The 57,671-nt window shown below is 61.7% G+C and carries 51 protein-coding genes (1 of these 51 only partly in view); 32 read left to right on the forward strand and 19 right to left on the reverse strand.

Going from position 1 to position 57,671, the window contains the following annotated elements:
* The 6 genes from PQQ96_RS09630 to PQQ96_RS09655 form a co-directional block, all read left to right on the forward strand.
* On the forward strand, positions 1-60 hold the 3' end of the coding sequence (locus tag PQQ96_RS09630; RefSeq protein WP_408291133.1) for a mandelate racemase/muconate lactonizing enzyme family protein. Its footprint begins 1,065 nt before the window's first position; the window shows 60 of its 1,125 coding nt (coding positions 1,066-1,125); the start codon falls outside the window, past its left edge; it ends in the stop codon at positions 58-60.
* Positions 61-473: 413 nt separating this feature from the next.
* Complete coding sequence (locus PQQ96_RS09635; RefSeq protein WP_408291135.1) at positions 474-3,698, forward strand: efflux RND transporter permease subunit; 3,225 nt, start codon at positions 474-476, stop codon at positions 3,696-3,698.
* A gap of 35 nt (positions 3,699-3,733) precedes the next feature.
* The gene (locus tag PQQ96_RS09640; RefSeq protein ID WP_408291136.1) at positions 3,734-4,957 is read left to right on the forward strand and encodes an efflux RND transporter periplasmic adaptor subunit; all 1,224 of its coding nucleotides are present in this window, start codon (positions 3,734-3,736) and stop codon (positions 4,955-4,957) included.
* Positions 4,957-6,483, forward strand: coding sequence for an efflux transporter outer membrane subunit (locus PQQ96_RS09645; protein ID WP_408291239.1), 1,527 nt, complete (start codon positions 4,957-4,959; stop codon positions 6,481-6,483). The genes PQQ96_RS09640 and PQQ96_RS09645 overlap by 1 nt, the downstream gene beginning before the upstream one ends.
* 78 nt (positions 6,484-6,561) lie before the next feature.
* Positions 6,562-7,248 (forward strand): heavy metal response regulator transcription factor, encoded by a 687-nt coding sequence (locus PQQ96_RS09650; RefSeq protein ID WP_091802526.1) that lies wholly within the window; start codon positions 6,562-6,564, stop codon positions 7,246-7,248.
* On the forward strand, positions 7,245-8,669 hold the full coding sequence (locus tag PQQ96_RS09655) for a heavy metal sensor histidine kinase (protein ID WP_408291138.1): 1,425 nt from the start codon (positions 7,245-7,247) through the stop codon (positions 8,667-8,669). Before PQQ96_RS09650 ends, PQQ96_RS09655 begins: the two co-directional genes overlap by 4 nt.
* Here PQQ96_RS09655 and dinB read toward each other — a convergent pair.
* From dinB to PQQ96_RS09675, 4 genes are all read right to left on the reverse strand, one after another.
* Positions 8,666-9,832: a DNA polymerase IV gene (gene dinB / locus PQQ96_RS09660; protein WP_408291140.1), complete on the reverse strand. Its 1,167-nt coding sequence runs from the start codon at positions 9,830-9,832 to the stop codon at positions 8,666-8,668. The two genes, PQQ96_RS09655 and dinB, sit on opposite strands and share 4 nt — an antisense overlap.
* A gap of 182 nt (positions 9,833-10,014) precedes the next feature.
* On the reverse strand, positions 10,015-11,160 hold the full coding sequence (locus PQQ96_RS09665) for a substrate-binding domain-containing protein (RefSeq protein ID WP_408291142.1): 1,146 nt from the start codon (positions 11,158-11,160) through the stop codon (positions 10,015-10,017).
* 130 nt (positions 11,161-11,290) lie between these two features.
* On the reverse strand, positions 11,291-12,292 hold the full coding sequence (locus tag PQQ96_RS09670; RefSeq protein WP_408291144.1) for an ABC transporter permease: 1,002 nt from the start codon (positions 12,290-12,292) through the stop codon (positions 11,291-11,293).
* Positions 12,289-13,950 carry a sugar ABC transporter ATP-binding protein gene (locus tag PQQ96_RS09675; protein WP_408291146.1) on the reverse strand — a complete coding sequence of 554 codons (1,662 nt, stop codon included), beginning with the start codon at positions 13,948-13,950 and terminating at the stop codon, positions 12,289-12,291. The genes PQQ96_RS09670 and PQQ96_RS09675 overlap by 4 nt, the downstream gene beginning before the upstream one ends.
* 250 nt (positions 13,951-14,200) lie before the next feature.
* Between PQQ96_RS09675 and deoC the strand changes: the two genes are divergently transcribed.
* The 7 genes from deoC (at position 14,201) to PQQ96_RS09710 (ending at position 23,686) form a co-directional block, all read left to right on the forward strand.
* Positions 14,201-15,211 carry a deoxyribose-phosphate aldolase gene (gene deoC / locus PQQ96_RS09680; protein ID WP_408291148.1) on the forward strand — a complete coding sequence of 337 codons (1,011 nt, stop codon included), beginning with the start codon at positions 14,201-14,203 and terminating at the stop codon, positions 15,209-15,211.
* A 16-nt stretch (positions 15,212-15,227) separates the two neighbouring features.
* A complete protein-coding gene (locus PQQ96_RS09685) occupies positions 15,228-17,621 on the forward strand; it encodes an aldehyde dehydrogenase family protein (protein WP_408291150.1) in 2,394 nt (797 codons plus the stop codon).
* 170 nt (positions 17,622-17,791) lie between these two features.
* Positions 17,792-18,754, forward strand: a complete 963-nt coding sequence (gene rbsK, locus PQQ96_RS09690; RefSeq protein WP_408291152.1) for a ribokinase — start codon at positions 17,792-17,794, stop codon at positions 18,752-18,754.
* 46 nt (positions 18,755-18,800) lie between these two features.
* Positions 18,801-19,847 (forward strand): ABC transporter permease, encoded by a 1,047-nt coding sequence (locus PQQ96_RS09695; protein ID WP_408291154.1) that lies wholly within the window; start codon positions 18,801-18,803, stop codon positions 19,845-19,847.
* Between the two features lie 106 nt (positions 19,848-19,953).
* Positions 19,954-20,958: an autoinducer 2 ABC transporter substrate-binding protein gene (locus PQQ96_RS09700; RefSeq protein ID WP_408291156.1), complete on the forward strand. Its 1,005-nt coding sequence runs from the start codon at positions 19,954-19,956 to the stop codon at positions 20,956-20,958.
* 85 nt (positions 20,959-21,043) lie between these two features.
* A complete protein-coding gene (locus tag PQQ96_RS09705; protein ID WP_408291158.1) occupies positions 21,044-22,612 on the forward strand; it encodes a sugar ABC transporter ATP-binding protein in 1,569 nt (522 codons plus the stop codon).
* A gap of 15 nt (positions 22,613-22,627) precedes the next feature.
* Complete coding sequence (locus tag PQQ96_RS09710; protein WP_408291160.1) at positions 22,628-23,686, forward strand: ABC transporter permease; 1,059 nt, start codon at positions 22,628-22,630, stop codon at positions 23,684-23,686.
* Positions 23,687-23,744: 58 nt separating this feature from the next.
* On the opposite strand, the gene PQQ96_RS09715 is transcribed toward PQQ96_RS09710, so the two are convergent.
* Both PQQ96_RS09715 and PQQ96_RS09720 read right to left on the reverse strand, forming a co-directional pair.
* On the reverse strand, positions 23,745-24,470 hold the full coding sequence (locus tag PQQ96_RS09715; RefSeq protein WP_408291162.1) for a DeoR/GlpR family DNA-binding transcription regulator: 726 nt from the start codon (positions 24,468-24,470) through the stop codon (positions 23,745-23,747).
* A gap of 194 nt (positions 24,471-24,664) precedes the next feature.
* A complete protein-coding gene (locus PQQ96_RS09720) occupies positions 24,665-25,276 on the reverse strand; it encodes a hypothetical protein (protein WP_408291241.1) in 612 nt (203 codons plus the stop codon).
* Positions 25,277-26,003: 727 nt separating this feature from the next.
* Between PQQ96_RS09720 and PQQ96_RS09725 the strand changes: the two genes are divergently transcribed.
* Both PQQ96_RS09725 and PQQ96_RS09730 read left to right on the forward strand, forming a co-directional pair.
* Entirely contained in the window at positions 26,004-27,461 is a 1,458-nt protein-coding gene (locus tag PQQ96_RS09725; protein WP_408291164.1) for an MmgE/PrpD family protein, read from the forward strand.
* 129 nt (positions 27,462-27,590) lie between these two features.
* A complete protein-coding gene (locus tag PQQ96_RS09730; RefSeq protein ID WP_408291243.1) occupies positions 27,591-28,952 on the forward strand; it encodes an MFS transporter in 1,362 nt (453 codons plus the stop codon).
* 169 nt (positions 28,953-29,121) lie between these two features.
* Here the strand turns inward: PQQ96_RS09730 and PQQ96_RS09735 are convergent, their stop codons facing one another.
* On the reverse strand, positions 29,122-29,889 hold the full coding sequence (locus tag PQQ96_RS09735) for an alpha/beta hydrolase (protein ID WP_408291166.1): 768 nt from the start codon (positions 29,887-29,889) through the stop codon (positions 29,122-29,124).
* A 167-nt stretch (positions 29,890-30,056) separates the two neighbouring features.
* Here PQQ96_RS09735 and PQQ96_RS09740 point away from each other — a divergent pair, with 167 nt between their 5' ends.
* Positions 30,057-30,662 carry a TetR/AcrR family transcriptional regulator gene (locus PQQ96_RS09740; protein ID WP_408291168.1) on the forward strand — a complete coding sequence of 202 codons (606 nt, stop codon included), beginning with the start codon at positions 30,057-30,059 and terminating at the stop codon, positions 30,660-30,662.
* A gap of 301 nt (positions 30,663-30,963) precedes the next feature.
* Here PQQ96_RS09740 and PQQ96_RS09745 read toward each other — a convergent pair whose 3' ends face one another.
* Positions 30,964-31,752: a GntR family transcriptional regulator gene (locus PQQ96_RS09745; protein WP_408291170.1), complete on the reverse strand. Its 789-nt coding sequence runs from the start codon at positions 31,750-31,752 to the stop codon at positions 30,964-30,966.
* A 308-nt stretch (positions 31,753-32,060) separates the two neighbouring features.
* On the opposite strand from PQQ96_RS09745, the gene PQQ96_RS09750 reads away from it, so the two are divergent.
* The 12 genes from PQQ96_RS09750 (at position 32,061) to PQQ96_RS09805 (ending at position 44,571) form a co-directional block, all read left to right on the forward strand.
* Positions 32,061-32,954, forward strand: coding sequence for an isocitrate lyase/PEP mutase family protein (locus tag PQQ96_RS09750; RefSeq protein WP_408291171.1), 894 nt, complete (start codon positions 32,061-32,063; stop codon positions 32,952-32,954).
* Between the two features lie 10 nt (positions 32,955-32,964).
* Positions 32,965-34,365 (forward strand): 3-isopropylmalate dehydratase large subunit, encoded by a 1,401-nt coding sequence (leuC, locus tag PQQ96_RS09755; protein ID WP_408291172.1) that lies wholly within the window; start codon positions 32,965-32,967, stop codon positions 34,363-34,365.
* Between the two features lie 2 nt (positions 34,366-34,367).
* Positions 34,368-35,009: a 3-isopropylmalate dehydratase small subunit gene (gene leuD / locus PQQ96_RS09760; protein WP_408291174.1), complete on the forward strand. Its 642-nt coding sequence runs from the start codon at positions 34,368-34,370 to the stop codon at positions 35,007-35,009.
* Positions 35,010-35,175: 166 nt separating this feature from the next.
* Positions 35,176-36,597 (forward strand): MmgE/PrpD family protein, encoded by a 1,422-nt coding sequence (locus PQQ96_RS09765; protein ID WP_408291175.1) that lies wholly within the window; start codon positions 35,176-35,178, stop codon positions 36,595-36,597.
* A gap of 124 nt (positions 36,598-36,721) precedes the next feature.
* On the forward strand, positions 36,722-37,291 hold the full coding sequence (locus PQQ96_RS09770) for a YbhB/YbcL family Raf kinase inhibitor-like protein (RefSeq protein WP_408291177.1): 570 nt from the start codon (positions 36,722-36,724) through the stop codon (positions 37,289-37,291).
* Positions 37,292-37,693: 402 nt separating this feature from the next.
* The gene (locus PQQ96_RS09775; RefSeq protein ID WP_408291178.1) at positions 37,694-38,794 is read left to right on the forward strand and encodes a porin; all 1,101 of its coding nucleotides are present in this window, start codon (positions 37,694-37,696) and stop codon (positions 38,792-38,794) included.
* Positions 38,795-38,947: 153 nt separating this feature from the next.
* On the forward strand, positions 38,948-40,369 hold the full coding sequence (locus tag PQQ96_RS09780; RefSeq protein WP_408291180.1) for an MFS transporter: 1,422 nt from the start codon (positions 38,948-38,950) through the stop codon (positions 40,367-40,369).
* A gap of 27 nt (positions 40,370-40,396) precedes the next feature.
* On the forward strand, positions 40,397-41,128 hold the full coding sequence (locus tag PQQ96_RS09785) for a GntR family transcriptional regulator (protein WP_408291181.1): 732 nt from the start codon (positions 40,397-40,399) through the stop codon (positions 41,126-41,128).
* A 139-nt stretch (positions 41,129-41,267) separates the two neighbouring features.
* A complete protein-coding gene (locus PQQ96_RS09790; protein ID WP_408291182.1) occupies positions 41,268-42,632 on the forward strand; it encodes an acyclic terpene utilization AtuA family protein in 1,365 nt (454 codons plus the stop codon).
* Position 42,633: 1 nt separating this feature from the next.
* A complete protein-coding gene (locus tag PQQ96_RS09795) occupies positions 42,634-42,945 on the forward strand; it encodes a DUF4387 domain-containing protein (protein WP_408291184.1) in 312 nt (103 codons plus the stop codon).
* 49 nt (positions 42,946-42,994) lie between these two features.
* Entirely contained in the window at positions 42,995-44,116 is a 1,122-nt protein-coding gene (locus tag PQQ96_RS09800; protein WP_408291185.1) for an alpha/beta hydrolase, read from the forward strand.
* Between the two features lie 86 nt (positions 44,117-44,202).
* Complete coding sequence (locus tag PQQ96_RS09805; protein ID WP_408291186.1) at positions 44,203-44,571, forward strand: BON domain-containing protein; 369 nt, start codon at positions 44,203-44,205, stop codon at positions 44,569-44,571.
* A gap of 32 nt (positions 44,572-44,603) precedes the next feature.
* On the opposite strand, the gene PQQ96_RS09810 is transcribed toward PQQ96_RS09805, so the two are convergent.
* The 3 genes from PQQ96_RS09810 to PQQ96_RS09820 all read right to left on the reverse strand — a co-directional run bounded on the left by PQQ96_RS09810 (position 44,604) and on the right by PQQ96_RS09820 (position 46,445).
* A complete protein-coding gene (locus PQQ96_RS09810) occupies positions 44,604-45,182 on the reverse strand; it encodes a YceI family protein (protein ID WP_408291188.1) in 579 nt (192 codons plus the stop codon).
* A 48-nt stretch (positions 45,183-45,230) separates the two neighbouring features.
* Positions 45,231-45,794 (reverse strand): YceI family protein, encoded by a 564-nt coding sequence (locus PQQ96_RS09815; RefSeq protein ID WP_408291190.1) that lies wholly within the window; start codon positions 45,792-45,794, stop codon positions 45,231-45,233.
* Positions 45,795-45,890: 96 nt separating this feature from the next.
* Positions 45,891-46,445, reverse strand: a complete 555-nt coding sequence (locus PQQ96_RS09820) for a cytochrome b (protein WP_408291192.1) — start codon at positions 46,443-46,445, stop codon at positions 45,891-45,893.
* Between the two features lie 268 nt (positions 46,446-46,713).
* On the opposite strand from PQQ96_RS09820, the gene PQQ96_RS09825 reads away from it, so the two are divergent.
* Positions 46,714-47,964: an arsenic transporter gene (locus PQQ96_RS09825; protein WP_408291244.1), complete on the forward strand. Its 1,251-nt coding sequence runs from the start codon at positions 46,714-46,716 to the stop codon at positions 47,962-47,964.
* A 424-nt stretch (positions 47,965-48,388) separates the two neighbouring features.
* Here the strand turns inward: PQQ96_RS09825 and PQQ96_RS09830 are convergent, their stop codons facing one another.
* Entirely contained in the window at positions 48,389-48,721 is a 333-nt protein-coding gene (locus PQQ96_RS09830) for a hypothetical protein (protein WP_408291194.1), read from the reverse strand.
* A 423-nt stretch (positions 48,722-49,144) separates the two neighbouring features.
* Between PQQ96_RS09830 and PQQ96_RS09835 the strand changes: the two genes are divergently transcribed.
* The 3 genes from PQQ96_RS09835 to PQQ96_RS09845 all read left to right on the forward strand — a co-directional run bounded on the left by PQQ96_RS09835 (position 49,145) and on the right by PQQ96_RS09845 (position 51,575).
* The gene (locus tag PQQ96_RS09835) at positions 49,145-49,438 is read left to right on the forward strand and encodes an EF-hand domain-containing protein (RefSeq protein ID WP_408291196.1); all 294 of its coding nucleotides are present in this window, start codon (positions 49,145-49,147) and stop codon (positions 49,436-49,438) included.
* A gap of 80 nt (positions 49,439-49,518) precedes the next feature.
* Positions 49,519-50,232, forward strand: a complete 714-nt coding sequence (locus tag PQQ96_RS09840) for a response regulator (RefSeq protein WP_408291197.1) — start codon at positions 49,519-49,521, stop codon at positions 50,230-50,232.
* Positions 50,229-51,575, forward strand: a complete 1,347-nt coding sequence (locus tag PQQ96_RS09845; RefSeq protein WP_408291199.1) for an ATP-binding protein — start codon at positions 50,229-50,231, stop codon at positions 51,573-51,575. The genes PQQ96_RS09840 and PQQ96_RS09845 overlap by 4 nt, the downstream gene beginning before the upstream one ends.
* A 110-nt stretch (positions 51,576-51,685) precedes the next feature.
* Here the strand turns inward: PQQ96_RS09845 and PQQ96_RS09850 are convergent, their stop codons facing one another.
* The 7 genes from PQQ96_RS09850 to PQQ96_RS09880 all read right to left on the reverse strand — a co-directional run bounded on the left by PQQ96_RS09850 (position 51,686) and on the right by PQQ96_RS09880 (position 57,668).
* Complete coding sequence (locus PQQ96_RS09850) at positions 51,686-51,952, reverse strand: hypothetical protein (protein WP_408291200.1); 267 nt, start codon at positions 51,950-51,952, stop codon at positions 51,686-51,688.
* A gap of 153 nt (positions 51,953-52,105) precedes the next feature.
* A complete protein-coding gene (locus PQQ96_RS09855) occupies positions 52,106-52,465 on the reverse strand; it encodes a DUF1634 domain-containing protein (RefSeq protein ID WP_408291201.1) in 360 nt (119 codons plus the stop codon).
* Positions 52,462-53,352, reverse strand: coding sequence for a sulfite exporter TauE/SafE family protein (locus tag PQQ96_RS09860; protein ID WP_408291202.1), 891 nt, complete (start codon positions 53,350-53,352; stop codon positions 52,462-52,464). The genes PQQ96_RS09855 and PQQ96_RS09860 overlap by 4 nt, the downstream gene beginning before the upstream one ends.
* Positions 53,349-54,095 (reverse strand): GntR family transcriptional regulator, encoded by a 747-nt coding sequence (locus PQQ96_RS09865; protein ID WP_408291204.1) that lies wholly within the window; start codon positions 54,093-54,095, stop codon positions 53,349-53,351. Before PQQ96_RS09865 ends, PQQ96_RS09860 begins: the two co-directional genes overlap by 4 nt.
* Before the next feature lie 137 nt (positions 54,096-54,232).
* The gene (locus tag PQQ96_RS09870) at positions 54,233-54,856 is read right to left on the reverse strand and encodes a hypothetical protein (RefSeq protein WP_408291206.1); all 624 of its coding nucleotides are present in this window, start codon (positions 54,854-54,856) and stop codon (positions 54,233-54,235) included.
* Between the two features lie 366 nt (positions 54,857-55,222).
* On the reverse strand, positions 55,223-56,314 hold the full coding sequence (locus PQQ96_RS09875; protein ID WP_408291208.1) for a porin: 1,092 nt from the start codon (positions 56,312-56,314) through the stop codon (positions 55,223-55,225).
* A gap of 136 nt (positions 56,315-56,450) precedes the next feature.
* Positions 56,451-57,668 (reverse strand): MFS transporter, encoded by a 1,218-nt coding sequence (locus tag PQQ96_RS09880; RefSeq protein ID WP_408291210.1) that lies wholly within the window; start codon positions 57,666-57,668, stop codon positions 56,451-56,453.
* Between the last annotated feature and the right edge of the window lie 3 nt (positions 57,669-57,671).

Genomic DNA, 57,671 nt, shown 5'->3' on the forward strand with positions numbered 1-57,671 from the left:
GGCTTCGATTTCGACGAGCGTGAGGTCGCGAAGGTCGGCAAGTGGACGGTGATTAGCTAGGCTCGCCTTGAACGCAATGTATTTGAAATAATAAAAACAAAGCGTAAGGTATTTGCATTGCGCAATTTAATCTAACGGCATATCTCGCGGCAGTTCGGCGAGATATGTCTTTAGTTATACCCTTAAAAGCGCTTATCTCCCTCTCATCAAACGTTTGCGCAGCCCAAGCCTGAGTACGTTTGAGCGGAGGCTAATCCTTACATTAGCCTTCCTGACAAATTCGCCATTTTCGCGCCATGCAGGCGTTGGTACTATCGATCTAGCATAGCTACTGTTTCACCGGGAGAAGCGCGGGCATTGGCCCCGGCAACATGTCTTCATGTTTGCCGGCTTCAGCATGTCGAATGCTGAAACAGCGCGATCTTCGGTCACGGCGATTCAATTCCTTACCTGCATTCTCTCGGGCGCGTTTCATGTGGATCGTCAACGTTGCGCTTAAGCGGCCATACACGTTCATCGTGATGGCCATTCTGATCTTGCTGGCGACACCATTCGTGTTGTTGACCACGCCGGTCGACGTATTGCCGGAAATCAATATTCCGGTAGTCAGCATCATCTGGAACTACGCGGGCTTGTCGGCTGAGGACATGGCCAACCGCATCACGTCCGTCAATGAGCGCAGTCTGACCACCACGGTCAACGACATCGAGCACATTGAATCGCAGTCGCTGCAGGGCATCACGATTCTCAAGATCTTCCTGCAGCCGAACGCCAATATCCAGACCGCGATCGCGCAGACGGTGGCCGTCGAACAGGCGCAGCTCAAACAGATGCCGCCAGGCGCCACGCCGCCTTTGGTGATCAGTTATTCGGCCTCCAGCATTCCGGTGATCCAGCTCGGCTTGTCGAGTCCGAAGCTCTCCGAGCAGGCGCTCAACGACACCGCGCTGAACTTCCTGCGCCCGCAACTGGTAACGATTCCGGGCGCCGCCGTGCCGTATCCGTACGGCGGCAAATCGCGCCTGATCTCGGTCGACCTCGACACGCGTGCGTTGCTCGCCAAAGGCTTGACGCCTTCGGATGTGGTCAGCGCGTTCAATGCGCAAAACCTGATTCTGCCGACCGGCACGGCGAAGATCGGGCCGAAGGAATACACGATCAACATGAACGGCTCCCCCGCCACGGTGGAGGGGCTCAACGATATTCCGGTGCGCACGCTCAATGGCGCGACGACGTATCTGCGTGAAGTCGCTCACGTGCGCGACGGCTTCTCGCCGCAGACCAATATCGTGCGGCAGGACGGACACCGTGGTGTGTTGATCTCGGTGCTGAAGAACGGCAGTGCATCGACACTCTCGATCGTCAATACGTTGCATGCCCTGCTGCCGAACGTACGCGCCGCGTTGCCGCCGGACCTGAACATCACGGCCTTGTTCGACCAGTCGGTGTTTGTGAAAGCGGCCGTGCAGGGCGTGGTGCGGGAGGCGGTGGTCGCCGCCGCATTGACTGCTGCGATGATTCTGCTGTTCCTCGGCAATTGGCGCAGCACCTGCATCATCGCGATTTCGATTCCGCTGTCGATTCTGTCCTCGCTGATCGCGCTGCACGCGCTTGGGCAAACCATCAACATCATGACGCTGGGCGGCCTGGCGCTGGCGGTCGGGATTCTGGTCGACGATGCGACGGTGACGATCGAGAATATCGAACGGCATCTGCATATGGGCACGAATCTGCACGATGCGATTCTCGACGGCGCCGGCGAAATCGCGGTTCCGGCGCTGGTCTCGACGCTGTGTATCTGTATCGTGTTCGTGCCGATGTTCTTCCTGACCGGTGTCGCGCGTTATCTGTTCGTGCCGCTTGCCGAAGCGGTGGTGTTCGCGATGCTCGCCTCGTACATCCTGTCGCGTACGCTGGTGCCGACGCTGGCGATGCTGCTGATGGGCCACGCGCATAAGCCCAAGGCCGGTGCCAGGCCGAGTATGTTCAGGCGCATCTACTTGCGTTTCGACAGCGGTTTCGAGCGCATGCGGGCTGCTTACATCGTGATTCTCAGCAGCGTGCTGGTGCGCCGCGGTATGTTCGGCAGCGTGTTTCTCGGTTTCTGTGTCGTCTCGATGAGTCTTGTGTTTGTGCTCGGCGAGGACTTCTTCCCGAGCGTCGACGCAGGCGACATTCGTCTGCACATGCGTGCGCCGACCGGCACCCGCATCGAGGAAACCGCGCGTCTCGCGGACGAAGTCGAGAAGGTGATCCGCGAGGTCGTGCCGCCTCAGGAACTCGCCACGATTCTCGATAACCTCGGCTTGCCCTATAGCGGTATCAACCTCTCATATAGCAACGCGGGCACGATCGGCACGCTCGACGGCGAAATTCAGGTGGCCTTGAACGAGGATCACAAGCCGACGCAACGCTACATGGACAAACTGCGCACGATCCTGCCGCAGCGCTTTCCGGGCGTCGAGTTCTTCTTTCAGCCGGCCGACATCGTCACGCAGATTCTCAACTTCGGCCTGCCCGCCGCCGTCGACGTGCAGATTGCCGGTGCGGATCAGCAGGGCAACTTCGACATCGCGCGCAAGTTGCTGAAACAGGTGCGGATGATTCCCGGCACCGTCGACACCCACATCCAGCAGAAACTGGACGAGCCTGCGATCAATCTTCAGATGGATCGCACGCGCCTGCAGCAGCTCAATCTGAGCGCGAGCAACGTGGCGCAGAATGTGCTCATTTCGTTGTCGGGCAGTTCGCAGACGTCGCCGGGGTTCTGGTTCAACAACAAAAACGGTGTGGAATACAGCGTCGCGGTGCAAACTCCGCAGTATCAGATTTCGTCGATCGATGAATTGTTGCGTACACCGGTTTCAGGCTCCGCCAACGGGCCGACGCAATTGCTCGGCAACCTGGTGCGGGTCTCGCCGCAGACTCAGTTCGCGGAAATCACGCACTACAACATCAGGCCGGTGATCGATCTGTACGTGAGCGTCGAGAAGCGCGACCTGGGCAGCGTGGCGAATCAGGTCGACAAGCTCGTCGATAACGTGCGGGCCTCGCTGCCGCGCGGCAGTCAGATCACGGTGCGCGGCCAGGTGCAGACCATGCGCAGTTCGTTCTTCGGTCTGGGCCTTGGCGTGGCGATGGCGATCGTGCTGGTCTATCTGCTGATTGTGGTGAATTTCCAGTCGTGGGTCGATCCGCTGATCATCATTAGCGCCTTGCCCGCGGCACTGGCGGGCATCGTCTGGATGCTGTTCCTGACCGGCACGCATTTGAGCGTGCCCGCATTGACCGGCGCGATCATGACAATGGGTGTCGCCACCGCCAACAGTATTTTGATGGTGTCGTTCGCGCGCCAGCGGCTCTCCGCCGGGGCACCGCCGCTCACCGCCGCGCTCGAGGCTGGCGCAAGCCGGATCAGGCCGGTGCTGATGACCGCGTTCGCGATGATCATCGGCATGATTCCGATGGCGCTGGGTCTTGGCGAGGGCGCCGAGCAGAACGCGCCGCTTGGCCGCGCGGTGATCGGCGGGCTGCTGTTCGCCACCGTCTCCACGCTGTTTTTCGTGCCGCTGGTGTTCGCGGCTATTCATACCCGACTCGCGCGGCGCCACCGCGACGATGACGACACAGACACGATGGGCGGCCACGGCCATGACGGCCCCGCGCCGGACCACGGCGGCGCTGGCAAACCCGCGTAACGTTAATTGACGGCTGACTGAGATGGCTGACTGAGATGACCGAAAAAACCCATGCATCGCTGGCGATTCCCGCGCGAGAGACCGAAGGTGGCCACGCCTTGCCGCCGCGCCATCGCGAATGGAAGCGCGCCAAAATGGCTGTCTGGATCGTGTTGGCGCTGCTCGCGCTCGGCGCGTTGCGCACCGTGGTCGCGAATATTCTGCAGAACCGCTCGGTCGCTGAAACGACGAAGCAGAACGCCACGCAGTATGTGAGCGTGATAAGCCCGACGCAAACGGAGGGAAGCGGCAACACCTTGCTGCCGGGCACGTTGCGCGGCAATGTCGAATCGCCGATCTACGCGCGCTCCACCGGTTACCTGCTGCACTGGTACGTCGATATCGGCGCGCGGGTGACGCAGGGGCAACTGCTTGCCGATCTGGATACGCCGGAAATCGATCAGGAACTCGCGCAGGCGTTGGCGCAGCGTCAGCAAGCCAGTTCGAGTCTCGGCCTTGCCAAAAGCTCGGCGGACCGCTGGCAACAATTGCGTCAACGCGATGCGGTCTCGCAGCAGGAACTCGACGAGCGGCAGAGCACGTACACCCAGGACGTCGCCAACCTCGCTGCCGCCGATGCCAACGTGAAACGCCTGCAGCAACTCGAATCCTTCAAGCGCATCGTCGCGCCGTTTGCGGGCGTGGTCACGCAGCGCAATGTCGACGTCGGCGACCTGATCGACGCGGGCAGCGGCACGAGCCGCGCGCTGTTCGCGCTGGCGCAGTCGGATCCGCTGCGGGTCTATGTACAACTGCCCCAGGCGTACGCCGAGAACGTGTCGGTCGGACAGAAGGTGGTGGTCACGCAGGCCGAATTGCCGGGGCAGCAGTTCCACGGCACGATCACGCACATCTCCGGCGCGATCGACGTGCCAACCCGCTCGCTGCAGATCGAAGTGACCTTGCCGAATCCTGACGGCACGCTGCGGCCCGGCGCGTATGTGCAGGTGGCGGTGCCGGCGGCCGCTCATGCGCAATTGACGGTGCCGGGCAATGCCTTGCTGTTTCGCGCCGAAGGTCCACGGCTCGCGGTGGTCGATGGAAATGGCAATGTGGTGTTGCGCAAGGTCGTCATCGCGCAGGACCTGGGGCAGTCGCTCGAAATCGAAAGCGGCATCGACGCGAACGACAAGATCATCATCAACCCGAGCGATTCGATCGCGGACGGCGATCACGTGCAGATCGCGCAGCCGCAGAAGAGCGTCAAGGGGGCGTCGTGATCGCGAAGCAGGCAGGCGCTTATCGGGCACGAACGACGCGAGCGACACGCACGGCGCTTGCGGCGGCCGCGAGCGCCGCGTTGCTGGCCGCGTGCACGGTCGGCCCGGATTATCAGCGGCCGCAAGCCGAGGTGCCGCCGGCCTGGCAAACCGATTCGTACTGGCGCGTCGCGGCGCCTTCGCATGCGCCGATTTCGCCCGACTGGTGGAGCGCCTTCGGTGACCCGACACTCGCCGCGCTGGAAACCCAGGCGCTCGCGCAGAATCAGACACTGGCCGCGGCAAGCGCGCACTATGAGCAGGCCAAAGCGACGCTCGCCAACACCCGTGCGCAGCAGATTCCCGAAGTGGATCTGAGCGCGACCGGGTCGCGCTTCAGGATCTCGCAGGACCGGCCGCAAACGAGTTACTCCACGCCCACCACGTCGACGGTGCAGAACAATCTGCAACTCGGCCCGACGATCAACTACGACACCGATCTATTCGGCCGGATACGTCGCGAAGTGGAAGGCGCCACGGCCTCCGCGCAGCAATCGGCCGACGACCTCGCCAACGCACGGCTAGTCCTGACCACCGATCTCGCCACCGACTATTTCTCGCTGCGTGAACTCGACGCCGAGATCGACGTGCTGAATCAATCGGTGAAACTGCAGCAAAAGGCGCTCGATTACGTCACGGCCGAGCACGATCTCGGCTCGGTGTCGGGGCTCGACGTGTTGCAGCAGAAGTCACTACTCGATTCGACACGTGTGCAGGCGCAACTGCTGTTGAATCAGCGCGCGCAGGAAGAACACGCGATTGCCGCGCTGGTGGGCGTGCCCGCGCCGCAGTTCGCAATCGAATCCAAAGTGCTCGACACGCAGGTGCCGCCGATTCCGCTTGGGCTTCCGAGCGACGTCTTGCAACGCCGCCCGGATATCGCATCGGCGGAGCGCGCCATGGCCGCGGCGAACGCGCAGATCGGCGTCGCCAAGGCAGCGTTCTTCCCGAGCCTGACGCTGATGCCGGGCATCGGCTGGGAAAGCACGCAGTTCGCGAGCTTGCTGAGCGCGCCTACGTTGATGTGGACGCTCGGCGCGACGGTCGGCCAGGTGCTGTTCGACGGCGGCCGCCGCGCGGCCAACGTGAAATATGCGAGCGAAGGCTACCAGGTCACCGAGGCGAATTACCGGCAAACCGTGCTCACCGCATTCCAGCAGGTGCAGGACGGCATCACCGGCCTCTCGGTGCTGGATGGCGCGGCGAAGCAGTCGCACGAGGCGGTGACCGATGCGCAGCATCTGCTGTCGCTGGCCAACGACCGTTATTCGGGCGGCCTGGTCGCCTACCTCGACGTCATCACCGCGCAGCAGTCGCTGCTCACCAGCGAGCGTCAGGACGTGCAGATCCACGGCCAGCAGATGACGCTGTCGGTTTCACTGGTGAAGGCGCTGGGCGGTGGCTGGAATGCCGGCACGGACGTGGCGGGCTCGCCGGCGCCAGGCAGCACGACGGACACGAAGGAGGCGATGGCTCCCGCGAAGTGAGCCGCTCGACAATGACACGGCCAGACAGGAAAGAGGAAAACAAGGCGTTTCGTATAATGCAGATTCAAGGGGACGCGCATGAAATTGCTGATCGTTGAAGACGAGCATAAGGTGGTGGACTACCTGCGCTCCGGTTTGACAGAGCAGGGCTGGGTCGTCGACGTCGCGCTCGACGGCGAGGAAGGCATGCATCTGGCGACTGAATTCGACTACGACGTGATCGTCCTCGATGTCATGCTGCCCAAACGCGACGGCTTTAGCGTGCTGAAGGCGCTGCGCATGCGCAAATCGACGCCGGTCATCATGCTGACCGCCCGCGATCACGTGAACGACCGTGTGCGCGGCTTGCGCGAAGGCGCTGACGATTACCTCACCAAACCCTTTTCCTTTCTTGAGCTGGTCGAGCGGCTGCATGCCCTCGCGCGCCGCACGCGTTCGCAGGAGTCGACCCTGATTTCGGTGGGCGATCTGTTCGTCGATCTGATCGGCCGGCGCGCCACCCGCGATGGCGTGCGGCTTGATCTGACTGCCAAGGAATTTCAGTTACTGAGCGTGCTGGCCCGCCGCCAGGGCGATATTCTCTCGAAGACAGCGATCACCGAGCTGGTCTGGGACGTCAATTTCGACAGCCATACGAACGTGGTCGAAACCGCAATCAAACGACTGCGCGCCAAGCTCGACGGGCCGTTTTCCTCCAAGCTGCTGCATACCGTGCGCGGCATGGGTTATGTGCTCGAAGTGCGTGAGGAGGCAGAGCAATCATGAACCGTTCGATCGCCCGCCGCCTCGCGTTGATGTTCGCGCTGGTGGCGCTGCTCGTGTTCACGTTGGTCGGCACCTGTCTGTTTCTGGTGTTGCGCACGCAACTCGAACACCATCTGCGCGAATCGCTCGACGCTCGCACCGAGATCGCGCGCATCATCGTCTATCACGCGGTGACGCCGGAAAAGTGGCGCATGGCCCGCGAGAAGCTCACCGACATGACGCCGCACGACGGCAGCACGGTGTACTCGGTAACGAGCGCCGATCCGCATTTTTTCTATGGCAAGCCCATCGAGGGGCCGGTGGTGTCGAGCTGGCAGGGCGGTTACGCGAAGATTTCGCCGGTCGGCGGCGGCGCGGACATGCTGACCGTCAACGTGACGATACCGGCTTACGGCGCCCGACCAGCTGTGCAATTGCAAGCTGCCGCCAGCTGTTCGCCAAACGCTCGCACGATGCGCGTGTTCGGTTCGTCGCTCGCCGCGTTGTCCGCGTTGGGCAGTCTCGCCGTGCTGCTGCTGAGTTACTCGGTCACGCGACTCGGTCTTGCGCCGTTGACGCGCCTGACCAGAGACGCGTCCGCAGTGAGTCCGAATAACCGCTCACAGCGGCTGAATACGGCCTCACTGCCGCTCGAATTGAACGATCTGGCCAACTCGTTCAACGGCGCGCTCGAACGTCTGGACGGCGCATACGGCCGCCTCGAGTCGTTTAACGCGGATGTGGCTCACGAACTGCGTACGCCAGTCACGATTCTGATCGGGCAGACCGAGGTGGCGTTGACGCGCAATCGCTCGGTCGACGATTTGCGCCATACGCTGCAATCGAATCTCGAAGAGTTCGAGCGTATGCGCGCGATCATCAACGACATGCTGTTTCTCGCCCGTGCCGACCAGGGCGAGCGCGCGACGGGCCTCGTCGAAGTGTCGCTGGCCGCGGAAGTTGCGCATACGCTGGAGTTCCTCGAGATTCCGCTGGAAGAAGCGCACGTGCATGCGCAATTGCGCGGTGACGCGGTGGCGCGTGTGAACCGCTCGCTGTTCGGCCGCGCCTGCACGAATCTGTTGATGAACGCGATCCAGCACTGTGCACCGGGCGCGGCGATTACGGTGACGATCTCGGATGTGCGCGATCAGTTGCGCGTCGCGGTGGCCAACCCCGGCGAGCCAATCGAGCCGGCCGTGCTCGAGCATCTGTTCGACCGGTTCTATCGCGCGGAAGTCTCTCGTACCAATAGCCGCGAGAACCACGGGCTGGGTCTGGCGATCGTGAAGGCGATTGCGGAAATGCATCGCGGCACGGTGTCGGCGGAGAGCGCGAACGGGATCAACACGTTTGTGTTTTCGATTGCGGCGTCGAGTGTGGAAACGGGCTTGCCGGCGGCGCGCACGAATGCCGGTGTCCCGGTGGAAGCAGCGGGTTAATCGTCGCTGGTAAAAGGCAAGTCGGCCTGAACCGGTACGCGCTGCTTTGCCGGTTGCGCGTTGGCCGGCGTCAATGCGCTCACGCGTACGCCCAGCAGCCGCAACTTGCGGTTCAATTCCACCCGCCTCAGACATTCAGTTGCGGCGCGCCGGATCTCGGTGGCGTCGGCCGTGGGTTCGTCGAGCGTCAGGTCGCGCGTGACCGTGCGGAAGTCGTCGTAGCGCAGCTTGATGCCGACGGTGCGCCCCACATAGCCCTTCCTCACGAGATCTTCCGCGACCCGCACGCACAAGCCGGTAAATGAACTGGACAGGGCGGGGCGATCATGACGCGGATGCAGATCGCGCTCGAAGGTCGTCTCGCGGCTCATCGACTTGGGCTCCGATTCGACCACCACCGGCCGCTCGTCGTAGCCTTGCGCGACTTGCATGAGCCACGCCGAGTAGCTGCGCCCGAAGTGGTCCTGCAACAACCCCGCATCCGCGGCAGCCAGATCGCCGACCGTGGCGAGGCCGAGCGCGGTGAGCTTTTCCGCGGCCTTCGGGCCGATCCCGTTGACCTTGCGCACCGGCAACGGCCAGACCCGCAATGGCACGTCCGCCGGCGTCAGGATCGTGAGACCGTCGGGTTTGTCGAGTTCGGAGCCGATTTTCGCCAGCAGCTTGTTCGGCGCCACGCAAATGGAGCAGGTGAGCCCAGTGGCCTGATTGACGGCCTGCTTGATGCGCGCGGCGATCTCGCGCGGCTCGCCCGGCAACTCGGTAAGGTCGATATAGATTTCGTCGATGCCGCGGTCTTCGATCCGATCCGTGAACTCGGCGACCGCTGCTTTGAACAGGCGCGAGTAGTGGCGATACGACTCGAAATCGGTGGGCAGCAAAATCGCGTCGGGTGCGAGTACGGCGGCTTTCATCATGCCCATCGCGGAGAACACGCCGAGCGCGCGGGCTTCGTAGGTGGAGGTGGTCACCACGCCGCGGCCCGCGTAATCGCGCAGCTTCGCAAAGCGGCGGCTGCCGTCTTCAAGCGTTTGCGGCACACCATTGCGCCCGCCGCCGATCACCACCGCCTTGCCGCGCAGTTCCGGATAGCGCAAGAGCTCCACGGACGCGTAGAACGCGTCCATGTCCAGGTGCGCGATGCGGCGGCTTGCAGAACTCATGGAGGGCGGAAACGGATGACGGTGCGGGCAGCGAGCATAACAGGCGATGGACGTGGCCGTTGCCCTGTCGGATAGCCTGCTGCGCCGGGCGCCAGGACGCGCGAGTCATGATGCGCTGCACGCCGGACGCCAAACCGTAATAGTACCTTGCTCCACCGGGGCAAGGTACGGTGCCTGAAGCGTCAACCGCAAGCCGGCTTGGCTTTCTTGCAGGCGTCAGCAAGCTGGGGCGGCGGGTCTTTCTTGAACACTGTTTTATAAGACTCGAGCACGTTCGCCTGAACGACTGGCAGGGACTGCACGCCGATCCACGCCGGCGGCGTTTGTCCGATCAGCGCCTTCATCATCGCCATCGCCTCGGCGACGCCTTGATCGTACGGGCGTTGCGAGCCGGTTGCCTTGAGCGGTCCGCCCTTGGCAATCTCGATAGCGGACTGAAGGCCAAGATCGACCGTCGTGACGGGAATATTCACCCCTTGCGCCCGCATCGACGTCAGCGTGTCGAGCGCCGGTTGATCCCAAACGGCGAACAGCCCCTTCACGTCCGGATTCCCGGTGAGGAAATCGCCTGCGATTTGCCCCACTTTCGACGGGTCCGTAAAGGCGACCTGCTTGACCTTGATGTCCGGACGATTTTTCTTGATCCAGTCGTTGACGGCCTTGGTGCGTTCCGTCGTGCTGAAGTAATCCACGCCGAAATTCACGAGCCCGATCGTGCCGCCCTGCGGCACGCACGAGGCGAGCACTTTCGCCGCGATCTGGCCGTTGCCTTCGCTGTCGGCGGAAATCATCGACGCGTATTGCTCAGGATGCTTCAGCCCGGCCGGCACGTTGTCCATGAACACGAGTTTGATCCCGGCCTCGGACACTTTCTTGTACGTGGCGGCCGTTGCTGTTCCATCGACCGGGATGGAGATGATGCCGTCCGGGTGACGCTGGATGGTGTTCTCGATATCCGCGATCTGCTTGTCGACCTGGTACTCCGCCGAGGCCGTGCCGATCACGTCCACGCCGTATTTCCTGAGCGTATCCGTGATGCCTTGCACCTGTAGTTGCGACCAGTCCAGATTCATGGTCTGCATCGAAATGCCGACCTTGAATTTGCCGGCCTTGATTTTGGCGATGTCGGCGTCGCTCAGCTTCACAGCGTCCACCGAGGCCGCTTTTTCGCCGTTCGGACCTTGTCCGACAATCGTTTTCGGTCCGATGGAACCGGCCGGCAGGCTGGTCACGCATTGCGCGTAGACGCCCGGCGACGCCAGCGCCACGACGGTGGCCACCGCCAGGAGAGTGGGTAGAACGCTTCCTGAGCCACGACGATGTTTCATGATTCTTCTCCGTTGGTCTTCCTGTTGGTGTTACGTCTCCTGCCATTCACGAACAACGCGGGCACGTGAGTTCACGCGTGACCGGCGTGCCCTTGTCACTTTCTGGCTTACTTCCTGAGTCATTTCCTGCTCATTTCCTGGTAAAGGCCACAGCCGCGACGATGATGGCCCCCTTGATAACTAGCTGCAGCGATGAGCTGACGCCGAGCAGGACCAGCCCGTTATTGAGCGTGCCGATGATGAGACTGCCGAGCAGCGTGCCGAGCACGAAACCGCGCCCACCGAACAGGCTGCAGCCGCCGAGCGTCACGGAAGCAATCACATCCAACTCGAGTCCTTGCACGACATCGGGTCGCGCCGCATGCGAGCGCGCGGCGAGGACGAGCGCGGCGAGCCCTGCCAGCATGCCGGTGAGAATGAAGGCGAGGGTGGTCACGCGTCTCGTGTTGATGCCGGAGTAGAGCGCCGCCGTTGGATTGCCGCCGGCCGCATAGATCTGCCGGCCGAACACGCTGTAATGAAGCAGCAGGATGCCGGCGATCACGGTCAGCACCGTCCAGATGATCGGTACCGGCACACCGGCAATGTCGCCCTCGCCGAAGATCGCGATGAACGAGTCGTTGGTGATGATCTCGGGCCGGGTTGTTGTCACCATCAGGGCGAGTCCGCGTGCGGCGCTCAAGGTGCCGAGCGTGACCAGGAACGAGGGAATGTTCAGCCGCGTGGTCACGAGCCCGTTGATCGCGCCGACGATGGCGCCGGTGCCGATGCCGGCAATCGCGCCAACGATCCAGTTATCGCCGACATACGCCATGGCGAGCGCCGCGGACATGCCCGACAGCGCCAATGTCGACCCCACCGACAGATCGATCTGCCGTGCAATGATCACGAAGGTCATGCCGACTGCGATGATCGACACGAGCGCGGTTTGCCGGCCGATATTCAGGAAGTTGTCGATGGAGAGAAACCACGGCGAGGCGAAACTGAAGACCACCAGCAGGATCGCGAACGCGCCGTAGAGCGCATAGGGCCGGTCGCCTTGCAGGAGGAGTTGCGCGATGCGCCGCATACGGCTCTTCTGCGGTGGCGATGCCTGCCGTTCGGACGTCAGCGGCGAGACAGAATCGTTCATATTGCGTTGGCTCCGAGGGAAGTCCCACGCCCCGGAGGAAGTCCCTCCGGGGGATTGGGGGACTCGATGGACGAACGGGACTGTTGGATCAGGTGATGAAGCGCTTCGGCGTTGGCGAGTTCGGCGCGCTCGACGGTCTTGACGATCGCGCCGTCCGCGACGATCGAGATCCGGCCGCACAGGCGCAACAGTTCATCGAGATCCGAGGAGACGACGAGCACGCCCGTGCCCGCCCGCGCGGCGTCATGGATTACGCCGTAGATCTCCTCGCGTGCGCCGACGTCGACGCCGACCGTCGGTTCGTCGAGCAGAAGGATCCTGGGCCGCGGGTGATTCCACTTCGCGAAGACGACTTTCTGCTGGTTGCCGCCGGATAGAAACTTGACCGCGGTCGACGAGCCAGATGCCTTGACGGCCAGCTCTTTCATCGAGCGCTTCGCCTGATGGACGGCCGCCTGGCTGCGCAGCCACCCCCAACGCGAAAATTGCGGCAAGCGCGGCAAGGTCAGGTTGCGCTCGATCGAATGATCGAGGACGAGCCCTTCAAGATGACGGTCTTCGGGCACCAGCGCCACGCCGAGCCGGATGGCTTCGGCGGGCGTCATACGCGAGCGGGATTGGCCGTCGATCACAATGGCGCCCGTCTCGATTCTGCGAATGCCAAAGATGGTTTGCAGCACTTCCGTGCGCCCACTGCCGATCAATCCCGCGAGCCCGTGGATCTCGCCGCGGCGAATCATGAGGTCGACGTGGCGAAGCCGGTCATTGCTCACGTTCGACAACTTGAGGATGGGCGCAGCGGCGGCATGGAAGGTGGCCAATGTTTGCCGTCCGACAGCAGACTCATCGCCCGCAATGCCGACAGCAGTCCTCTCCCTTGCCTGAAACGCGGCATGGCCGGGCCCGACGATCGCCGCGACCAGTTGCTTCATGTCCGTTTCGGCTGTCGGGAACGTACCGGCGTTGGCGCCATCACGAAACACGGTGACGCGCTGCGAAATTCTGAACACCTCATTCAACCGATGCGTCACGTAGATCACGCCAACGCCGCGATCCGTGACCGCGCGAATCGCGTCGAACAGGATCTGCTCTTCGCCGCCCGTCAGCGCCGAAGTGGGTTCGTCGAGGATCAGCACGCGCACGTCGCCCATCAGTGCCTTGCAGATTTCGGTCATTTGCCGGTACGCGAACGGCAACGCGCCAACCGGTGTGCGCGGATCGAGCGGGATGCCGTGCGAGCGGAGGAATTCGCCGACGGTGGCCATCAGTTGCCGGTTCTTGACGAAACCGAGACGCGTGCGGGGCTCGCGCCCCAGCATCAGATTCGCCCCGACCGAGAGCGATTCGACCAGGCTCAGATCCTGGTAGACCACGGCAACACCGGCTTCACGCGATTGCGCCGGCGAGTCGAACGCCACTTTCCGGCCGGCGATCTCAATGATGCCGTCGTCGTAGGTGTGAACGCCGCTGAGGATCTTGATCAGCGTGGATTTGCCCGCGCCGTTTTCTCCCAGCAAGGCGTGGACTTCGCCGGGCAACACGTCGAGGCTGACGCCGCGCAGCGCCTGCACGCCGCCAAATCGCTTGGTGACGCCCGCAACACGGATCAGCGGAACCTGAGGCGATGACGCGGCCGCGACCGCTACCGGCTCACTCATCTGGGATGTCTCCTTCGTCGATACGACGAAATTTTTCTCTTTGTGTGGTGCGATCGGTCAACACCGGGTTGTGATCTTCGCATCATGAATATGATGCGTCAATAACACGAGCGGTACTGGAAACGCTTTTACTGCCGGTTATGTGATGATTACATCGTAATGCTTGTTATGATTCTATCAATCGTTGTAGCATAAGTGGGAACAAATTGCCGGCAGCTGTTGTGCGCTGCGCCAAATTTCTGGACGTCTCATGCCCGAAGCTTCTTCCATGTCTTCTTCGGTCGTCGCCCTGCGCGGCGGGCCGCTCATTCATCCGGTCCGCAACCCCGGCACGCCGTTCGACGCGTCGTGGCTGGACGGCTTGCGCGTCAACCAGTCCGCGGTCGAACGGCGCACGGCGACGCTTGCCACGCGCCGCACTGTCAAGAAAGATGCGCAGGCCGCGTGGCTGCTCAAGGCCGTCACCTGCATCGACCTCACCACGCTCAACGGCGACGACACTGAAGGCCGCGTGCGCCGCCTGTGCGCGAAAGCGCGCCAGCCGGTACGCGCCGATCTGCTTGACGCGCTCGGCATTGCGCCGCAGGGCATTGCCACGGGCGCGGTCTGCGTCTATCACCGCTTCGTCGCGGCGGCGGTGGATGCGCTGCACGGCAGCGGCATTCCGGTCGCGGCGGTATCGACCGGATTTCCCGCCGGGCTGATTCCGCATCCGCTGAAGCTGAAAGAGATCGAAGCCTCGGTCGCGGACGGGGCGCAGGAAATCGACATTGTCGTCACGCGCGAATATGTGCTGACCGGCAACTGGCAGGCGCTGTACGACGAAGTGCGCGACTTCCGCGCAGCTTGCGGCCCGGCACACCTGAAGACAATTCTGGCAACCGGCGACATCCGCACGCTCTCCAACGTGGCGCGCGCCTCGATGGTCTGCATGATGGCCGGCGCCGACTTCATCAAGACGTCGACCGGCAAGGAAGGCGTCAACGCCACGCTGGATGTTTCGCTGGTGATGGTGCGCATGATCCGCGAATACCAGGAGCGCACCGGCGTGCCGATCGGCTTCAAACCGGCGGGCGGCGTGTCGAACGCGAAGTCAGTGCTGTCCTATCAGATCCTCATGAAGGAGGAACTCGGCCGCCCGTGGCTCGAGCCTGAGCTGTTCCGTATCGGCGCATCGAGCCTGCTGGCCGATATTGAACGCCAGCTCGAACATCACGTGAGCGGTCGTTACTCCGCTTTCAACCGTCACCCCGTAGCCTGAACAGAAGACTGATCCCATGAGCGTAGCCGAGTATTTTTCATCGATGGAGTACGGTCCCGCACCCGAGGACGATCAGCCCGCGCGCGCCTGGCTCGCGCAACATGAGGCGAACTTTGGGCATTTCATCGGCGGTGCATGGCATGCGCCGGCCGCCGGCGAGCATTTCGTCTCACACGCACCCGCCACGGGCGGGCGGCTCGCCGGGATCGCCCAGGGCGATGCGGCCGACGTCGACGCGGCGGTGGCCGCCGCGCGCGCTGCGCAGCCCGGCTGGCTCGCGCTCGGCGGTGCCGGACGGGCGCGGCATCTGTATGCGCTCGCACGCATGGTCCAGCGTCATAGCCGCCTGTTTGCCGTGCTCGAAGCGCTCGACAACGGCAAGCCCATCCGCGAGACGCGCGATATCGACGTGCCGCTCGTCGCGCGGCACTTCCTGCATCACGCGGGTTGGGCGCAGTTGCAGGAGAGCGAATTCGCCGATTACGCCCCACTCGGTGTCGTCGGTCAGATCGTGCCGTGGAATTTCCCGCTGCTGATGCTCGCCTGGAAGATCGCGCCGGCGATTGCAACGGGCAACTGCGTTGTGTTGAAGCCGGCCGAGTACACGCCGCTCACGGCGTTGCTGTTCGCCGAACTCGCCCATCGGGCCGGCCTGCCGTCAGGCGTGCTGAACGTCGTGACGGGCGACGGCCGTACCGGTGCCGCGCTCGTCGAGCATCCGCAGGTGGACAAGATCGCCTTCACGGGTTCGACGGAAGTCGGGCGCCTGATCCGCGCGGCCACGGCCGGCTCGGGCAAATCGCTGACGCTTGAACTCGGCGGCAAGTCGCCCTTCATCGTGTTCGATGACGCGGATCTCGACGGCGCCGTTGAAGGGGTGGTCGACGCGATCTGGTTCAACCAGGGGCAGGTGTGCTGCGCGGGCTCCCGCCTGCTCGTGCAGGAAGGAATCGAAGCGCGCTTCATCGCGAAACTGAAGCGCCGCATGGAAACGCTGCGCGTCGGCACGTCGCTCGATAAAAGTATCGATATCGGCGCGATTGTCGATCCCGTGCAGCTCGAACGTATCCAGTCGCTGGTGGAAACCGGCCAGCGCGAAGGCTGTGCGGTATGGCAGTCGCCCGATGCGACGATGCCCGCCGGCGGCTGTTTCTATCCGCCCACGCTCGTCACCGGCGTAGCGCCGGCTTCCGCTTTGGCGCAGGAAGAAATCTTCGGACCGGTGCTGGTCACGATGAGCTTTCGTACGCAGGATGAAGCGATTGCACTCGCCAACAATTCGCGCTACGGACTTGCCGCGAGCGTGTGGAGCGAAACCATTGGCCGCGCACTCGATGTCGCACCGCGCCTTGCATGCGGTGTCGTGTGGATCAACGCGACCAATCTGTTCGACGCGGCGGTCGGCTTTGGCGGTTATCGCGAGTCGGGCTATGGTCGCGAAGGCGGTCGCGAGGGCATCTACGAATATCTGAAACCGCGCGCCTGGCTCAATCTTCCCGAGCGTCAGGCCGTACGACCCGAACAGGCAGCAGGCTCAGGCGAGCGCGACCCGTTGTCGAATGTCGCGCTGATCGATCGCACGGCGAAACTGTTTATCGGCGGCAAGCAGGTGCGTCCCGACAGCGGCTATTCACTGCCGGTTCACGCGCCAGATGGGACGCTGGTCGGTGAGGTGGGCGAGGGTAACCGCAAGGACATTCGCAACGCGGTCGAAGCGGCGCGCGCGGCGCAGAAATGGTCGCAGGCGAGTACGCATAACCGCGCCCAGGTGCTCTTCTATCTGGCGGAAAACCTGGCCGTGCGCGCGGACGAATTCGTGCGTCAACTCGTCGTGCGCAACGGCGCGAAGGAAGCGGCGGCGCGCGCGGAAGTCGAGGCAGCGGTTACGCGTCTCTTCACCTATGCGGCGTGGGCCGACAAGTTCGACGGCGCCGTGCATACGCCGCCGTTGCGCGGCGTCGCGCTGGCGATGCACGAGCCGCTCGGCGTGATGGGCATCGCCTGTCCGGACGAAGCGCCCTTGCTCGGCTTCGTCTCGCTGGCGGCGCCCGCGCTGGCCATGGGCAATCGCGTGGTGGTGTTGCCGGGCGCGGCGTGTCCGCTCACGGTGACCGATTTTTACCAGGTGGCCGAGACGTCGGATGTGCCGGCCGGCGTGCTGAACATTGTCACGGGTGAACGTGGCGCGCTGCTGCCGGCACTCGCCAGGCACGACGATGTCGACGCCGTCTGGTGCTTCGGTAGTGCGGCGGATTCGACGCTGGTCGAACGTGAGTCGATTGGCAATCTGAAGCGTACCTTTGTCGATCACGGCAGCCAGTTCGACTGGTTCGACCGTTCGAGTGAAGGGCGGCCGTTTCTGCGTCAGGCCGTGCAGGTGAAGAACATCTGGATACCGTACGGAGACTGACCGAGCGCCGGCACTCACGCCTGAAAACATGCACGCCAACCAGAAAATGGAGGAGACAACGTGCTGAAGCATCTGGATCTGCAATTTTTGTTATCGAATGCCGCGGTGCTGAGCGCAGCGCATGCCCCGCATGAATGCTTCCTGATGAACGCGTCTCAGGGAGAACGCGAATGAGCACGTCTTTGCAACGAAACGGGCGTGTCGTCATTCTCGGCATCTACGTCACGGACCTGACGTTTCGCGCCGGGCGTATGCCGCAGATCGGCGAGACGATCGCCGGCACGGCGTTCGCGATGGGGCCGGGCGGCAAGGGTTCGAATCAGGCGGTGGCAGCGGCTCGCGCCGGCGCCGAAGTGGTGTTCTGTACCCGCATCGGCAACGACGCGTTCGGCGAGATTGCGCGCGCAACGTGGGCCGCTGAAGGCATCACGGCGCGTGCGTCGGTGATCGAGGGCGTGTCCACGGGTGCCGCGCATATTTTCGTCGACGACACCACCGGCATGAACGCGATCATCGTCGCCTCAGGCGCGGCCGGCACGATGAATGCTGCCGACGTCGACGCGATCGAAGCCGACATCGCCGCCGCGTGCGTGTTCGTCACGCAGCTCGAGCAGCCGCTCGCGGCTGCGCGCCGTGGGCTTGAGACGGCACGCCGGCATGGCGTGACGACCGTGTTCAATCCGGCGCCGGCCTTACCGCTCGACGACGATATCTTTCCGTTGTGCGACTACATCACCCCCAACGAAACCGAAGCGACCGCACTCACCGGCGTGCCGATCGCGAATGCCGACGATGCGCGCCGTGCCGCCGATGTGCTGCTCGCCAAAGGTGTTGGCGCGGTCATCGTCACGCTAGGGGAAGGCGGCGCGCTGCTGCACTCGGCTACCCAATCCGTGCTCGTGCCGGCGTATCGCTGCGGCCGGGTCGTGGAGACCGCCGGGGCCGGCGACGGCTTCACGGGTGGCTTCGCGGCCGCGCTCGCACGCGGTGATGACGCCATCTCGGCGCTGCGTTTCGGTTGCGCGCTCGCGGGCATTTCCGTCACGCGTCCGGGTACGGCGCCTTCCATGCCGACGCTCGACGAAGTGAACCGCGTGTTGAACCAGCAGGCCGGCCTGTCCCACGCATCCTGACCGCTGTCCTGAACGTTCGCGAAGCTTGAAGGAGATCGTGCTCACCATGAAGTCCCTGTTTACCGCTGGGAAAATCTTCGGCGACCGGCAACTGAATTTTCTGCTGATCGTCAACGTACTCGTTGTGCTGGTCGCGACATGGCTCTCGCGCGGGCAATTCGTCGATATCGACAACCTGCAGTCGATGGGCGGACAGTTGCCCGAACTCGGCCTGCTCGCGCTCGGCATCATGTTGTCGATGGTGTCGGGCAACGGCGGCATCGACCTGTCAGGCGTCGGGCTCGCGAACCTGTCCGGTATGGTCGCAGCTCTCGCCGTGCCGCACTTCGTCAATGGCGACGACTCACCGGCGCTCTACACGTCGCTGTTCTGCGTGATCGTGGTGGTGGTGGGGCTGCTTGGCGGGCTGCTGAACGGCGTGGTCATCGCGCGTCTCAGACTCACACCGATTCTCTGCACGCTCGGCACGCAGTTGCTGTTCACCGGCTTCGCTGTGGTGCTCAGCAACGGTGCCTCGGTGCATGTCGACTATGTCGACCCGTTGTCGAATATCGGCAACGGTACGGTGTTTCAGGTACCGATCGCGTTCTGCATCTTCATCGCGGTGGTGGTCGTTCTCGGCTGGTTGCTCAGACGTAGCCCGTTCGGCCTGCGCCTTTATCTAATGGGCACCAACCCCAAAGCCGCGTTCTATGCGGGTATTCCGCGTGTGCGGATGCTGGTCACGACCTATGCGATGTGCGGGGTACTCGCCTCGCTGGCGGGTCTGATCAGCGCGACGCATACGTCCAGCGCGAAATGGGACTACGGCAACTCCTATTTGCTGATCGCCATTCTGATCGCGGTGATGGGCGGCGTGAATCCCGCCGGCGGCCACGGCCGCATCATCTGCGTGTTCTTCGCCGCGACGGTGCTGCAGTTCCTCTCGAGTCTGTTCAACCTGCTGGGCGTGTCGCAGTTTTTCGGCGATTGCGCGTGGGGTTTTCTGTTGCTGTTGTCGCTCGCGTTTGCGGGCGGCGAGCGGGTGCGTGCGATCTTCGGCTTCGGCGGCGGGTCGCGCGCCGACGGTCCAGGCACGGCGCCAAAACGTTAGCGAGCGGGAGCAGGCGCAATCCAGGTTTCAGTACGCGGCGGACAACGAGCCCTGGTTGTCCGCGACGGTGAAGTGGGGCGACATCGAACGATAAAGGAGACATCGCATGAAATTGACTCGACTGGGTGCCGCGCTCGCAGCAGGCGCGCTTACGATTGGTGTGATCGCCGCGGCGCACGCTGCAACCAACGAGACGATCGTCACGGTCGTCAAGGTGACCGGTATCAACTGGTTCAACCGGATGGACGACGGCGTCAAGGAATTCGCGAAGGAGAGCCCAGGCGTGACCGCGTATCAGACCGGACCGGGTCGCGCGGATGCGGCACAGCAACTGAAGATCATCGAAGATCTGATCGCGAAGAAGGTCACGGCGATTGCCGTGGTGCCCTACGATCCGCCGACGCTCGAACCCGCATTGAAGAAGGCGATGGATCGCGGCATCAAGGTGGTGACCCATGAAGCCGACAACGCGAAGAACACGATGGTCGACATCGAAGCATTCGACAACACGGCCTACGGTGCCGGCCTGAACGAACGCCTCGCTTCGTGCATGCACGACGACGGCAAGTGGGTGGCGCTGGTCGGCTCGCTCGGCAGCCGCTCGCAGGTGCAATGGGCCGACGGCGGGATCGGCAATGCCAAGGCCAAGTATCCGAAGATGGATCTGGTGGAGCCGAAACTCGAAACCAATAACGACGGCGAGCGCGCCTATGAGGTCGCGAAGGAAGTGCTGCGCAAGCATCCGGACCTGAAGGGCTTCCAGGGCTCGTCCTCGCTCGACGTGATCGGCATTGGCCGTGCGGTCGAAGAAGCCGGCATGCAGGGCAAGATCTGCGTCTATGGCACGGGCCTGCCGACCGAAGCAGGCAAGTTCCTGGAGAGCGGCGCGATCAATGGCATTGCGTTCTGGGATCCGAAGCTCGCGGGCCTCGCGATGAATAAGGTCGCGCAGATGCTGATCGATGGCAAGACGGTCGAGAACGGCGCCGATCTCGGCATTCCGGGCTACACGAAAGTCACCGTCGCGAAGGGGCCGGGTAAAGGCATCATCGTGCGCGGCCAGGGCTGGGTGAACGTCGACAAGTCGAACTACAAGCAGTATCCGTTCTGATCGGGCTTGTGTCCGCTGTTTTGTCTTTTGTTTCATGCGTCACGGCGTGCCTCTGTGGGCACGCCTTAACTTGCGACTCGCCATCATGAATCAAGACGCATCTTCACGGCAGCCACCGCAGCCACCGCAATCCGCAGCGTCGCAGCCGTTTCTGCAGGTTGTCGGCGTGCATAAGCGTTTCACTGGCGTCCATGCACTGCGCGGGGTGAGCCTGTCGTTCGAGCGCGGTCAGATCTATCACCTGCTCGGGGAGAACGGCTGTGGCAAGAGCACACTGATCAAGATCATCTCCGGCGCGCAGCCGCCTGACGAAGGCGAACTCGTGATCGAAGGGGTGCGGCATGCGCGGCTGTCCGCGCTGGAATCACTGGCTGCCGGAATTGAAACCGTCTATCAGGATCTCTCACTGCTGCCCAACATGAACGTGGCGGAAAACGTCGCGCTTACCGCCGAGTTGGCCACCCACGAAGGCCGGCTCGCCCGTACCTTCGACCGTCGCGCGCTCGCGCGTACGGCAGCGCGGGCGCTGGAGGCGGTCGGCCTGCCCGGCGACGCGGAGTTTCAGGCGACCCTGATCGAGCAATTGCCGCTCGCCACGCGTCAGCTCGTCGCCATTGCGCGCGCGATCGCCAGCGAGGCGCAGTTCGTCATCATGGACGAGCCCACCACGTCGCTCACGCAGAAAGAAGTCGACGACCTGATTGCCGTGCTCGCCAATCTGCGCGCTCAGGGCGTGACAGTGCTGTTCGTGAGTCACAAGCTCGACGAGTGTTACGCGATCGGCGGCGAAGTCATCGTTTTGCGCGACGGACAGACGATGGCGCAAGGACCGATTGCGCAGTTCAGCAAAGCGCAGATCAGCGAATTGATGACGGGGCGCCATCTGTCGAATGAGCGTTATCGTGAAGGCGCGTTTGGCCAGGACGTCGTGCTCGACGTGCGCGGCTTCACGCGTGCGGCCCAGTTCAGCGATGTGTCGTTCGCGCTGCACGGCGGCGAAATTCTGGGCATTACCGGTCTGCTCGATTCGGGGCGCAACGAACTCGCCCGTGCACTAGCCGGTGTTGCGCCGGCGCAATCGGGGCAGGTAATGCTCGACGGCAAGGCCATTTCATTGCGCACCCCGTCAGACGCGAAACATCATCGTATTGGTTACGTGCCGGAAGACCGCCTGAACGAAGGGCTGTTTCTCGACAAGTCCATTCGCGACAACGTCATTACCGCGATGATCGCCAGCTTGCGGGACCGCTTCGGGCAGGTTGATCGCGTCCGCGCGCAGGCGCTCGCGGAACAGACGGTGAAAGATTTGCAGATCGCGACGCCCGGCGTCGACAAACCCGTGCAGTCGCTCTCGGGCGGCAATCAGCAGCGCGTGCTGATTGGCCGCTGGCTCGCCATCGATCCGCGCGTGCTGATTCTGCATGGACCGACGGTCGGTGTCGACGTCGGATCGAAGGACATCATCTACCGCATCATGCAGCGCCTGTCGCAACGCGGCATCGGCATCATTCTGATCAGCGACGATCTGCCTGAACTGCTGCAGAACTGCGACCGCATCCTGATGATGAAGAAGGGCCGGGTGGCGGCCGAATATCGGGCCGACACGTTGAGCGAAGCTGACCTGTATCACGCGCTGCTTTCGGAAGCCGCATAAAGGACGTCGATATCCATGAACTCGCGCATCCATTCGCGCATGAACCAGACCATGACCACCCCGACCGTTGCCGAAGTCGCACCCGAGGTCAAGCCGCCCACCTTGCGGGCCAGGCTCGCGCGCAACCCCGAATGGTTCACTGTCGCGTTGATCGCGGCGACATGCCTGATTGTCGGCGCGATCAATCCGCGCTTTTTTCAGCTTGCGACCTTGTTCGATCTGTTGCACTCGGCCACCACGATGTCGCTTTTCGCGCTGGGCACGCTCGTCGTACTGGCGTCCGGCGGGATCGACGTCTCGTTCACGGCGATCGCCGCACTGACGATGTACGGCATCACGAAGGCGGTGTTTGCCTGGTGGCCGGACGCGCCGTTCGCGCTGATCCTGATCGCCGGCGCGCTGGGCGGCGTGATGCTCGGTATCATCAACGGCCTGCTGGTGCATCGGCTGAAAGCGCCTTCGCTGATCGTCACGATCGGTACGCAGTATCTGTATCGTGGCCTGCTGTTGACGTTTATCGGCACGACGTTCTTCATGAACATTCCGCACAGCATGGATCATTTCGGCCGCATTCCGCTGTTTTTCTATCACACCAATGAGGGCCTGCGGGCTGTGCTGCCCATTTCGGTGCTGGCGCTGGTGGCGGCCGCCGTTGTCACATGGTGGCTGCTAAACCGGACCATGATGGGACGCGGTGTCTACGCGATGGGCGGCAGCCTTGCGATCGCCGAGCGGCTCGGCTACAACCTGCGCGCGATCCATCTGTTCGTGTTCGGCTATACCGGCATGCTCGCCGGCATAGCGGGCATTCTGCATGTATCGAACAATCGGCTCGCGAATCCGTTCGATCTCGTGGGCTCGGAACTCGATGTGATCGCCGCGGTGATCCTGGGCGGCGCGCGCATTACGGGCGGTACGGGTACGGTGGCGGGCACGTTGCTGGGTGTGGTGCTGGTGACGCTGATCAACAGTGTGCTGATTCTGATTGGCGTGCCGAGCACCTGGCAGAAGGTGATTATCGGCGCATTCATTCTGATCGCTGGGACGCTCTTCGCCTTGCAGCGCAAAGGCTGAACGCTGAACGCCAGTTGTGCGGGCCACCCGACGATGCCATGTCGGGCGGCCCGCTCATTCATTTGCGCTTGCGGTGCTCCTGGCCTTTCTCGGTGATGATGGAATCGAAGTCATCGACTTGCGAGAAGCGCACTGCCTTGACGACGCCGAACTTGCTCTGGTCCACGACCAGATGCCGTTCGACGGCACTTGCCATGGCCGCCTGCTTGAGCGCGACTTCGTGAAAGTTCCAGCACGTTACACCGCGCGCGTTATCTACGCCGCCTGCGGAAATGAACGCCTTGTTGATGCCCATGCGGCGCAGCATCTCCAGACTCTCTTCGCCCGCGAATGAATCTGAAGAAGGCACGTAGACGCCGCCCAACAGAATCATCCGTACATTCGGCTTGCGCCGCAGAATCTCCGCTACATTCAGCGAATAGCAGACCACCGTGACGTGACGCTCGAGCGGAATCAGGCGTGCCAGCGTGGTGAGCGTCGTGCCGCAATCGATGAAGATCGTTTCGTGGTCGACAACGAGTCCCGCCGCAATCGCGGAGGCTTCCGCCTTGGCCTGCGCGAAATGGTCCTTCTCTTCCTCGAGCGAATAGCCGGCGTTGTTGGGGACGTCGGTCGCGCTGAGAATATAGCCACCGAGATAGGTGAATCGTTCCGGACTGCCAGCGATATCGCGCCGGACAGTCATCTCCGATACACCAAGCAGACTGGCGGCGTCGCGCAGGCGCATCACGTTCTGCCTGGCCAGCGCATCGGCGAGGGCGCTGAGGCGGTCGGGTTTCAGCATGGAGCTCCTGTCGCGCAGTGTGGAAGAACGTTATGTTTTGTTCGAGTTGGTGGGAGAATTATAACAAGAGGTCGTCTGCGCGGTGAGTCTGTTTGAGCCTTGAACGTGAGGACTTTCTTGTGTCGAGAACGACAAAAAGCCTTTAGCCAGATGGGCTAAAGGCTTGCCAATAACGAATCAGGAAAAGTGCCCGCCTAGAACCGGTAGCTCACACCGATTTGCACGACCGGATACAGCTTGTAGCGCTCGACCTTGTCGCTGATATTCTGTTCTTCCTGGTCGATGTTCGCCTGTGTCGTGAGGAGCGAGTAGACCTGCGGCACGCTGTACGTCGTGCGCGGGCGGCCGTAGGCCACGCCGAGATCGAGCGTCATGCCGAAACCCTTCGATACCGGTTTGTGACCGTACCCGATGCCGAGATAGGGCATCGCGCGTGGCAGTGTGACGGTGGTCGAGGGCGCGGGACCCACGGCCGGCACGAAGTCGTTGCCGATCTTGTACATGCCTTGCGCGTTCGGTACCGCGTGGCCTGTCAGTTCGTCGTCGTTGATCAGCGCGCCGGCGGTTACGCGAAAGCCGCTCGACGCAAACGGAAACAGATCGAGATACAAGCCGCCTTGCAGCAGCTTGACGTGACCGTCGTACTCGTTCCCACTGACGTTGACCGAATGCGAGAAGCCGAGCCCTTCGAATTCCGCATGCACGCCGGCCCACGAGGCAAACGGCAACGCTGCGCCGATACCTGCGCCGAGTGTGCCGCCGTGTGCGTAGATTTCCTGTGCGTCTACTGCGCCTGCCATCACCATCGCCACTGCCGCGACCAGCGCCGCATTTTTTACCTGACTCACCGCACAGTCTCCAAACAAGGGTTGTTTCCGTGCTGGCGACTTTAAGGTTTAGCCGTGCGGTTCAAACCGGCGAAAAGCGGGCAGTTATGGCGGCTCATCGCGCTCAAGTTTTCGCGCGCGATGAAACTGCGATATATGGCGTGTAACGTCTGCAAAACAGATGGTCAAATCCGCTTTGTTGAGCAGATTACGCCTGTATTAAAGGGCGATTCCGCGCATCGGGCGGATCGACGCGCGCCGATTGCGACTGCCACTGAAGACCTGTTTGCAGCACACGTGCCATTCTCAGAATCGTTTCTATTCGTCTGATAAAAGGAGCGCTTTCGCTTTGCGTTGATTTGCAGAAGGGGCGGCAAGGTGGCTGGCCGATTGTGCAAATCCGCGGCGCTAGGTGCAATCGCTTCAAGGCGTCAAACATTGCTGACTTCGGCACTTTCATCGTCGGCTGATCCATTCTTGCAAAGACCACTGCATACAACGTCCCCGATTGCGACAGAACCCGTTGCGGTTGCCCTCACGACTGGCTAAGCGATTGGCGTAAACCCTCTCTCGCTTTATCCGGCTCGTCATCATAATAATATAACAACATGTCGATGGACGATGATCCTGGTAGTCCGCGGTAGCAGGCTTTGTCCATGTCACTTCAACGGACGTCATTGACGTCCCCGATCTTCAGGAAGCACGCATGGCATCTTCAATTCAGTCGGCCTCTACTACCACGGCTCATTCAGACCCTACGGACCCCAACGGCCCGACAGGGAAACTGGCAACATGGCTCGCTTCCGTGCAGCTCGATAACATCCCCGAACAGGCGCTCGAACGCGGCAAATACCTGACGCTCGACGGGCTGGGTTGCGCGCTCGTCGGTGCGCAATTGCCCTGGTCGAGAAAGGCGGTGGAACTCGTCAGCGCGCTCGAAGGCGGTGGGGACGCGAGTCTGATCGGCTGGGGCAAGAAGATCAGCGCACCCGCGGCAGCGCTGCTCAACGGCACCTTCATCCAGGGTTTCGAACTCGACGACTTTCATCCGATCGCGCCGCTGCATGCGGCATCGGTGGTGTTGCCGTCGCTCTTTGCCAGCGCAAGCTTGCTCGGTCGGGTCAGCGGCGAACGATTCCTGCTTGCCGCGATGTGCGGCTATGAAGTGGGCCCCCGCGTTGGTCTCGCATTGCACGGTTCGCAGATGTTGTCGCGCGGCTGGCACTCGGGCGCGGTATTCGGCACGCATGCAAGCGCTGCCGCAGCCGGCAAGCTGCATGGCCTGAGCGCTGCTGCTTTCGAGGATGCGCTTGGGCTCGCCGCCACGCAATCCGGCGGACTGATGGCAGCGCAATTCGAAGCCATGTCCAAGCGCATGCATCACGGCTTTGCGTCGCGCGGCGGCCTCTATGCAGCGGTGCTGGCGGCGGGCGGTTATACAGGCATCAAGCGAGTCTTCGAGCGCGAGTATGGCGGTTTCCTCTCAACGTTCGGCGAGGGGCACGATCCGGACGCGTCGCAGATATCGGCCAACCTTGGTGCGAAATGGGAGACCGAGGCGTACGTGATCAAGCGCTACTCTGCAATGGGCGCGCTGCTCGGTCCGATTAGCGCTGTGCTGGAGATTCAGCGGGCGCGCGGCACGACTGCAACTGACATACAGAAAATCGAGCTCGATTGCGCAAGCTCGTCGTTCCACCACGGCGGCTGGCAGGCGTTCAAGCCACTGACGCCGATCGGTGCGCAGATGAACATGGCCTACGCGGTCTCTGTTGCCGCGCTCGATGGCGCAGCGCTGATGAAGCAGTTCAGCCCCGAGCGTATCAACGCCGACGATGTCTGGGCGTTCATGAAGAAGGTCGCGGTCCGGCACGAAGAGGCCTTCGACAGGGATGGCCCGCTTGCCCGCGGAGCCGTGCGGATTCGCATCACCTTTACGGACGGCAGCCATGAGGAACGGCTGCTGCGACACCCGCGAGGCCGTCCGCTGGATCACGTGTCGAACGAAGGCATTGTCGAGAAATTCCGCGCGTTGACAGACGGTGTGATCGGTAGGGTGCGCCAGCAGCGAATCGAGCAACTTGTCGTTGGTGTGGAGCGCCTCGACGACATCGCCGAACTGATCGAGGTGCTTGCACCGCCCGTAGCCGACGCGCTCGCATAAAGCCGGCGTGCGTCGCTAAAAATACACATGGAGGAGTCTATGTCGTCGACACGCGACGCGATCGGACCGCCCGTTGGCGCATCCGATGCAAACCAGATACACGCAATCAAAACCAATGAAACCACGGGCATGATCGGCGCGCGGCTTGACCGGCTGCCAATGTCACGATCCGTTTGGATGCTGGTGCTGGTGATCTCGCTCGGCGGCTTCTTCGAGTTCTACGAGCTGTTTTCGACCGCCTACATTGCTCCGGGCATTATCCGGTCGGGTGTCCTGACGGCTACCACAGTGCGCTTTCTGAGCATGAGCGGCATAGCGAGTTTCATTGCGGCCGCGTTCACGGGTCTGCTTGTCGGCACGCTGTTCTTCGGCGCGATCGCGGACAAGTTCGGGCGGCGTTCGGTATTCACGTTCGCGTTGCTTTGGTACACCGTGTCCGCGGCAATCATGGCGTTTCAAACAACAGCACTCGGGTTGAACTTCTGGCGCTTCATGGTAGGGATCGGGCTGGGTATCGAGCTGGTGACCATCGACAGTTATTTGAGCGAGATCGTCCCTAAACATATTCGCGGACGTGCGTTTGCGTTCAACCAGTTCATCACCTACCTGGCGGTGCCGGTAATCGCCTGCCTCGCCTGGCAGCTTGTGCCCCTTGCACCGTTCGGTCTCGACGGGTGGCGCTGGGTCGTGCTACTCGGCTCGGTGGGCGCCGTTGTGATCTGGGTGATTCGCCGACGTATCCCTGAGAGCCCGCGCTGGCTTGCGGCGCATGGCGAGTCGGAGAAGGCTGGGAGGATCGTGGCAGAGCTTGAGCGGCGTGCAGAGCGGGAAACCGGCAAGCGCTTGCCGACACCTGAGCCGACGTCGGGTGAAGTGGTGGAAACGGGCCAGTTTCGGGAAATATTCAGTCGCACATTTCTGTCGCGCACGGTGATGTTGAGCATCTTCCACGTCTTCCAGACGATCGGGTTGTACGGGTTCTCCAACTGGGTGCCGAGTTTCCTCATCAAGCAGGGTTTCGAGGTAACGACGAGCCTGGCTTATACGCTGGGGATCACGCTGGTGATGCCGTGTGGTCCGCTGATCGCCTTGCTCTATGGCGACCGCTTCGAGCGCAAATGGCAGATCGTGGCTTCGTCGATACTGGTAGCCGGCGCCGGGTTGCTGTTTGCCGAAGCGCGTAATCCGGTGTTCATCGTGACGACCGGTGCGTTGGTGACGCTGGGCGCCACGACCATGTCCTACAACTTTCACGCCTACCAGTCAGAGCTGTATCCGACCCGTATTCGTGCGCGTGCCATTGGCTTTGTGTATTCGTGGAGCCGACTGTCGGGCATTTTCAGCGGCTTTCTGGTGTCGTACGCGCTAAACCGGGCAGGGGTCTCCGGCGCGCTCCTGCTGATTGCCGCGAGCATGGGTATGGTTGCGTTGTCGATTGCTGTACTCGGACCGTCAACAAAAGGCCGATCACTCGAATCGCTGACGACCTGAGTAGCGAGACCAACGATGGGTTCCTTCGCGTCCTGGTCCATCATGCTGTAGTGAAGCCGTATGCCGCTGGTGTCGCACGCGTACCCAAGGGCTTGCGACGAATCAAAGAAACACTGGCACGAACGCCGCCTGACAGTTACTCCGATCACAGGCGGCGTATCGCGTTCAATCATTGCTTGCCGGACTTTGCTGCGGCCTGCTCGATCAGCTTCGCGACTTCAGCGGGATGCGAGATATAGGCCACATGGCTCGAGTTGATCTCAACCGTGGTGCTTCCGGCGCGCTTGGTCATGAAACGCTCCAGGTCAGGATTGATCGCGCGGTCCGCCGTTGCGACGACTGCCCAGCTCGGCTTGGTTCTCCAGGCAGCATGCTGGATCGGCACGCCAAACGCCTGAGCCGCAGGCGTCACCTGCGAGATCGCCATGAAGTTTGCTTCGGCTGCGGGCACATCGGCGCAGAAGTCCTCGTGGAAATTTGCCTGTTCAATGTACAGGTGGCCATCCGCAGTCGCCTTGATGGATTTGGACGCGGGCGGCATCTTTTTGGTCAGATCGAGGGGGCTTTCCCCCGTATCGGGCTGGAATGCGGCCACATAAACGAGACCGGCGACCTTGTCGTCGTTACCCGCCTCAGTCACCACCGCACCGCCGTAGCTGTGGCCGACGAGAATACTCGGACCATCCTGTTCGTCGATCACCCGGGTGGTTGTCTCCACGTCTTCATCGAAAGACGTTTCCGGCTCCTGCACGACAGAGACCTTGTAGCCATCGCGCGTCAGGATTTTTGACACTGCCTGCCAGCCCGAACCGTCGGCGAAAAAGCCGTGGACCAGGACGACGTTCTTGACCGGCGCGGCCATCGCGTGGGAGGTCAGCGCGGCGAAGGAAAAGGCAAGAGCGGCGGCGATACGGGTTACAGATGAGGCTGCTTTCATTTTCATTCTCCAAAAGATTAGACAACTAGAGGGTTTCGGCGGCTATTCGTTGCACTAAAGCCATCCTACTAGTAGGATGGCTTTAGTGCAAGTTTTTTCACGCTGGAAATTTCCAGCCACAATCGGTAGACTGCCGCTATATTCAACCGACTAGATGGTAGGGTGAAATGACAGTTTCTGGAGAAGCCACCGCGAGCAGGATCGTCGAGGCGGGGCGACAACTCATCATGCGTCGCGGCTATAGCGGGTTTAGCTATGCCGACATCGCCGACGCAATTGACATTCGTAAGGCGAGTATTCACCACCACTTCCCCTCAAAAACAGACCTTGTGATCGCTGTGTTGAAAGAGTGGCGGGCAGTATTTGATGCCGATATGGCGGCACTTGAGGCGAGCGGTGCCGACGCTCTCGGGCAGTTGCGTACCTACATCGGTCATTGGGAACGCTGTATTGCGGACGACAGTGCTCCGTTCTGCGTAGCGGGCATGCTCGGTGCTGAACTCCCATCGCTGCCCGAGGAAGTGGCGCAAGAGGTGAAGGCATTTTTCGATAACCTCACTGCGTGGCTTGAGCAGGTGCTCGAGTCGGGCGTAAAAAACGATCTCGTCAAACTGGGTTCGTCAGTTCAAACCGAGGCCGCATCGCTCGTGTCGCTGGTCTACGGTGCCATGCTCGCGGCGCGTGCCTGTGGCAACGCAACCCTCTTCAAGGACGTCACAGACAATGCCGTCGAAAAGCTCATCAAGCCGCCCAAAAAGAAGAGAATCACCTGACGTTTGGAGCGCTAGCGTTTCCGGCGTCGATGTCCGATCCGTTGTCGGGTAAGAGCAGACGCTGTCAACCGGGGAATACATGACCCCGCCAGCACGGTCACTCTGGCGTGCTTCGTTGAGATAATTCTGTGCGCTCTAGAACTCTGCGGGCATCGCGTCGACTATCTCTTTCACGTGGCTTGGTTTATACGCCAGGGATCACGCTGGTCGCTGGCGACCTGAGTAGTGAGACCCACGGCCGCGATGGTGACGTGGGTCTATAGCAATGCGTGTGCAAAGAGCGATGTGCATGCAGACCGGTTTATCCGCGCCGCGTGCCGGTTCCCGATACACGTTCCTTCGAAGTTTTGGGCGCTTCGTGTTGCACGTCGTGTACGACCTGGCCCGTGCGGAGTGTGTTAATCGAATCGGCGGACATGTCGGTCACGAGACGGCTACGCTCAGGCGAAACAGTGATGGTCAGATGCTGGACCGGCGTACGTTTCGAGTCGTAGACGAGGCGTGTGGTCCTGAGCAGCGGCATACCGATTTCCGTGTCGAGCCATTGCGCGTAGGTGGGGTCCGCGGCGACTGCCGTCACCTCCTGAATCACGCGACCGAAGTCGACGCCGTGACTCATCAGGATCTCGAACAAGGCGCGCTTTTTCAGGCTGGCGGCGGTGACCGATTTGCTGTAGCGCTCGGGAATCCACGCCTCGGAAACCATTAGCGGCGTATCTCCGGATTTACGCAGCCGCAACGCATGGACCGCACGGTCCGAGGGCTCCAGTTCCAACTGGATCGCAATGGCCGTGGGCGGCGTTTCCAGATTGACGCTGAGAACCTGCACCTTGGTCTCGGAAGCGGCCTTGTGCAAGGCGTCGACGAACCCGAGGGTGGCCGCTTGACGCGCCACCGGCAGGTCGGTGGGCACAAAGGTGCCGAGGCCCTGACGGCGCTGCACCAGACCCAGCGCTTCAAGATCCGCCAACGCGCGGCGCGCAGTGATTCGCGACACGCCGAAGTCGGTGCACAGATCTTCTTCCCTTGGAATCATGCTGCCCGCAGGATACGTGCCGGTGATGATCCGCTCCCGCAATACGAGGAACATCTGACGGTGCAGCGAGGTGCCGCGGGACCGGGGAAGCTGCGGGGAAGTCGGAGTAGACATCGTTTAGAGCAGGTTTATAGAGTCTTTCTATCATAGCGTAGAAACGGGCCTGTCGTCTCATGTTATGTCAACATTACAACCGTATCGGAGTTGCTCGGACATTCCGGTTTCGGTCACATCGCAAGCATGCTGGCAATCACTCGTTGACATGTTGTTATAAATATATAACATGTAAACACGCCGCCACCGAATTGCTTCGAACGCGGTGCGCATTCAAGCGGAATCGCAGAGATAATAGTGGAGGCTGGATGACAGCAGCAGCGAAATTGCGGGCGTTGCTCGCAAAGCAGGAACTGGTCGTAGCACCCGGCGCCTATGATGGCCTGACCGCCAGGCTGGTGGAGCGTGCAGGATTTCCGGCTGTGTACATGACGGGAGCGGGTACGTCGGCGCGTTACGGTTATCCCGACTACGGCTTGCTGACGATGAGCGAGATGGTCGACAACGCAGGCATCCTGGCGAATGCGGTGGACGTGCCAGTCATCGCTGACGCCGACACGGGCTACGGAACGGAACTGAATGTGTTTCGCACCGTGCGGGAGTTCGAACGCAGCGGTGCGGCGGGTATTCATATCGAAGATCAGGTCGCGCCCAAGCGCTGTGGTCACCTCGACGGCAAAGACGTTATCTCACGCGAGGAGTTCATCGCGAAGATCCGCGCTGCCGTGGCGGCGCGGCGCGATCCGGATTTCCTGCTGATCGCACGCACGGATTCACGGGCCGTCGCTGATATGGACGAAGCGGTCACGCGCGCCAATCTGGCTCTCCAGGCCGGCGCGGACATGATCTTCCTGGAAGCCACGCAATCGCTTGATGAAATGGCCGCTGTGCCGCGCCTCGTCAAGGGCCCCTGTCTGCTGAACATCGTGCGTGGCGGGAAGACGCCCGACGTGGACCTGGCAACGGTTGAACGGTTCGGCTACCGCCTCGCCATCCTGCCGAGCCTGCTTATTGCCGACGTTACCGACACCTGCATCCGTACCTTGCGGCAATTGAAGGAAACCAATACGCCGCCCGCATCGGCGGGCGCCGCGACGCTGGCGGAGCGGTTCCGTAATCTCGGCTCGAGCGAGTGGGACGAACTGCGTACGCGCTTTCGCGACAACAGCACGGTCGCCGGTGACGCGTCGCGTGCGGATTGATGGAGCCGTCATGACAGGTAAGACACTTTTCGACAAGATCTGGGACAGCCACGTTGTTTCGGACCTGGGTGGCGATTGGGCGCTGCTGCATATCGACCGGCATTTGCTGCATGACCTGTCCGGTACGTCAGGCCTTTATGAACTGGCTCAACGCAAGCTCACCGTGCGTAATCCGGAACTGGCTTTCGCGACGCCCGACCACGCGGTATCGAGCGCCCCTGGCCGTACGGGCGAGACTTTCGCGGGGGGCGCGCGCCTGTATCACGGCTTGCGCCAGCTCGCAGCCAGGGCGAACATCCGGCTCTTCGATCTTGGTGAACCCGGGCAGGGCATTGTCCATGTGATGGCGCCGGAACTCGGCATCGTCCAGCCCGGCGCGACGCTGATTTGCGGTGACAGCCATACCTGCACCAACGGCGGCCTGGGCGCGCTCGCTTTCGGTGTCGGTTCGTCCGAGGTCACGCACGCGTTGGCGACTCAAACGCTATTGCAGCGCCGTCCGAAAACAATGCGACTGTGGTTCGATGGATGTCTCGCACAAGGCGTGACTGCCAAGGATCTGATCCTGCATGTCATTGGACGGCTCGGTGCCGACGCCGGCACAGGCTACGCCATTGAATATGCGGGTCCCGCGATCCGTGCGCTCGAGATCGAAGAGCGCCTGACGCTGTGCAACTTGTCGATCGAACTCGGCGCGAAGATTGGCATAGTCGCGCCGGACGAGAAGACAGGCGCATGGCTTCAGGGCCGTGCGTACGCGCCCGCGGGCGCGTTGTTCGACAGTGCCCGCGCCTATTGGCGCACGTTGCCCTCCGACGAGGACGCGCGTTTCGACCGCGAGGTCACATTCGATGTGAACGACATCGTGCCGACCGTCACGTGGGGAACGAGCCCTGAGCACGCGATGCGAATCGACGGCGTCATTCCCGATCCATCCGCTGCGCCTGACAGCCGGCGCAGCGAGGCTTGGCAAGAAGCGCTCCGGTATATGGGTCTTGAGCCGGGTCGACCGATCGCGGGGACACCGGTCGACTGGGTCTTTATTGGTTCATGCGCGAACTCGCGGCTGCCGGATCTCAGAGCGGCGGCCGCAGTTATCCGCGGGCGCAAAGTCGCGGATCGCGTAACCGCGTGGGTCGTTCCTGGATCTGAATCGGTCAGGCGTGAAGCCGTTGCAGAGGGACTGGATCGCGTATTCCTTGACGCCGGCTTCAAGTGGCGCGAACCGGGTTGCAGCATGTGCGTGGCAGCGAACGGCGAACAGGTGCCGCCGCAGGCGCGGGCCGTGTCCACGTCGAATCGCAACTTCGTTGGCCGTCAGGGTCCGGGGGCGCGTACGCATCTGGCCAGCCCGGCCATGGCGGCGGCCGCTGCGGTCGCGGGCGCCATTGTCGATGTTCGGAGTCTGTAGCGATGGAAAAAGTATCGAAGATAGCGGGGGCCGCGGCCCCTCTCATGCTCGCCAATGTCGACACGGACCTGATCATCCGGATAGAGCGGCTCACCAGCGTGCCCAGAGACCAACTGGGACCTTATGCGTTCGAGGCACTGCGGTATCGGGACGATGGAAGTGATGAGCCGGCGTTCGTGCTCAATCAGCCCGCCTTCAGAAATGCTCCGATTCTTCTTGCCGGCGCTAACTTTGGCTGCGGATCGTCGCGCGAGGGCGCCGTCTCGGCGCTATGGGCAAGCAGCATTCGTTGCGTGATTGCAGAGAGCTTCGGCGATATCTTCCGGAACAATTGTTTTCAGAACGGACTGCTGCCCGTGCAGCTATCGGCTGCCGAACTGGACGTGCTGAGTCGCGATGCGGCCGGCGGAGAATACGTGGCGGTGGATCTAGAGCAGCAAACGGTTAGTGCGCCGCGGGGACAGACCTTCCGGTTCGAAATCGAGCCATTGCGTCGCAACGCGCTTTTGCAGGGGCTCGACGAGATCGGTCAGACGATGCTGCGCGAGTCCGATATTGCGGGGTGGCAACAGCGTGATCGTGAGAGCCGTCCATGGATGTGGGCGCCGACACCGGGGCTCGCGAGGACCGGCGGCATTGCTTGAGAGGGTGGCTGAAATGCTTGCGGCATCCATGGCGAATTTGCCTGGTGGCCCGGAGCCGTTGACGTGTCGCGCCTATGACAACCTGCCGCGCTCCTTGCGGCGACCATGAATATAACGACCTATGAAAACACGTGTTCTAGACGCCGAGACAGCTGATCTTGCGTCAATGGCTCCAACCGATCCCGACGGTCCGACCGGTCAGCTGGCGCAATGGCTGGCCGCCGTCGAACTTAAAGACATTCCGGGCGATGTGATCGAGCGCGCACGCTACCTGATGCTGGACGGTATCGGATGTGCGCTCGTCGGTGCGCAACTGCCGTGGTCGCGCACGGCGGTTGGGATCGTCGCCGACTTCGACGGTGGCCAGGATTGCACGGTCATCGGCTGGGGCCGGCGCACCACTGCATCCGCCGCGGCGTTGTTGAACGGCACCTTTATCCAGGGTTTTGAACTCGACGACTTCCATCCGTTCGCGCCGCTTCACAGCGCATCGATCGTGCTGCCGTCACTGTTCGCCTGCGCGGAAAAGCAGGTGTCGCGACCGGTGAGCGGCGAGGAATTTCTTCTTGCCATGCTGTGCGGTCTGGAAGTCGGCCCGCGCGTCGGCCTGGCATTGCACGGCGCTCAGATGCTGTCCCGTGGCTGGCATTCCGGGTCGGTGTTCGGCACGCACGCGTCGGCCGCTGCCGCAGGCAAGCTGATGGGGCTCGGCGCTGCAGCATTCGAGGATGCGCTAGGTCTTGCGGGCACGCAGTCCGCAGGCTTGATGGCCGCACAATTCGAAGCGATGTCCAAGCGCATGCATCATGGCTTTGCTTCGCGCAACGGGCTGTATGCCGCAGTCCTGGCGGCTGGCGGATATACCGGCATCAAGCGCGTGTTCGAACGGGATTACGGCGGCTTCCTGTCGACCTTTGGCGAAGGTCATGCGCCGGACGCGTCTCAGATCAGCAGCGAGTTGGGAACGCGTTGGGAAACACTGCGCATCATCATCAAACGTCATGCGGCAATGGGCGGCCTGCTTGCGGCGATTGATGGCATCCAGGCGCTCAAGCGCGAGGCCGACTTCACCGGTGACGACATCGAGCGTATTGAAATCGATCTGGGCCATGCCGTGTTCCATCACGGCGGCTGGGTTGCCGAGCGGCCGCTCACCTCGATCGGCGCGCAGATGAACATGGCATATGCCGTCGCGGTGACGGTGCTTGACGGTGTCGCGCTGACGAAGCAGTTTGTTGCGCCAAGGCTCGACGCCGATGACGTGTGGGATCTGGTCGGGAAGATCACGGTCCGGCACGACGCAACCTTCGACACCTTGGGGCCGGCCGCGCGCGGGGCGACTCGCCTCGTGGTTCATTTTCGCAATAGGCCGCGTCAGGAACTCCTACTGAGGCACCCGGAGGGCAAGGCGCTGCCAGAGGTGTCGAACGAAGAGATTGTTCAAAAGTTCCGGCAACTGACTGACGGTGTGATCGCGGTGTCGCGCCGTGACAAGATCGAGCGCGCCGTCGTGGGTCTCGACGAGATGGCTGATGTCCGAGAGCTGATCGGCCTATTGGCTGAGCCAGTCAAGTCACCGCTTGAATGAACTGCGCACGTTTTGAACCGGGCCGAAGCGGCGGTCCGCTCGCCTTGCGTTACCCGTCCCACTACACCATGCACATGCTATTTTTAAGTCTTGCGTCCAAGTCCTCCTTCGCGAGGCACACCCGATGATCGACCGACTGCTGGGGCGCCTCTTGCGCGGCCGCCATGCGGGCGAGGAGCACTTGCTCAATCGCGATCTGTGTCTCCCTGCCAGCTCAGCCACAATCGAACTGACAAGCACGGCGTTCAGGCCAGGTGCGGTAATTCCCTTGCGCTATGCAGGAGAGGGCGTCGGCGACAACGTCTCGCCGCCTCTCGCCTGGCGCAACGTGCCGGATCGCGCCGTCGAACTGGTGCTGAACATCGAAGATCCCGATGCACCGTTGCGCCGCCCGTTTGTTCATCTCGTTGCGGCGTGCATCCCGCCGTCGGCATCGGGCGTGGCGGAAGGCTCGCTCAACGCCAGTTCGTTTTCGATGGAGCGGGAATTGGGGCTGACAACCTTCCGGAAGCCAGGCTATGGGGGCCCACGCGCCTTGCCGGGGCACGGACCGCACACGTACGTGTTCCAGGTATTTGCGTTAGCCAGAAAGTCAGGCCTCCAGTCGGGAATGACGCGCGACGATGTGCTGCGTGCGCTTCAGGATAACGTGCTGGTGTACGGGGAGCTTCGAGGGGTGTTCGAACAAAAGTGAGCTGGAAGGGAACAGCTCGCCGACGCCGCTGACCAGCGGCGATCGCAAGCGACAGAGGCATTGCCGTTCTAATCAATTAAATATCCTAAATATTTAAGTGTGGATGTTTTCGATCGCCCACTGCTGACGGGGCGGTGGGCTGGTCGTACGCAGGGGTCTTCACCAGGATATCAGTCATACCTTATATGTTATGTCATTATAATAACAATTAAGGCTGGCCACCTTTTTGTCAGACTAATTGTTGTCTGACATTCCAGGCGAATACCCTAATTGATCGGTTGTTTTTTTAATAAATATCATTGTTTTGTCCGACAATCATGTAGAAAATGGTTTGGCCACAGTCGGGCGGACGGCACTGTCCGGCCATCAAGCGGCATCGAACTGTATAAAAATGGAGACGATGTGAAAATTATTTACGTTGCCGGAGTGCTTGCAGCAGTAGGAACGGGAAGCGCGATGGCGCAGTCGAGCGTGACCTTGTATGGACTCACCGACGTCAGCGTGCAGTATCTGACTCACGTCAATCGCACTGGGGACTCGACCGTGCAAATGGGTGTCGGCGGTTTGTCGGAAAGCCGCTTTGGCGTCAACGGAACCGAGGACCTGGGTGGTGGCAACGCGGCGATCTTCCGATTGGAGAACCGTTTCGATCTCAACAATGGCCAGTCCGATCCAGGTCTGCCCTTCTGGAACACGGCATTCGTCGGTCTGAAGTCAGCCACCTTGGGCACGCTGACCATGGGGCGCCAGAGCAACGTACTGGCCAGCATAGTCGACCGGACCTATGCATCGAATCCGTGGGTGCCATTCAATTACAGCTTCCAGCCGGAAATCACCATGCTCGGCGGCCTGTGGTCCAGCAACATGGCGAAATACACGATCAAGCTCGCCGACGTGGTCGGCCAGGCTTCGTACGCGTTCGGCAACACACCGGGACACATGTCCTACGGGTCGCAACTGGCCGTTGGCGTCGCGTGGTTGCCGGCCGCGCCGGTCACGGCAGCCGCGGGCTATATGGATTCGCGCGATTCGACCAACGGTTCGCATTCGAAGTCGTGGACGGCGGGTGCGTCCTACACCTGGCAGAGCATGCAGTTCCACGCCGGCTACTTCGAGAACCGGCTCGACCCGGGTTTCCAGTCCTATCTGAACGGACCGTTTACCGCACCGGTACTCGCCGCATTGAAGTTCACCGACTTCAGTTCGCGCCGCATGTTCAGCCTCGGCGCGGTGCATTCGTTCAGCTCGGCGATGCGGCTTTCCTTCAATTACTGGCGCACGCTGCAGACCGGTAAGAGCGAGGGGCTTGACGGCACGGCCTCGCAGTTCGAGTTGCTGGCGGACTACAACCTGTCGAAGCGGACTGATGTGTATCTCGAAGGCAACTACGGGCTGTATCGCGGCGATCTGATCGGCGCGCAGATCCAGGGTGTCAACGGCTTGGGCACCGCGCAGAAAGGCACCCAGCTAGGCGTGATGGCCGGCATGCGCCATCAATTCTGAAATGCTCATTCTGTCGGACAAAGATAAAATTATTCGAGAATAACAGCGATCTTCATCTAGAAATATGAAATCATTGTCATACAATGTGTCCCGTGGACCGGCGCGAGTCGCAGGCTTCCCGTCAACTGCTCGAGAAGCGCATGGAGGTTCACATTGAAGGCGTCTCGCAACACCGCGGCCACGCGGATGATCGAAGCGCGGCTTGATCGCCTGCCGATGACGCGGCACCTCTGGTATCTGGTTGGGCTGCTGGCGGCGGGGGCGTTCTTTGAAACCTACGATCTGGCGTTGACCGCGCTGGCCGCGCCGGGCCTTGTGCGCGAGGGCGTCTTCGCGGCGCGCGGCGGTCTGCTCGGTCTGCCCGATCAGGCAGCGTTCGGCGCGGCGACCTTCCTCGGGCTGTTCTCCGGCGCATTACTGTTCGGCCGGTTTGCCGACCGGGCTGGCCGCAAACGCACCTTTAACGTCGCACTGCTTTTGTACACTGGCGCGACGCTACTGATGGCGTTGCAGTATAGCGCCATACAGGTGAATGTCTGGCGCTTTGTCGCCGGCATCGGACTGGGCGTCGAAATGGTGACGATCGACGCCTATATCGCGGAGATTGTCCCGGTGCGCTATCGCGGGCGAGCGTTTGCTTTCTCGACATTCGTGCAGTTGCTGGCGGTGCCAATCGCGGGTGTGCTCAGTCTCATGCTGATCCCGCGAAGTCCGTTTGGCGTGGAGGGGTGGCGCTGGCTCTGCATCATCGGGAGCGTGGGCGCGATACTGGTGTGGCTTACGCGCACACGCTTGCCCGAATCGCCTCGCTGGCTCGCGCAACATGGTTCGGTGACCGAGGCGGATCGTATCGTCACCACGCTCGAACAGCGATGTTTCGGCGCAGCGGCCGCTGCGAAGCTGCCGCACCTGAGCGCGATGGCAGGCGAGGCGACCGAAGGCGCGCAGGAGAGTGTGGCCGCAGGCGTTATGTTCAGAGCGCCCTGGCTGGGTATCATCACGATGCTGTCGCTCGCGAATATATTCAGCGCGATCGGATTCTATGGTTTTGGAAATTGGGTCCCTGCACTGCTTTCCGCACAGGGGCACCCGATAGTGAAGAGCCTCGAGTACTCGCTTTATATCGGGCTGAGCTATCCCGTCTGCCCGGTGTTGTTTTTGCTGTTCGCGGACCGGCTCGAGCGCAAATGGCAGATCGTTATCGCGGCACTGGGAGCGGGCATATGTGGCTTGTGCTTCGCCCACCAGGATGCACCGGCGATGCTGATTCTGTTCGGCGTCGGCGTGACGATGTTCAACGTGCTGAGCGCCTATGCGACTCACGCGTACCAGTCGGAGCTTTTTCCGTCGGCGATGCGCGCGCAAGCGATTGGTTTCGTGTATTCCTGGGGACGGCTCGCCGCGGTGTTCGCTAGTTTGATTATGGGTTTTCTTTTGCAGCGAGCCGGCATTGGCGCGGTGTTTGTCTTTCTGGCCGCGAGTCAGATCATCGTCGCCGTCGTGGTCGCGGTCATGGGGCCGCGCACACTCAAGGGCCGTGAAGCCGGCAAGACGCTTGCCGGAGCGTATCGCTAGCGACGATTCAACGAATAGGATTGGGTAATGACAGAACGGACCGAACGAACCGCAGACGCACCTGTAACGGTAGGTGATCAACTTCTCAACCGCATGGCGCAGGACATTTTCTCTGGCGTGCTGCCGCCCGGCACCAAGATCGTTGAAGTCGACCTGGCGGCGCGCTACGAAGTGAGCCGGGCGACACTGCGGGAAACCATTGCCCGGCTGGAGGAGCGGCGTCTCGTGCTGCGCACGCCGCATGCTGGGGTGCGCGTCGCCCAGCTTTCGCGCAAGGAAGTGCTGGAGATGTTCGTGGTGCGCGAGGCGTTGGAAGGCATGGCATGCCGGCTCGCCGCCCTCAATGCAACCGAGGCCCAGATCGAAGCGTTGCGCCAGCACGCCGAATTCGAAGAGGCAGGCATGCGGGCTTACTCGGAACTTGACGACAAAACCCACTCGGTTGAACTGGCGAACGAGGTGAACCCCGCATACGGGCAGAAAGATTTTCACGTGATGATCGCGAATTTTTCCGGCATCGCTTTGCTGGAAACGCTGATCCAGAGCGATATCAACCGCTTGACGCGTCTGTATCGTTTCAAGGATCTTGAGGGTCGCGGGCGCCGCGCGCTGATCGAACACAACCGTATTGTCGAAGCGATTGCGGAGCGCGACGCGGACATGGCCGAGCTTGCCGGCCGCCGGCATATCGCCGGCCTGCGCAAAGAATTCGAGCGTCTTACGGAAACGAATAGCGACTGGTTGAAACTATGCGCTTGATGCTGCGCTGAAAGCGTGTCCGGCCAGCTGGCGTGCCGGGCATAGCTTCTCTACAGGCGACTAGACGGTAATGTGCAGTATGTTGAATGGTTCGGTGTAACCGGTAATTAATTAGTTATACAAATCAAAATTGAAAATCATGGAAATCAGAGTGCTGGCGGGAAACGGCTGTCTTGGAACAGGGTTCAAACCCGAGTCACTGGAGCGCGGCGTGGCGATGAAGCCGCACGTGATCGCCTGCGACGCAGGATCGACGGATTCAGGGCCGTCCGCGCTGGGTGCGGGCCGGCCAAAGCTATCGCGTGAAGCGTGCAAGCGCGATCTCAGGCTGTTGCTGCTCGCCCGGCATCGTTTGCAGGTGCCGTTGATCGTCGGGTCGTGCGGCACGAGTGGTCGCGATGTCGGTGTCGACTGGGTCGCGGAGATGGCGCGCGAAATCGCGACCGAAGAGAACATCAGCTTCCGGCTCGCGGTGATCAAGTCGGACCAGCAGCCCGAGTACCTGAAGCGCCAACTTGCCAACGGGCGTATCCGGCCGCTGGAACCTGCGCCGCCGATCGACGCAAGTACATTCGACTCGCCGGTGGTCGGCATGATGGGGACGGAGCCGATCGTGGCCGCGATCGAAGAGGGCGCGCAGGTCATCCTGGCCGGGCGCGCGAGCGACTCGGCGTTATACGCTGCCGTGCCCGTCGCGCTCGGTGCCGACCCGGGCCTCGCGTGGCATGCGGCCAAGACTCTGGAATGCGGCGCGGCATGCGCGGTCGTGCCTGCCGCCGACAGCATGTTCGCCACGATCCGTGACGATCACTTCGATATCGAACCGCTGGATCGGGAGGCGCGTTGTACACCGCTGGGCATTGCCGCACACACGCTCTACGAGAATGCCAACCCGTTTCTGTTGACCGAACCCGGCGGCGTGATCGATACGGAAGGCGCGACCTACGAAGCACTCGACGAGCGCCGCGTGCGCGTGCGGGGCTCGCGATTCCATCCTTCGGCCGAATACACGATCAAGCTTGAAGGCGCGGCGATTGCCGGGTATCAGACGGTCATCGTGGGTGGTGTACGCGATCAGCATGTCATCAAGGCGCTGCCCGGTCTGGTGCAGCGCGCGCAAGGCTATTTCCGCGAGCGGGTGGCCGATCTGTTCGGCGATACGCTCAAGCCTGACGACTACGATATTGAATACCGGCTGTACGGCATCGACGGTGTGATGGGCGAACTGGAGCCGTTGCGTAACACCGCGGCACCGCATGAGATCGGCGTGCTGATTACCGTCACAGCGCCCACCCAGGAGCAGGCCAACAAGATCGCGAGCTTTGTGGCCCACGTCAGCTCACACCTGCCTGTGCCCGGCTACGAAGGCATTATCAGCACCATCGCCTATCCCTATTCACCGCCGGAGATTCCACGCGGCGCAGTCTACCGGTTCACGCTGAACCATATCAATGTGCCCGATACGCCGCTGGATATGTTCCGCACTACGTTCATCGAGGTTTGATATGACCACGCTCTTCGATATGTGCAGTCTGATTCGCTCGAAAAACGCCGGGCCATTCATGCTGACCTTCGACCTGATGTTTTCCAGCAAAGCCTTTTATGAGCGGGCCAAACGCGCGCGTGCGCTAACTGCGCAGCACATGGTCGAGTTCTACGGCGTGAATGAAGCGGACGTGACACTCGTCTATCACGACGCGGCGCTTGCCATCAAGGCTTCAATCCCGCGCCCGGTTATCCAGTGTGCGAAAGGCGACGGCGATTGTTACGGTGGCCAGCAATACGTGCCGCTGCTGACGATCGAAGTCGCCGAATGATTCTCCAACGCTGCGCAGGTGTCGCCCGAACAGGGCAGGAGGCAGGACATTGAACAATGAAAACACGGTCGGGCCGTTGAGAATCGCGAGTCAGGGCTATTTCTTTGTCGGCGGACGCTATGTCGAATCGGGCGGCGGCCAGGTGCGTATGGGGCAGATGCACGTCGAGTATCAGATCCCCGAGGACCAGCGGCATGCGTGGCCCATTGTTCTGATGGCTGGCAATACGCAAAGTGGCCTGAACTATACCGGCACGCCGGATGGGCGCGAAGGCTGGGCGCAGTTTTTCCTGCGTCACGGCTATGCGGTCTATGTGGTCGACCAGCCGTCTCGCGCGCGTTCGGCACACAACACCCGTGAGGAGGAGATGCGGGTCGTGCCGAGCAGAATGATCGAGCGTTATTTCACCGCGCCGAAGCTTACCGCTCTGTGGCCCGAGGCTGCTCTGCATACGCAGTGGCCCGGGACGGGTGTGGCCGGTGATCCGGTCTTCGATCAGTACATGGATCAGGTCTATCCGTCACTCGCTCAGACGCCACTTCAGGAGCAACTTTCCCGCGACGCTGGCGCCGCGCTGCTCGACCGGATCGGACCGGCGATCCTGCTGACACACTCGCAAGCGGGCGCGCACGGATGGTTGATTGCCGACGCGCGCCCCGGACAGGTCAAGGCAATTATCGCGATTGAGCCGTCCGGCCCGCCAGTGTACGAGCTTTCGCTGGCGAGCGCGGCAATGGCGCGAGATTCAACTCGGGCAGACAGCCGCGAGGGCTGGAATGACGACGGTGCCATGACCAAGCCATTCGGTCTTGCCGCGTCGGCGTTGACTTACGATCCGCCGGTACTCGACGGTCAGACGTTGACGTTCGCCAAACAGGGCACGCCGGCAACGGCAAAATCGGTCGGCGGTTGGTTGCAGGCAGAGCCCGCGCGAAAGCTCGCTCATCTACGCGACGTTCCTGTACTTGTTGTGACCGGCGAGGCTTCCTATCACGCCAGCTACGATGAGCGCACCGTCGACTATCTTGAGCAGGCAGGCGTGAAGACAACGCATATCAAGCTCGCCGAGCACGGTATCCACGGTAACGGACACATGATGATGCTGGAACTCAACAATCGCGACATTGCCGCTGTAGCCGAGAAGTGGCTTCAGGACACGCTAGTTCGGTAAATGTAGGTGGCGGCATACGTCGACGCCATTCTCGCAGCCGGAAAAGAGCTTCATGCTCGGTCGTTTCAACGGGGAAAGGAGACTTTGTGAAAGTAATCAGGATATTTCAGGGACTAGGCATTGTGCTGAGTCTGGCGCTTGCGTCGGGTGCGTACGCTGAGTCTGAATCCAGTGCGCCCACTGCGACTGTAGCTTCTGCTGCGTCGGCCAAAGCGAACCAGAAGAGCATCAGAAAAGCCGATCGTAAGCTCGGCTCTGACGTGCGGCGCGCACTGAGCAAGACGAAGGACATCACGGTGGCGAATATTTTCGTGCGCGCGCGTGGTGGTGCAGTCACGCTAACAGGTTCGGTGCCGGACAACGCGCAGATCGGCAGAGCGGAGGAGGTGGCCAAAAGCGTGCCGGGCGTGACATCCGTCACGAACAAGCTGTCGCTGCAGGCGCAAAATTATTAGTAGTTCCTGATTAAGCGCCTGCCTGCTAGCTATTACTGCTTGATGCCTTCAGCCTGAATATGCAGCGTGGTCAGCATCTTGAAGCCATAGGTCTTGCCGAAGTCGACGCCGAAGTCGTCGCGATTGAACGTCGCGGTCGATTCTGTGCCGCACACTTCGCGCTTGAGCATCGGGTTCATGATGCACTTGAACGATTCGATCTTCAGGTTGACCGGCTTGGTCACGCCATGCATGGTCAGCGTGCCGATCACTTCCACCGGCTTGTCGCCGTCGAAGCGGATCTGCGTGCCCTTGTAGGTTGCGGTCGGGTACTTGGCGACGTCGAAGAACTTGTCCGTGACCAGTTCCGCATTGAGCTTGTCGTTACCGATATCCACCGAGCTCATATCGATCGTCACGTCCACCGTGCCGGTCTTCGCCGCGCGATCCAGCACCACGGTGCCGCTGCTCTTCGTGAACTTGCCGCGCCAGATCGACAGTCCGCCGAAGTGGTCGGTTTCGAAGCTCGGCGAGGTGTGCATCGGGTCGAGTTGATACGTATCAGCGGCCATTGCGTTAAATGACATGGCTGCGGTCAGCACGCCTGCGGCGAGCAAAAGTTGTTTCTTCAAGTGATTCTCCAGGTTTCAGAAAGTGCTGCGACGCTTCGGTGTTGCCTGTTATTTCTTCGAAGCGACGATGTGAAATTTGATGACGACTTCGTCGGCGACCACTGACGTGTCTTTCCATTCGCCCGTGCCGACATCGAACTGTGACCGTTTGATCGGCAAGGCGCCGTCGAAAGTTTGCGTGTTGCCTTGGCTCGCGATGGTGACCGGCACCACGACGGTTTGCGATTTGCCTTTGATGGTGAGCTTGCCGGTGATCCTGTACTGGTTGCCACCGGCCGGGGCGATCGCGCTCGAGACGAACGTTGCGGCCGGGTAGGTGGCGCTATCGAACCATTCCTTACCTTGGGCCTGCTTGTTGTAGTCGTCCGCGCCGAGGTCGTAGCTGCTGGTGTCGATGGACACGTTGGCGCTGCCGGCGGTCGGCTTGGCCGGATCGAAATTCAGTTGCGCCGAGAACTTCCTGAATTTGCCGTCCACCGGCACGTTCATCTGCTTCGTCGTGGCAATGACGGTGCTTTTGGTCGTGTCGACATCGGCGTGCGCAAGACCTGCGCCGAAGAAAGAGAAAGCGGCGACGCTGGCCAGAACGGAGTGATAAAAGTTTGATTTCATAGTGGTACGCATCCTATCGAACCCACGCGCGCTCATTGCACACCGCTGGGAATTAGATTGCCAACAGGCTGTAGCCAATCGCCTGTCACCTGTGTGTCATTTGAGGAACGGAATCATCCGCGCGAGTAATCCGTCGCGGTCGACGAATTGATGCTTGAGCGCCGCGAGTACATGCATGGAAACGAGCGCCAGCAACGTGTAATTGAGCAGTACGTGGACCGTGCGCAGGCTTGCCTTGAGCGCCTGGTCCGGGCCGATGAGCGTGGGCAGCGGCACGATGCCGAGATACACCACCTGAATGCCCGAGGCCGAACTGTAGAAGTAACCGGATAGCGGAATCGCCAGCATCAGAACGTAGAGCACGCCATGCACGAGATGGGCTGCAGCCTTCTGCCACGTCGGTGTAGCGCTATCGAGCGCCGGTGCGCGGTGGGTGGCGCGCCACAGCACGCGTGCCACGGCCAGCACGAAGACGGTCACGCCGATCCATTTGTGCCACGAGAAGTACTTCAGCTTGGTGGGCGTGAAGCCATGGATATCGGTCATGATCCAGCCGATATAGAACCCGCAGATGATCAGCAATGCGATTAGCCAGTGCAAGGCGATGGCAGGGCCGCTGTAGTGCTTAACGTCTGAAGGGTGGGGTTTCATTGACTCATGCTCACGGGTCGAGGTACTTGCTGCGTGCGGTGTTTCGCGTGTGAATGCGGATAGTAGGGATGCCAATGAAAACTGAATAGCCGGGTAGAAAAGAACAGATTGTTCTAGCCGTGACGCTAATGGGGATCGGATGAGACGGTGCGGAGGTCTGAATGGTGTGGCCCGTAACTTGCGGCCAACTCCTGCGGCATCCTGGTCATGGGTTATGCTGCGGTCCAATACCGTGTTCGTGCACCATCAGAATCCAGAGACTTACATGTTGAATTCCGTTTTCCTTTCCTGGGGTATCGCCATTGCCGCCACGGCTGGCGTCATCACCCGGCCGTTCAAATGGCCCGAGGCCGTGTGGGCCGTCGCAGGCGCGTTATTGCTTGTGTCGCTGGGCCTGCTTCCCGTCGATCTGGCAATTCAGGCAGTCGGCAAGGGCACGGACGTCTACCTGTTTCTGTTCGGCATGATGGTGCTATCGGAAGTCGGGCGCCGCGAAGGTCTCTTCGACTGGGTCGCCGTGTTCGCGGTGAATCATGCCAAAGGCTCGCCGAGAAAGCTCTTTCTGCTGGTCTATCTGGTCGGGGTGGTCATCACGGCCTTCCTCTCCAATGACGCCACTGCAGTTGTTCTCACGCCTGCCGTATTTGCCGCCGCTAAAAAAGCGAAAACGCATCCGCTGCCCTTGCTCTTCGTCTGCGCGTTCATCGCGAACGCCGCGAGCTTCGTGCTGCCGATCTCGAATCCGGCCAACATCGTGTTGTACGGCAATCACACGCCCGCGCTGGGCGCCTGGCTGATGCGCTTTACGTTGCCCTCGCTGTTGTCGATCGTCGCGACCTATGTGCTGTTGCGCTGGACCCAGCGCGAAGCGCTCGCCGGGACTTGCGAGGCCGATCTCGAGCCGCTCGAACTGTCGTCGAGCGGGCGCGTTGCGCTCGCGGGTATCGCGGTGACGGCGGTCGTGCTGCTGACGGTTTCCGCCTTCGATGTCCCGCTCGGCCTGCCCACCGCGATACTCGGCGCGCTGACCGCCGCGGTCGTGCTGATCCAGGAGCGCAAATCGCCGCTGCCGATGATCAGGGAGATATCGTGGAGCGTGCTGCCGCTGGTCGCCGCCTTGTTCGTGCTGGTCGAGATGCTCGGTCACACCGGCGTCATCACGACATTCGTCAATCTGCTGCAAGAGGCGACGCAACACAGCGAGGTGGCGACGGCCGGCTGGGCGGGCAGCGCGATCGCAATTGGCAGCAATCTGATGAATAATTTGCCGGCGGGTCTGATCGCCAGTTCGACCGTGACGCAGGCGCATAGTCCCGAGCGCGTGATCGATGCGTTCCTGATCGGCGTCGATCTGGGGCCCAACCTGTCGATCACAGGCTCGCTCGCAACGATCCTCTGGCTCAACGCCATTCGCCGCGAAGGCGAGGACGTGAGCTTCATGAAGTTTTTGAAAGTGGGGGTGGTGGTGATGCTGCCGGCCCTTGCGCTGGCGCTCGCCGCGCGGATCCTGATTGGCTGAGCGCAACCCGTGGCGGCTCCTCAGCCGCCAGCGTATGCGCGGACTGTTCGAGTAAGCGCAACGCTGCGTCGAGCCGTGTGAGGCGCGCGCGCTGTATCGGCATCAGCAACATTTTGGGAAGCATGGTCAGTCTATTTCGCCAATACGACAACGGAATGCGATCGCTGGTGGAAATTTTTCCGAACACGAGTTCGAAATGGGCAATCTCTTTGTCTATTTCCTGATGGCTCATCTAACGTTCCTGAAGGAGAGGTGGATGGGCGATACAAGGGTGCAAGCGGGATGCCGGCAGGCGGACAGATAGGTCTAATCAATGGGCACGTCTGACGGTACCGTGGAATCCAGCAAGTGGCGTGCCGCGCTCCGCGATGTTGAGTTGACATCGAGTTAGCCGCCCGTAGTCTGATCAATCGCTTTGGCGCTCTTAACGCGGTACCACCATAACAGGTTGCGCATAGGTGACGGCAGGGGCGGGCACGATTGCGTAATTGGTCGGTGCAGGCACCACGACCGTCGTGTACAGGGGAATGGGTTTCGCAGGCAGCGGAACGGGCGTGCCGGCCGCTACGGGAACCGGAGCCGGCGGGGGCGCCACGACATAGACCGGCTTGACCGGCACGTAGTAATAGACCGGGCGTGGCGGCGGTGCGTAGACCACGGCAGTGGGCATGTAGACGACCACCCGGGCGAACGCTGGCGACGAACAGGCGAGACCGATGGCGGTGAAGGTCGAGGCGCAGACGAGACGAATACTCACTTGATACTCCTGAGACGTTGAACGGCGCGGTGCGTCTTCCGGTGAAGAAGCAGTGCGGCTGGTTCGGATTGCTTGACAGTCTTTCCGAACCGTCGAGGCGCTTGGGTGATGGGGGTGCTGGGGGTGCTTGTAGCGCCGGCAGACGAAAGATACGCAAGCCGCCTTCGAAACGGGAGCGCGAACTTATTTCATTCAATGTCGCGTGAAAGTAGGCTATGACGTAAGAGTGCGTTTGTATGGAGCGTATGCTGTGTTATGACGGCAGCGCGTACCTGCGATGCCGACATCGCGAAGAACCATGACATATACCGACATGATTCTGACATTGCCTTCCGGCGGCACTTGCCCAAGAATTCGTCCTGTCATCGAACGGATCGCGGCACATTGCAGGCGACGCACGATGACTCAATCGAAGGATCAGTCATGAAAAAGTTTTTCGCCGTTGTGCTGCTGTGCTGCGCATCCACCGTCACGTTCGCCCAAACCGCCGCGCCGCAGGGCGGCAATCCCCAGCGCATGGAACGTATGGCGCAGCAGTTGCAAACGCGCTTCGCTAGCGCCAACACCACGCACGACGGCAAGCTCACCAAAGCGCAAGCCGCCGCGGGCATGCCGATGGTCGCGAAGCATTTCGATGAAATCGACACGCAGAAAGCGGGCTACATCACGATGCCGCAGATCGCGGCATTTATGCAGGAACGCGGGGCAGCGCACTGAGCCGCGTGGGTTCCGGCGGGATCGTAGGACGTTTGATGCAAACTTGCCACGCCCCGACGCTTAAACCGAGGAGCTTTCGTATGGATCGCCCCGCCAAGATCATCGTGCTCGACGACGAAGCCGAACTGCGCAACATGCTTCAGCGCTTCTTGCGCGGCCACGGCTTCGACGTCCGGATCGCGGAAGACGGCAAGCGGCTCGACCGTTATCTGGAGCGCGAGCCGTTCGATCTGCTGGTGCTCGATCTAATGATCGGCGAAGAGGACGGCCTCGCCATCTGCGCCCGTTTGCGTGCGCAAGGGCAGACGCTGCCGATCCTGATGCTGACCGCGAAGGGCGATCCGCTCGACAAGGTGGCGGGCCTCGAAACCGGTGCCGACGACTACCTCGCCAAGCCGTTCCTGCCGCGCGAACTGGTGGCGCGGATCAATGCGCTGCTGCGCCGCCAGAAGATGGCCTCCGGCGATGTCACGGTGACCTCGCAGAGTGTGCGTTTCGGCGATTTCAGTCTTGACGTCGGCAAGCAGCAGTTGTCGCGTGCGGGAGAACTGCTGGAGATTCATTCGGCGCAAATGCTGCTGCTGGTTGCGCTGGCCTCGTCGCCGAACCGGCCCGTGAGCCGGGACAATCTGCTGGCGCGCGCCCGTGGGCGTGAGCACGATGCGCTCGATCGCAGCATCGACGTGCAGGTGTTGCGGCTCAGGCAGATCGTCGAGGACGACCCGTCGAAGCCGCGCTTCATCAAGACCGTGTGGGGCGTCGGCTACATGCTGATCGCGGATGTCGACTCATGACACGCGCGTGGCTGTACAGGGCGCTGCCTAAAACGCTGTTGGCGCGCAATATTGCCTTGCTGATCGTACTGGTGATGCTGAGCCAGATATGCGCGCTCGGTGTGCTGCTGCATTACGTGCAGCGGCCCCGCGTCGAGCGCGCGGGCGCGGTGTTCGCCACCTATGTGACGACGCTCGATAGCCTGCTTCGGGCTACGCCGTCAGGCGCGCGCGCCGAATTGACCGCACGCCTCGACGCGCGCACGCAACGCCCTGCTGAAGCGGCGGTTGAACCGCCGCCCAGTCTGATGCTCGCCTATCGCACTTATCAGCGCAACGTGTTCCTCGCCAGCTTGCGCGAACATTTGCCTGCCGACATGCCCGCGCTTTGGCAGTCCGAAGGCGGTCAACGGTTATGGATTCGCATGCATGCGCCGGCCGATGCGCCGCAAGCGCCGTACTGGATCGCGCTGCCGATTCCGGAGGACGCGCAAGGCGCCGGACTCGACGCCGCGATCCTGCTGTCGCTCGGGTTGGGCGCACTGGCGGCGCTGACCGGCTACGTGATCCAGCGCCACCTCAATCAGCCGCTCCAGGCGCTGACGCAGGCGGCGCGCCGCGTGAGTGCCGGCGAAACGCCCGCGCCGCTGTCGACAGATGGTCCTACTGAGATCGCAGCGGTAAGCAGTGCATTCAATCAGATGACGCATGCGTTGCAGCAAGCCGAGGCCACGCGCGCACTGATGCTGGCGGGCATCTCGCACGACATCCGCACGCCGCTCACCAAACTGCGGCTTTCGATGGCTATGGCGATGCCGGACGGCAGCGACAGCAGCTTTGTGGTCGCCGCCGAGTCTTACCTGGACCAGATCGAGACGATCTTGCAGCAGTTCATGGATTACGCGGGCAGTGGCGAGCGTGAGGCGGCGGAGCCGGGCGATCTGAATGCGTTGATCGAACGGCTCGCGGGTGATTTCGCGGGGCTGGGCCACGAATTTGCGCTGTCGCTCGCGAACCTGCCGCCGGTTGCGTACCGGCCGATCAGCATGATGCGGCTACTGATGAACCTGATGCAGAACGCAATCGTGTACGGCGGGACGGGGCTAGCGGTACGAAGTTGGGCTTCCGGCGAAGCGGTATACTTCGCGGTCGGCGATCGCGGTAAGGGTCTTTCGGCAGAGGAGTTGGAACAACTGAAAGCGCCGTTTCAGCGCGGCCGCAATGCTCGTGCGCATAGCGGCGGCACGGGATTGGGCCTTGCGATTGTCGAGCGGATCGCGCGGCTGCACGGCGGCAGCCTGCAGTTTCATGCGCGCGAGGGCGGCGGGTTGGAGGTGTGGGTGGTGTTGCCGCTCGTGTCCTGATTGAGCCCGATGCGGCTGCGTCCAACGTGGCGTCCGGCTACGGGCCAATGCGTGCCGGATGGTCAGCGGAAAGGTTTGTCAGCGAGCTGACACCTTACCGTTGAGCGCGTTCACTCCCTATCCAGCCAGGCGTCCAGTCCCACCCGGAAGGCCACGCCCGCGATCACCGGCACGGTCAGCATGAGAATGATGCCGAAGTTGGGAATCTCGTCGCCGTAAGTGATCGGGCCATAGAGCACGACGGTCGCAACGATCGCGAAGACCACGACGCCGATCGCAACCATCAGGAGATTGCGCGACATGATGGACAGATCCCAGCGCTTTGCCTTGCCCGGCGTGGTGCTGGCAGTGGGGGCTTTGTCGTGTTGGGCGGGCATGATGGTTCTCGTGGCTAGAAGACGTGCCGCACGAAACGCGGCTGCGAAACTTCAAAACGTAACTTAAAAACGCAACTACGGAGCGCGGAGATGAATCGGGCGCTGACCGGCGTGTGATCGGAATCATACCCGGGGCCGTTCGTGCAGCACACATCACACTGCCCCGACCAGTAATCCCACCGCAACGATCACCAGCACGAGGGCGGTAATCGCGCTGAACCGGTAGTCGCGTTGATGCAGGAACATCCCTAACATCAATATAAGCCGCATTACGGGTAGCAGGATAAAAAGCGCGATGCCAACGGTCACGATATGCGTGCCGGCCGGCATTGAAAGCAGTCCCGCGGGAGTTCGCGTGCCAGGCAATGCGCTGTCAAGGGTGCTTTCGAGGCCGCTCGGAATATCAATTGCAAGACCGGCCGCAATCGTGCCCGCTGCCACCCACGTGCCGTAGTGCAGGAGCCTCGCCAGCCAGTGTTCGAGTCGCCCCCCGGCTGCCGCGACGCGGCTCATGATGACGCTCCAGAAAGGTGAACGCCGAATGCTTCGAGCAGCATCTGCACGGCGAGCACCGCGAGCACCACGACGAAGAGCAGGCGCAGTTTGTCGCTCGATACGCGCATGAGAACGCGCGCGCCGAGCACCGCGCCCACGACCGACCCCAATGCCACTGGGCCGGCGATGGCGGTCACGATCTCGCCGCGCAGGAAGTAGGCGCCGGCGCTGGCCGCCGCCGTTACGCCGATCATGAAGTTGGAGGTGGCCGACGAGACCTTGATCGGCAAGCGCAACGCCGTATCCATCGCCGGAATCTTGAGGACACCGCTGCCGATGCCGAGCAACGCCGAAATCAATCCCGCTCCATACATCAGGGACATGCCCAAGGGCACGCGTTGCACGCGATAGTCGACGTCGCGCCCGAGCGTGCGATCCGGATAGCTCGAATCCAGACGCAACGAATCGCCCCACGAACTTGCGCCTGAAGCATTAGCACGTTGGCTGGCGATCGGGTCGGCACGCCGGGCGAGCATTTGCTGGGCGGACAGCAGCAGAATGACGGCGAAAATGAAAAACAGCACGGGTACCGGGATGAACCCGCTTAGCAGCACGCCGGACAAGGCGCCCAGCGTGGTGGCGGTTTCCAGAACCACGGCGAGGCGAACATTGGTCAAGCGTCCGCGCAGGAACGGTGCGGCACCGCCGCACGAGCAGGCGATCACCGAAACGATGCTGGCGCCGATTGCGACGTGAATATCGAGGTGACCGAACATGGTCAGAATGGGCACGATAAAAATGCCGCTTGCCATGCCGAGTATGCCGCCCAGCGCGCTTGCCCCAAGCGACACGCCAAAGAGCCACAGTGTGTAGCTCAGATCCGTTGCGGCCTGCGCGCCGGTCATTGGGCGTTCGGCATGCGCCGGGCGAGACGGGTAGCGAACTGGATCTGGTCGCCGCGGTAGTACAGCTTTTCATAGTCGACGGGACGGTTTTCGTCGCCAAACGACGTTCGCTCGATCAGGAAAATCGGGCTGCCCGTGTCGACCTCGAGGGCTTGCGCAACGGCTTCGCTCGCGGCGATCGCCTCGAGCCGGTATTCGGCTTCGATCAGCGGAATACCGTACTTTTCTTCGAGCAGCGTAAAGATCGGCTCCGCCTCCAGATCGTTCTCGATGATCTTTTCGCCGATGTCCTTCGGCAGCCAGGTTTCGTCGAACGAGAGCGGTGTGCCGTCGGCGATGCGCACGCGCTGAATATGGACGACCGGCGTGCCCGGTTCGAGCGCCAGCTTGCCGGCGACCGCGTCGCTGGCGTTTTCGATCTGCCTCGCCAGCAACCGGGCGGTCGGATGGCGGCCGTGCGCACGCATATCCTCGACAAAGCCGCTCAGTTCGGTGAGCGGCTGAGTGAGTCGCGGTTGGGTGACAAAGGTGCCTTTGCCGCGGCGGATTTCGATCAAGCCGCGTGTAATCAGGTTCTGCACCGTTTTTTGCAGCGTGGTGCGGCTGATGCCGAAGCTTGCCAGCAGGCTCGCTTCATTGGGCAACTGGGTGCCTGGCGGATACGTGCCGTCCGCGATCCTCGCGGCGAGCACCGCTTCGACTTGCGCGTAGAGCGGGAGTTGGCTGTTACGGTCGGTGTTCATGGAGACATCATGACGTCATGATGTCTCCATGTCAAGGTGCGATGCCGAGGCCTGGGCGCACTGCGCGTCCAGGCGGCGATCGCCACGCCTGCGACGATGAACCGGTTGTGCGCTGGGCGAAGAGCGCGGGGCCGACGTTAGCGCACGAAGGTTACTGTGACACCGGATTCGTAGCCGATCTGAACATGAGCGTGACGTGCCAGCGAGCCCACGACCTTCACCAATGCCGGGTCGACCACCTTGATCGTGTGAGCTGCACCGGACTTTTCGGCAAAGGTCAGGACATTCTGCTTATGATTGATCGCGGTGATTTCCACCACGCCGCTATACGTCCGCACAGCCTGGAAACCGTCTGGCCCGGCATCTGCTGCGGACTTGGTCACTTTGACAGTGCGGGTCAGGCGCGTGAGCGGTGTCCGTTTCGCGCTCGCCAGGCTGGTGACGTACGGCTCCTGATAGCTGATTGCGATCTTGTCACCGATGCGAACGCGATCCAGCACGTCAGCATGATCTTTCGCGTTGAGGCTGAGCTCCTGACCGCCGGTGGTCGTCACAACGACGATTGAATTTTTCTTGTCGATGAAACTCACGGTGCCGCTTTCGTTATCCACCGCAGCGCCGCTTTGCGCTGTGGGCGCCGGTTCTGAAGCGACGCTGTCTGCGGCGGCACAAACCGACAGCCATGATGACAAGCTGACCACGACGGCGATTGCTGCACATCGCTTTCCGAAGGATGAAAGATCACTGGAGTGATTAAACATTTGAGCCCTTTGAATACGTGCGTTTCAGGTTAGCGAAAGACACAGCGCTAGTATGTGCCGCGCATGACCGGCGAAACGCAACTTGGATTGGTAAGTTCAAGTTCATCGCGGTGGTGCCGGCGCACTTTGATGCATGAGTAGTGCCACGCACGGGCCAAATGATAGCAAACCACCCAATGCGGGGAGGTTTGGTCTCCCGGCAAGTGGGTCAATGTCAGCCATTGGACTTGGACGCCTCCCGACTTTCGGCGCAACCTGCGCGCCGTCGCCGACTCGGACGCCGCGTGCATGGTGTCGCTGGCCACCGTTCCCGGCGTACAGACGATCATCGCCGACGAACTGCGTCTCTACGACGCACAGTGCCCCCTAGAACATGTGCCGGATGCCGACATTCACGCCGCTGGTCGTGCCCGTGACTTCGTTCAGCGCGTTGTTGACTGACAGGCCCGTGTGCATCGCGCCGTGATTGTTCACCAAGCCGACTTGCCCATAGATCATGGTGGCTCTCGACAGCGAATACTCCACCCCCGTCGATGCCATCACCGAATGGTTGGTCGGGTTGTTCCCGTCGTGGGTGTACCACACGCCGGCGTCGATGTTCAGCGCAGGTGTGATGTGGTAGCTGGCGCCGCCCGAATAGACCTGATCGTTGAACGACCCTGCCACCTTGTACTGCACGTACGAGGCCTTCACGATCAGGTCGTTGAATACGTAACTGGCGCCGAGTGCGCGGCCGTCGAAGGCGACCACGCTCGGGACCACAATCGACGCGGCGCTGCCGCCCGCGTTGCCGCTGTAGAGCGCCGCATCGACAGTCAGCGAACCGAGGTGATAGCGCAGGCTCGCGGAGTACTGGCGGCCGGCCTGAAAATCACCGGCGGCGCCGCCCAGTGCCATCAGCGCGCTGGCTTGCAGGCCGGCGATTTCCGGCGACGTGTATGAAATCGCGTTCGGGTTGAACAGGCCGGTCGCGTAGACGTTGTTGAGGTAGGCAACGAGACCGCTGCCGAAGTACGACATTTCGCGCGGGTCAAAGTCGTACACCGCAAGGAAGAAGGGCGAGAACTGCAAACCCGCCTTGACCGTGCCGAAGTGGCTGTCCAGGCCGACCCACGCCTGGCGGCCGAACTCGTTGCGGTTGGAGTTGCTCAGCGCGCCGTTGGCGATGCTGATGCCGCTTTCGAGTTCAAAGATTGCGCGCATGCCACCGCCGAGATCTTCGACGCCGCGCATGCCGAAGCGCGAACCGGAGACCCCGCCGTCGGTGAACGAGAACTGGTGGCCTGCATCCTTGCCTGTCTTCGCATTGGGTGTCTGACTGGTGTAGAGGAGGGAAGCATCGACGATACCGTACAGCGTAACACTGCTCTGTGCATGGGCGATCTGGGCCGATCCCAATGCACATGCGCCTATTAATCCAAGAATGGCTCCAACCCGATTGCGATGACTTGCCTGCATGCTTCGTGTCTCCTTGTTGATTAGAATCTATTGAACTGGCGAAGTAATGCGTGTGCTGCACGGTCCCTGCGATTTGCTGCGAAATGCAGTTTCAGTTGGTGCTGCTGGCTCAATCGGGCGCGACGGTTCAAACGCACTAATGCGTTGTGTGAAGCCGCCGGCGCGAACGCTGGGGATCGAGCAGCACGAACCCCGCTGCCCCTGCGGCGATCAGCAGTGCACCGGTCACGACGAAGCCGATCTCGTAGCCACGGCTTTCGCCGACAAGGCCGAGCAGCTTGCCCATTGAGACGGGAGCAATGAGCCCCGCGGTGGTGACGATCGAATTGGTGATGGCGAGCAGCGCGCCACGCCGTGAAGTCGGCGCGACTTCCGCGACGAGGAGCGGGCCGAACGTGAAGACCTGCATGGCCAGTGAACTCGCTATGGCCATCAGACCGACCTTCGCGAGGGGAGGCGCGCTGAGATATAGCGTGCAGTAGGCAATACCGCTCACGATGCAGGTGCCGCTAATCAGCGCGCCGCGTGCAAAGCGCGACGGTGCGCCGCGCTTGAGCAGGCGGTGCGAAAAGACGGCGAGGGCAATGCCGACCGGAATCTGCATGGCGACCTGGAGCGCAAAGAGCCATCCGGTCTGGTTCGCCTGAAAACCGAGCCCTAGCCGGTAGTAGGCCGGCACCCATGTCATACCGATCGAGATCACGACGTAGCCGGCGAAGCATTGCAGCAGCACGCCGATGACAGTGCGATCGGTGAGCAGGGTCCGCCATCCAACGGACGTCTGTTGGCCAGTCACGACATGCGGCCGCAGCTCGGGCATCCGTGGCGCATCCCCCTGAGCGTTGCCGCTCTTGCCAACGCACAACCAGAGAACGGTCCATAAAAGACCGGCGATCCCCAACGCGAGGAACGCGGCGTGCCACTGCCAGCGGCCGGTGATATAGGTCAGCAGCGGACTCGCCAGAATCACGCCTGCCGTACCGCCCTGTTGGATAAGGGTCGTCGGAAGATTGCGCTCACGGTTATCGAACCAGGTGTAGACGACATGTAGTGCGAGAGGCGACGCCGGTCCCTCGCCCGCACCCAGCAGAATGCGGCAACCCAGCAACACGGCAAAGCTGGTGGGCCAGGCGAGTGGTAGCTGTCCAACCGCCCAGGTGAATGCGAGCCCCGCAAGCAGCCACTTGACGTCAATGCGGTCGGCGACGAGGCCGACACCGATGCCGGAGAGTGAAAACAGCAGGAAGAATGCGCTCCCGACGAGGCCGAACTGGCTATGGGTCAGTTGCATGTCATGCATCAACGGCACCGCGACGAGGCCGAGCACAGCCTTGTCCGCGAAATTGATCAGCATGAA

It is taken from the genome of Paraburkholderia sediminicola (genome assembly GCF_046027825.1).
Lineage (GTDB): Bacteria > Pseudomonadota > Gammaproteobacteria > Burkholderiales > Burkholderiaceae > Paraburkholderia > Paraburkholderia sediminicola_D.

Bases quoted from the DNA above. Each gene is read 5' to 3' on its own strand.
- PQQ96_RS09635 (WP_408291135.1), top strand. From the start codon at position 474: ATGTGGATCGTCAACGTTGCGCTTAAGCGGCCATACACGTTCATCGTG.
- PQQ96_RS09640 (WP_408291136.1), top strand. From the start codon at position 3,734: ATGACCGAAAAAACCCATGCATCGCTGGCGATTCCCGCGCGAGAGACC.
- PQQ96_RS09650 (WP_091802526.1), top strand. From the start codon at position 6,562: ATGAAATTGCTGATCGTTGAAGACGAGCATAAGGTGGTGGACTACCTG.
- PQQ96_RS09655 (WP_408291138.1), top strand. From the start codon at position 7,245: ATGAACCGTTCGATCGCCCGCCGCCTCGCGTTGATGTTCGCGCTGGTG.
- dinB (WP_408291140.1), bottom strand. From the start codon at position 9,832: ATGAGTTCTGCAAGCCGCCGCATCGCGCACCTGGACATGGACGCGTTC.
- PQQ96_RS09665 (WP_408291142.1), bottom strand. From the start codon at position 11,160: ATGAAACATCGTCGTGGCTCAGGAAGCGTTCTACCCACTCTCCTGGCG.
- PQQ96_RS09670 (WP_408291144.1), bottom strand. From the start codon at position 12,292: ATGAACGATTCTGTCTCGCCGCTGACGTCCGAACGGCAGGCATCGCCA.
- PQQ96_RS09675 (WP_408291146.1), bottom strand. From the start codon at position 13,950: ATGAGTGAGCCGGTAGCGGTCGCGGCCGCGTCATCGCCTCAGGTTCCG.
- deoC (WP_408291148.1), top strand. From the start codon at position 14,201: ATGCCCGAAGCTTCTTCCATGTCTTCTTCGGTCGTCGCCCTGCGCGGC.
- PQQ96_RS09685 (WP_408291150.1), top strand. From the start codon at position 15,228: ATGAGCGTAGCCGAGTATTTTTCATCGATGGAGTACGGTCCCGCACCC.
- rbsK (WP_408291152.1), top strand. From the start codon at position 17,792: ATGAGCACGTCTTTGCAACGAAACGGGCGTGTCGTCATTCTCGGCATC.
- PQQ96_RS09695 (WP_408291154.1), top strand. From the start codon at position 18,801: ATGAAGTCCCTGTTTACCGCTGGGAAAATCTTCGGCGACCGGCAACTG.
- PQQ96_RS09700 (WP_408291156.1), top strand. From the start codon at position 19,954: ATGAAATTGACTCGACTGGGTGCCGCGCTCGCAGCAGGCGCGCTTACG.
- PQQ96_RS09705 (WP_408291158.1), top strand. From the start codon at position 21,044: ATGAATCAAGACGCATCTTCACGGCAGCCACCGCAGCCACCGCAATCC.
- PQQ96_RS09710 (WP_408291160.1), top strand. From the start codon at position 22,628: ATGAACTCGCGCATCCATTCGCGCATGAACCAGACCATGACCACCCCG.
- PQQ96_RS09715 (WP_408291162.1), bottom strand. From the start codon at position 24,470: ATGCTGAAACCCGACCGCCTCAGCGCCCTCGCCGATGCGCTGGCCAGG.
- PQQ96_RS09720 (WP_408291241.1), bottom strand. From the start codon at position 25,276: ATGGTGATGGCAGGCGCAGTAGACGCACAGGAAATCTACGCACACGGC.
- PQQ96_RS09725 (WP_408291164.1), top strand. From the start codon at position 26,004: ATGGCATCTTCAATTCAGTCGGCCTCTACTACCACGGCTCATTCAGAC.
- PQQ96_RS09730 (WP_408291243.1), top strand. From the start codon at position 27,591: ATGATCGGCGCGCGGCTTGACCGGCTGCCAATGTCACGATCCGTTTGG.
- PQQ96_RS09735 (WP_408291166.1), bottom strand. From the start codon at position 29,889: ATGAAAGCAGCCTCATCTGTAACCCGTATCGCCGCCGCTCTTGCCTTT.
- PQQ96_RS09740 (WP_408291168.1), top strand. From the start codon at position 30,057: ATGACAGTTTCTGGAGAAGCCACCGCGAGCAGGATCGTCGAGGCGGGG.
- PQQ96_RS09745 (WP_408291170.1), bottom strand. From the start codon at position 31,752: ATGTTCCTCGTATTGCGGGAGCGGATCATCACCGGCACGTATCCTGCG.
- PQQ96_RS09750 (WP_408291171.1), top strand. From the start codon at position 32,061: ATGACAGCAGCAGCGAAATTGCGGGCGTTGCTCGCAAAGCAGGAACTG.
- leuC (WP_408291172.1), top strand. From the start codon at position 32,965: ATGACAGGTAAGACACTTTTCGACAAGATCTGGGACAGCCACGTTGTT.
- leuD (WP_408291174.1), top strand. From the start codon at position 34,368: ATGGAAAAAGTATCGAAGATAGCGGGGGCCGCGGCCCCTCTCATGCTC.
- PQQ96_RS09765 (WP_408291175.1), top strand. From the start codon at position 35,176: ATGGCTCCAACCGATCCCGACGGTCCGACCGGTCAGCTGGCGCAATGG.
- PQQ96_RS09770 (WP_408291177.1), top strand. From the start codon at position 36,722: ATGATCGACCGACTGCTGGGGCGCCTCTTGCGCGGCCGCCATGCGGGC.
- PQQ96_RS09785 (WP_408291181.1), top strand. From the start codon at position 40,397: ATGACAGAACGGACCGAACGAACCGCAGACGCACCTGTAACGGTAGGT.
- PQQ96_RS09790 (WP_408291182.1), top strand. From the start codon at position 41,268: ATGGAAATCAGAGTGCTGGCGGGAAACGGCTGTCTTGGAACAGGGTTC.
- PQQ96_RS09795 (WP_408291184.1), top strand. From the start codon at position 42,634: ATGACCACGCTCTTCGATATGTGCAGTCTGATTCGCTCGAAAAACGCC.
- PQQ96_RS09815 (WP_408291190.1), bottom strand. From the start codon at position 45,794: ATGAAATCAAACTTTTATCACTCCGTTCTGGCCAGCGTCGCCGCTTTC.
- PQQ96_RS09820 (WP_408291192.1), bottom strand. From the start codon at position 46,445: ATGAAACCCCACCCTTCAGACGTTAAGCACTACAGCGGCCCTGCCATC.
- PQQ96_RS09835 (WP_408291196.1), top strand. From the start codon at position 49,145: ATGAAAAAGTTTTTCGCCGTTGTGCTGCTGTGCTGCGCATCCACCGTC.
- PQQ96_RS09840 (WP_408291197.1), top strand. From the start codon at position 49,519: ATGGATCGCCCCGCCAAGATCATCGTGCTCGACGACGAAGCCGAACTG.
- PQQ96_RS09845 (WP_408291199.1), top strand. From the start codon at position 50,229: ATGACACGCGCGTGGCTGTACAGGGCGCTGCCTAAAACGCTGTTGGCG.
- PQQ96_RS09850 (WP_408291200.1), bottom strand. From the start codon at position 51,952: ATGCCCGCCCAACACGACAAAGCCCCCACTGCCAGCACCACGCCGGGC.
- PQQ96_RS09855 (WP_408291201.1), bottom strand. From the start codon at position 52,465: ATGAGCCGCGTCGCGGCAGCCGGGGGGCGACTCGAACACTGGCTGGCG.
- PQQ96_RS09860 (WP_408291202.1), bottom strand. From the start codon at position 53,352: ATGACCGGCGCGCAGGCCGCAACGGATCTGAGCTACACACTGTGGCTC.
- PQQ96_RS09865 (WP_408291204.1), bottom strand. From the start codon at position 54,095: ATGAACACCGACCGTAACAGCCAACTCCCGCTCTACGCGCAAGTCGAA.
- PQQ96_RS09870 (WP_408291206.1), bottom strand. From the start codon at position 54,856: ATGTTTAATCACTCCAGTGATCTTTCATCCTTCGGAAAGCGATGTGCA.
- PQQ96_RS09875 (WP_408291208.1), bottom strand. From the start codon at position 56,314: ATGCAGGCAAGTCATCGCAATCGGGTTGGAGCCATTCTTGGATTAATA.
- PQQ96_RS09880 (WP_408291210.1), bottom strand. From the start codon at position 57,668: ATGCTGATCAATTTCGCGGACAAGGCTGTGCTCGGCCTCGTCGCGGTG.